The sequence below is a fragment of the Streptomyces sp. NPDC050211 genome (assembly GCF_040656035.1).
Taxonomy (GTDB): Bacteria; Actinomycetota; Actinomycetes; order Streptomycetales; family Streptomycetaceae; genus Streptomyces.
On sequence record NZ_JBFALC010000023.1, the window covers coordinates 1 to 55,769 of the forward strand.

Here is a 55,769-nt window from a genome sequence, read left to right on the forward strand (position 1 = left end):
GGACGGGCTGAAAAATTCAGCCCCTCCGGCGTTTGAGGAGCGGGGGTCCAGGGGGCGGAGCCCCCTGGCGGGGTTGAAGGGGCGGAGCCCCTGGGGGATGGGACGGGTAGGGGCGGCGGGGGCGAGAAAACCGGTGTTATCCACAGGCCCCGACACCCGCGCCGACGCCGACGTACGCTGGAGACCCCCCGGCCCGTGTGACGAGTCGGGCCCTTCGTGTTGCCCACCCCCGGACGGAAGCCCCCTCCACATGAGCCTGCACGGTCTGCTCGATGCCGTCGTCAAGGACACCGCCCTCGCGGAAGCGACCAAGGCGGCCGCAGACGGCAACCGGATGCACATCGACCTGGTCGGCCCCCCAGCGGCCCGCCCCTTCGCCGTCGCCGCGCTGGCCCGCGAGTCCGGCCGCCCCGTCCTCGCGGTGACCGCGACCGGCCGCGAGGCGGAGGACCTGGCGGCAGCCCTCCGCTCCCTGCTCCCCCCGGAGGGCGTCGCGGAGTACCCGTCCTGGGAGACCCTCCCGCACGAGCGCCTCAGCCCCCGCAGCGACACCGTGGGCCGCCGCCTCGCCGTCCTGCGCCGCCTGGCCCACCCCAGGGCCGACGACCCGGAGACGGGCCCGGTCTCCGTGGTCGTGGCGCCGGTGCGTTCCGTGCTCCAGCCCCAGGTCAAGGGCCTCGGCGACCTGGAACCCGTCGCCCTGCGCACCGGCGAGTCCGCCGACCTGAACACGATCGTGGAGGCCCTCGCCGCCGCCGCGTACGCGCGCGTGGAGCTCGTCGAGAAGCGGGGCGAGTTCGCCGTACGAGGCGGCATCCTGGACGTCTTCCCGCCCACCGAGGAACACCCTCTGCGCGTGGAGTTCTGGGGCGACGACGTCGAGGAGATCCGCTACTTCAAGGTCGCCGACCAGCGTTCCCTGGAGGTCGCCGAGCACGGCCTGTGGGCGCCGCCCTGCCGCGAGCTGCTGCTCACGGACGATGTGAGGGCACGCGCGCGTGCCCTCGCCGAGGCCCACCCCGAGCTGGGTGAGCTGCTCGGCAAGATCGCCGAGGGGATCGCGGTGGAGGGCATGGAGTCCCTCGCGCCGGTCCTCGTCGACGACATGGAGCTGCTGCTCGACGTACTGCCGAAGGGCGCCATGGCCGTCGTATGCGATCCGGAGCGGGTACGCACGCGTGCCTCGGATCTCGTGGCGACGTCGCAGGAGTTCCTGCAGGCCTCCTGGGCGGCCACCGCGGGTGGTGGCAACGCGCCGATCGATGTCGGCGCGGCCTCCCTGTGGTCCCTCGTGGACGTCCGGGACCGGGCGCGCGAGCTGGACATGATGTGGTGGTCGGTGTCGCCGTTCGCGGCGGACGAGGAACTGGACGCGGACACGCTCAAGCTCGGCATGCACGCGCCGGAGTCGTACCGCGGGGACACCGCGCGGGCGCTGGCCGACACCAAGGGCTGGCTCGCCGACGGCTGGCGCACGGTGTATGTGACGGAGGCGCACGGCCCGGCGGCCAGGACCGTCGAGGTGCTCGGCGGCGAGGGCATCGCCGCGCGGCTGGACGCGGACCTCGGGGAGATCTCCCCGTCCGTCGTGCACGTGGCGTGCGGCTCGATCGACTACGGCTTCGTCGATCCGGCGCTGAAGCTCGCGGTCCTCACCGAGACCGACCTCTCCGGGCAGAAGGCGGCCGGCAAGGACGGCGCCCGGATGCCCGCGCGGCGCCGCAAGACCATCGACCCGCTGACCCTGGAGGCGGGCGACTACATCGTGCACGAGCAGCACGGTGTCGGCCGGTACATCGAGATGGTGCAGCGCACGGTGCAGGGCGCGACCCGCGAGTACCTGGTCGTGGAGTACGCCCCCGCCAAGCGCGGCCAGCCCGGCGACCGGCTCTACATCCCCACCGACCAGCTGGAGCAGATCACCAAGTACGTCGGCGGCGAGGCACCGACCCTGCACCGGCTCGGCGGCGCCGACTGGACGAAGACGAAGGCCCGCGCGAAGAAGGCGGTCAAGGAGATCGCCGCGGACCTGATCAAGCTGTACAGCGCGCGCATGGCGGCACCGGGATACACCTTCGGCGCGGACACCCCGTGGCAGCGTGAGCTGGAGGACGCCTTCCCGTACGTGGAGACGCCCGACCAGCTCACCACCATCGCCGAGGTCAAGGAGGACATGGAGAAGTCGGTCCCCATGGACCGCCTGGTCTGCGGCGACGTCGGCTACGGCAAGACGGAGATCGCGGTCCGCGCCGCCTTCAAGGCCGTGCAGGACGGCAAGCAGGTCGCCGTGCTCGTCCCGACGACCCTGCTGGTGCAGCAGCACTTCGGCACGTTCAGCGAGCGGTACTCGCAATTCCCGGTCAACGTACGGGCGTTGAGCCGCTTCCAGACGGATACCGAGGCGAAGGCCACCCTGGAGGGCCTGCGCGAGGGCTCGGTGGACGTCGTCATCGGCACGCACCGGCTGTTCTCGTCGGAGACCAAGTTCAAGGACCTCGGCCTGGTCATCGTCGACGAGGAGCAGCGCTTCGGCGTCGAGCACAAGGAGCAACTGAAGAAGCTGCGCGCGAACGTCGACGTACTGACGATGTCCGCGACCCCGATCCCGCGCACCCTGGAGATGGCGGTCACCGGCATCCGCGAGATGTCGACGATCACCACCCCGCCGGAGGAGCGCCACCCGGTGCTGACCTTCGTCGGGCCGTACGAGGAGAAGCAGATCGGCGCGGCCATCCGCCGTGAACTCCTGCGCGAGGGCCAGGTCTTCTACATCCACAACCGCGTCGAGTCCATCGACCGGGCGGCGGCGCGGCTGCGCGAGATCGTTCCCGAGGCGCGGATCGCGACGGCCCACGGCCAGATGTCGGAGCAGGCGCTGGAGCAGGTCGTCGTCGACTTCTGGGAGAAGCGGTACGACGTGCTGGTGTCGACGACGATCGTGGAGTCGGGCATCGACATCTCCAACGCCAACACGCTCATCGTGGAGCGCGGCGACAACTTCGGCCTGTCGCAGCTGCACCAGCTGCGCGGGCGCGTGGGCCGTGGCCGCGAGCGCGGCTACGCGTACTTCCTGTACCCGCCGGAGAAGCCGCTGACCGAGACCGCCCACGAGCGGCTCGCGACCATCGCCCAGCACACCGAGATGGGCGCGGGCATGTACGTCGCCATGAAGGACCTGGAGATCCGCGGCGCCGGAAACCTTCTGGGCGGCGAGCAGTCCGGGCATATCGCGGGCGTCGGCTTCGACCTGTACGTACGGATGGTCGGCGAGGCGGTCGCGGACTACCGGGCCTCCCTGGAGGGCGGTGTCGAGGAGGAGCCGCCGCTGGAGGTCAAGATCGAGCTGCCGGTGGACGCGCACGTCCCGCACGACTACGCGCCGGGCGAGCGGCTCCGGTTGGCGGCGTACCGGTCCATCGCCTCCGCCAACACGGAGGAGGACATCAAGTCCGTACGCGAGGAACTCGTCGACCGCTACGGCAAGTTGCCCGAGCCGGTGGAGAACCTGCTGCTGGTGGCCGGACTTCGGATGCTCGCGCGCGCGTGCGGCGTCGGCGAGATCGTCCTGCAGGGCAACAACATCCGCTTCGCGCCGGTGGAGTTGCGCGAGTCGCAGGAGCTGCGCGTCAAGCGGCTCTACCCGGGGACGGTCATCAAGCCGGCTGCCCACCAGCTGCTGGTGCCGCGCCCGAAGACCGCGAAGGTGGGCGGGAAGCCGCTGGTCGGGCGGGAGTTGCTCGGCTGGGTCGGGGAGTTCCTGGCGTCGATCCTGGGGTCGTAGGGCCGCCATCCTGGGGGTCGTAAGGCCGCCATCCTGGAGTCGTAGGGCCGCCGGAGTGTGTGAAGCCGTCCGCGGGACGTGGGTGTCCGCGGACGGCCTGGTCTGCTGTCCTCCGTGAGTCTGGTGGCTACGGCTGTTCGGGCCTGTCCCGATCCATGCCCATGGCGCCCTCGGCCCTCTGCTGCGCCTGGTCGACCTGGCTCTCGTACTTGTTGCCCGTCTTCTCGTTGATCTTCCGTTCCGCGGCGTCGGAGGCGCCCTTGGCCTTCTCCTGCGCCGCCTTGTTGCTCTTGAACCTGTCGAAGATGCCCATCCAGATCTCCTTCCGGAGGTGACTCAGAACCGACGATACGCCCGACTTGAGGCGAATGCCCCTTAAGGGCCACTATGGTCTGGACCTCTGGGCCGCTACCGTGGGCCAACGTGAAACAACTCAGGGGTGGGGCGGCCGCCGCCGCCGTCATGCTCGGCATGGCACTACTGCTCGCGGGCTGCGAGAACGTCGATCTGCCCGAGGCCGACAGCGAGCCCTCCAGCTCCGACGGACCCTCCGGCTCCGGCACCAGCCCGTTCGACAACCCGGACGGGACGAAACCGGGCCTCGCGCCCCTCACTTCGGACGCCGACCGGGCCGAGGCGCGGGCGCTGATCGAGAAGGTGGCGACCAAGGGGCGCGGCCCGAAGACGGGTTACGACCGCGACGAGTTCGGCTACGCCTGGATGGACTCGGCGGACGGTGTGCCGCTGGCCCGCAACGGCTGCGACACCCGCAATGACCTCCTCCAACGGGACGGCGAGGACGTCCGTTTCCGCTCCGGCTCGGACTGCGTCGTCATCTCCATGACGCTCCAGGACCCGTACACCGGGACGACCATCGCGTGGCGCAAGCAGCAGGCCACCGAGGTGCAGATCGACCACATGGTGCCGCTCTCCTACAGCTGGCAGATGGGCGCCGCACGCTGGTCCGAGGACAAGCGCGAGCAACTGGCGAACGACCCGCTCAACCTGATCCCGGCCCAGGGCCGCGCCAACAGCTCCAAGGGCGACTCGGGCCCCGCGTCCTGGCTCCCGCCGAACAAACGGATCCGCTGCTCCTACGCGGTCCGCTTCGCGCAAGTGGCAGTCAAGTACGACCTGCCCGTTACGTCGGCGGACAAGACCATGATGCTTCAGCAGTGCGGCGCTTGAGCTTCAAGCGGTTCCGCGGCCCTGTAGGCGGCTGCTGTCAGAGCGATGTGGAACGGTGTGCGCCATGGGTGAACTCGTGGAGCAGGTTGACGATCAGGATCGGGTGCTCGGAGTTGTCGAGTGAGGAGAGGCGGTGCGAAGCGGGTGGCTGCACCGCGTCGCAACGACTGTCTGCCGTCGGCCCGACGGCCGGATCCTGGTGCATCGACGACCGCATACGGTGTCCCGTTTCCCGGGGCAGTACAACTGGCTCGTGGGCGGAGCCGTGGACGTCGACGAGTCCTACGAGAGTGCGGCAGCACGCGAACTCGTCGAGGAACTGGGCGTCAGAGCGTCACCGACGTTCCTCTTCAAGTACCTGTGCCGTGGAGCCATCAGTCCCTACTGGCTGGGGCTCCACGAAGCAGTGATCACGGATGAGCTCGTTGTGGACCCGTCGGAAATCGCATGGCATGAGTGGCTCACCCTCGATGAGTTCCAGGAGGCCAGATAGCGCTGGAGCTTCGTGGAGGACGGGCTTGATGCGTGGCAGCGGTACCTTCGGCGGCCAGAGAGCATGACGAGCCGACGGGTGTAGTCAGGACTGCGCAGACGATGAGCCCGTGGCGGCCCTGACGCCTTTGAGCTGCCTGACCACCCGTGCCGGCTTCCCGGCGAGCTGAGTCTGAAGTCGATGTTCCCGGTGCTCGACGCGTGATGCAGCGGCAGTGCGGCGGTTGAGGGCGGCTGTGACCGTCTTCCGGGGTGCCCGCTGGTCGTGGACGGCGGTCTGAGGAGTAGATCCTGCGGTCGGCGGATGCGCGCAGGAGGCGGATGCCGCGGTCGGAGCCAGCTTGACCTTGACGTTGGGTCAACCCTCCATCCTTCCGACAGAGGCGTCCACGCAGTCGCGTGGAACAGCTCCGCAAAGGAGGCAGATGACCATGACGGCCCAAACGATCGCCGGTCCGGCGATGCGCGTGCAGGGTCTGGAGAAGTCGTACGGGAAACTCGAAGTGCTGCGCGGCGTGGACTTCGACGTGGCGCCGGGCAGCATCTTCGCCCTGCTCGGCTCCAACGGAGCGGGCAAGACCACGACCGTGAGGATCCTCGCCACGCTCCTGAAGGCCGACACAGGGACGGCGAGCGTCAATGGCTTCGACGTCGCCACGCAACCGGCGAACGTGCGGGAGTCCATCAGCCTCACCGGACAGTTCGCGGCCGTCGACGAGATCCTCAGCGGTCGGGAGAACCTCGCCCTCGTCGCCAGGCTGCGCCACCTCAAAGACCCGGGCACGATCGCGGATGACCTGCTGAGGCGCTTTTCGCTGAGCGAGGCGGGCGCGCGGCGGGTGTCCACGTATTCGGGTGGGATGCGCCGCCGGCTGGACATCGCGATGAGCCTCATCGGGAATTCGCCGGTGATCTTCCTGGACGAGCCGACGGCCGGACTCGACCCCGAGGCGCGCATTGAGGTGTGGGATGCGGTCAAGGAGCTGGCCGGCCAAGGGACGACGGTGCTGCTCACCACGCAGTATCTGGACGAGGCCGAGCAGTTGGCCGACCGGATCGCGATCCTCCACCAGGGTCGGATCATCGTGAACGGCACTCTCGCCGAGCTCAAGCAGCTCTTCCCGCCCGCCACGGTCGAGTACGTCGAGAAGCAGCCGACCCTGGAGGAGATCTTCCTCGCGGTCATCGGCGGCGGCGACAAGAGCGACGCCGCCGGCACGACAACTGGGGGACAAGGATGACCGCGTACTTCTTCAGCGACACCGCCGCGCTCACCGGGCGGACCCTGCGCCATGTCACACGCAGCATGGACACCATCATCACGACCGCCATCACGCCGGTCGCCATGATGCTGATGTTCGTCTACGTGTTCGGCGGCGCCATTGATACCGGGTCGGTTTCGTACGTGAACTACATGCTGCCCGGCATCCTGCTCATGACCATCGCATCGGGCATCTCCTACACCGCGTACCGGCTGTTCACCGATGTGAAGAGCGGGATCTTCGAGCGATTCCAGTCCATGCCGATCGCGCGGTCGGGTGTGCTGTGGGCCCATGTCGTCACCTCTCTGGTCGCCAACCTGATCGCGCTCGTGCTCGTCGTGGGCGTCGCTGTGCTCATGGGCTTCCGCTCAGGGGCAGGAGTGTCGGCATGGCTCGCGGTCGCCGGCATCCTGCTCTTGTTCACCCTGGCGCTGACCTGGCTCGCCGTGATCCCCGGGCTCTCCGCGTCGTCGGTCGAGGGAGCGGGCGCGTTCGCCTACCCCCTCATCTTTCTGCCGTTCGTCAGCTCGGCGTTCGTGCCCACGAAGACGATGCCCGGCCCGGTGCGCTGGTTCGCCGAGCATCAGCCGGTGACGTCGATCGTCAACTCGATCCGTGCTCTGTTCACAGGGCGGCCGGTCGGCGACGACATCTGGATCGCGCTCGTGTGGTGTGTGGGCATCCTCGTCGTGGCGTACGTCGTCGCGATGGCCGCCTATCGCCGGAAGATCGCCTGAGGCAGGCTGAGACCCATGCTCACCATCAGCCAGCTTGCGGCGTACGCCGGGGTGACAGTACGGGCGGTGCGCCATTACCACAAGATCGGGCTGTTGGCCGAGCCCGAGCGCGACCGGTCGGGGTACCGGACCTACGATGCCGCCGCGGTCGTGCGACTGATCCGGATCCGCACCCTGGCCGATGCCGGTGTGCCGCTGGCCAGGGTGCAGGAACTCCTCGACGCCGGCCCGGAGGAGTTCGCCGCCGGCGTCCAGGAGATCGACAAGGAACTGCGCGCCGAGATCCGGCGGCTGCAGGGCACCCGCAGACGGCTCGCCCGGCTTGCCACCGGAGAGCACCTGGCGCTCCCGCAGAGCGTCGTGGACTACCTCGACCGGCTGCGCGGTCTCGGCGTCGGGGAGCGGTACATCGAGCTGGAGCGGGATGCCTGGATCATGATCGCCGCGCAGGTGCCGGACCTGATCGACTCCGTGATTGCCAAGAAGCACGAGGAGCTGGACGACCCCGACATGGTGAGGCTCTACAGCTTCTTCACCGGGGAGCCCGACTGGCGGGCCGGCGATCCACGGATCGTCGAAGTCGCCGACGTCCTGGAGCGCCTGATGATTCGCGCCGTGGAGGCCGGCGAGGTGGGTGCCGACGGCTTCGACGATCAGTTCGTCGCCCTGATGGACTCAACCATGCTTGAGTCCGCACCGGGCGCCGAACTGGTGTTGGCGATTCTGAAGGAGCGTGGCTGGAGCGGCTGGACCCGCATCGAGCGCGTGCCTGCCGACAGGCTCAACACTGAGTCGCCGTCATCTTGAAGGCAGGTCAGGGGCCTACGTGGTCCGCTTCGCGCAGGTCTCCCTGAAGTACGAGATGCCGGTGACGGCACCCGACAAGGAAATGATGCTGCGCCAGTGCGGAGGCTGAACCTACCTTTGATCTTGTGCAGTGCTCCGTCCTTCAGGGCGGGGGTGAAGCGCATCTCAAGGCTGCTCTGATGTGGCTGTGGGCATGGATCTGCACTGTTGTCCCGTGTCCACGGCGGCCGTCACATGTCACACGGGGCGCTGCTGGTTCTCGATGTACTGGCGTACGACGGTCAGCGGTGCCCCGCCGCAGCTTCCGGCGAAGTACGAGCCGGACCAGAAGTGGCCGCCCCACAGGTATCGGCGGACGTGCGCGTCGTATTCCTTGCGCAGGTATCTGGAGGAGACGCCCTTGAGTGAGTTGACCAGCTTGGAGAGCTGGACCTTGGGCGGGTAGTGCACGAGCAGGTGGACGTGGCCCTCTTCGCCGTTGAACTGTTTCAGCTCGGCCTCGAAGTCCTCGCAGACCTCTCGCATGATCTCCTCGCAGCGCGTCAGCATCTCACCGGTCATAGCCCTGCGCCGGTATTTGGTTACGAAGACCAAATGGACATGAAGGTGGTAGACGACATGACGTCCGGTGCGCACATCGGGGTTTGGATTCCATCGTGGTGTCATGAACCAAATGATAGAGTGATCGCGTGGTAACGGAACGTGCGCAGGAGAAGCGGCAGTTCGGGCATCGTGCCCGGCTGACGCTGACCCCTGCGCAGGCCCGGCTCGTCGACGCCCAGGCCCACGCCGCACGGGCCACATGGAATCTCCTGCACGACTTCTGGACGATGACGCCGAAGTGCCGCCGGTCCCTCAAGGCCGCGGACGAGGCGATCCGGCAGGCCCGCAAGGAGATCGACTGGCTCGCCGTCCTGCCGGCCCAGGCCGCCCAGGCGGTACTGAAGACGTACGTCCAGGCCTGGAAGAACTGCTGGGAGGGGCGGGCCGATGAGCCGAACTTCAAGGCCCGCTTGCGCACCGTGATGTCGGTGGACATCCCACAAGGGCGTGACCTTCAGATCAAGCGGGTGCATCGCCGCTGGGGCATAGTCAACATCCCCAAGATCGGCCGGATCCGGTGCCGCTGGACCAAGGATCTCCCGGTCGGCAAGCACGCCAACAAGGACAGCCGGATCACCGGGGCCCGGCTGGTCAAGGACGCCCTCGGCTGGCACATTGCCTTCCGTGTCCAGACCCTCGAGACCGCACCCGGGCCGCATACCGGTCCCGAGGCCGGCATCGATGCCGGGGTCAACGTCCCGCTCGCCCTGTCCGACGGCAACCACCAGGACCACGGCCGTCCCCCACGGCTCCCGGACGGCACAGCCGACCGGGACAAGTGGCTGAACACCGGCGAGAAGGCCAAGCTGCTCCGCCTGGAGCAGCGCGCCGCGCACCGCAAGAGCTTCCGCAAGAGCGGCGAGAAGACCTCCCGCCGACTCCAGAACACCTACGACCAGATCAAGCGGCTACGCGCAACAGCCACGCGCCGCGCCGCTGACTGGCAGCACCAGACCACCACCGAACTCGCCCGCACCTACGGCGTGATCGTGGTGGAGAAACTGGACATCCCGAACATGGTCAAGTCCGCCAGGGGCACCATCGACAACCCGGGGAAGAACGTCGCGCAGAAGGCCGGCCTGAACCGCTCCATCAGCCAAGAGGCATGGGGCCGCACGGTAACGATGCTGACGTACAAGGCCGCCCGCCACGGCGGCACCCTGCACAAGGTCCCTGCCCCGAACACCTCCCTGCGCTGCTCCGCATGCGGCTTCATCACACCGGGCAGCCGGGAGGACCAGGCCACGTTCGTGTGCAAGAACCCGGACTGCGGATGGTCGGGCAATGCCGACCACAACGCCGCCCGGAACGTCTTGCACCTGTACCGGATGGGCCACGCGCTCATCCCGGCTGCCGGGAGGGCAGTCGTCAGGCGCACTCGTGGCGTCAAGCCCGCCACCGCAAGGTAGGTGAGAATCTCCCGGCTTCAGCCGGAAGAGCACTTCAAGGTGACCGCATGGAGCTGAAGATGAAGATATGGAGCTGAAGATATGGAGCCTGGCCGAGAGGCCCGAGGCGCGTGAGCGGATCGCCGAAATGCCCAACAGCTGGGCGGAGTTCGTCATCAACGACGCCGTGGGCGACGCGCACTATCCGCGGATCGCCGCCGAACTCCCGGAGTTCGTGCTGTTCGCCGAGGACGAGACGGGCGAGATCGTGGCGCACGCCAAGAGCGTGCCCTTCGCCCTCGCTGCCGAAGGGCGGGGACAACTGCCCGCGCGCGGGTGGGACGAAGTGCTCGTGTGGGCCTTCAGCGATCTGCGCCGCGGGGTCCGCCCCGACACGGTCAGCGCCATCTCCGTCACCGTCGCCCCGCACGCCCAGGGGAGCGGACTGTCCGGACGCATGCTGTCGGCGATGCGCGAGAACGCCCGCGTGCACGGCTTCGGCGAGGTCGTCGCCCCGGTCCGCCCCAGCGCCAAGCACCTCGAACCCCGCACGCCCATCGAGGAGTACGCCCACCGCGTACGCCCCGACGGGCTCCCGCACGACCCCTGGTTGCGCGTCCACGCCCGCGCCGGCGCCGTCATCGACTCCATCGCCCCGGCGTCCATGACCGTCGCCGGCTCGCTGGAGCAGTGGCGCGGCTGGACGGGCCTGCCCTTCGACACCGCCGGCGACATCGAGGTGCCGGGCGCCCTGGTGCCGGTGCGGTGCGAACCGGAGCAGGGGTACGCCGTGTATGTCGAGCCCAATGTGTGGATGCGGCACGGGGTGTGAGGGTGCGGCTTTCGCCTGGGAAGCCGTAGGGACTGGGCGGTCGTTGGGAATGGTCGGCACGACAACGGTTCGGTACAACCCGGACCGGTTGTCGGTGTCGGCCTATACGCTCGAACCGAACAATCGCGCCACCGGCGTCGCGCCCGCGTGGGACGACGCCGAAGGTCCCGTACGCCCCACTTCAGGCACCAGGAGCAGTCATGCATGGCCACGGCTACCCGCAGCCGGTGAAGCAGCCGCCCCCGACGCTGTGGCTGATTCTGCTGCGTGTGGTGTTCGTGACGCTCTCGATCATCAGCTTCGGCTTCCTGTCGTGGACGATGCTGCTGCGCCTGGCGGTCGTCACCCGCAAGATGCGCGACTGGATCCTGCTCGGGGCCCTGGTCGCCGCCCTCATCGTCGCGAGCGGGCTGCTCGTCTCCGAGCCCGGCGACGAGATCAACACCCCGGGCGGCTGGCTCGGCTTTCTTCTGCTGCTGGGTTCGCTGGTGGCGAGCGTCGCGTACTACCTCGTGGCCGAGGTACGTCACTTCCAGCGGCTCCGCCAGGGCGGTGCGTACGGCGCGGGGCAGACGCCGGTACCGGGGCAGGGCTACCCGCAGCAGTCGACGCCGTACACCGCCGCCACCGCGCCGCAGACCCCGGCCGCCCCGCACTTCCCGCCTCCGATGCCCCAGGCCCCCGCGGACCGGACGCCGATACCCACCCCGCCGCAGCGCCCCGCACCGGCCCGGATCGACCAGGTGCGCGCCGAGCTCGACGAGCTCAGTGACTATCTGCGCAAGCACGACGGCAACCACGAGAGCGGAAGGTGACCGTGGCGGCAGGACGTCTCGTCGCCGGCCGGTACGCCCTGTCCACCCTCATCGGGCAGGGCGGCATGGGCCAGGTCTGGACGGCCTACGACCAGCGACTCGACCGGCGCGTGGCGGTGAAGCTGCTGCGGCCCGACAAGGTGGCCGGCCACGAGGCCGACGAACTGCGCCGCCGCTTCGAGCGCGAGTGCCGGGTGACCGCGCAGGTCGACCACCCCGGCCTGGTGACGGTGCATGACGCGGGCACCGCGGGCGAGGAGCTGTTCCTCGTCATGCAGTACGTCGACGGCGTCGACCTCGCCGGTCATCTCGCCGAGCGCAACCCGTACCCGTGGCAGTGGGCGGTCGCGGTCGCCGCGCAGCTGTGCGCCGTGCTGAGCGCCGTGCACGCGGTGCCGATCGTCCACCGCGACCTCAAGCCGCGCAACGTGATGGTGAAGCAGGACGGCACGATCACCGTCCTCGACCTCGGCGTCGCCCACGTCATGGACACCGACACCACCCGCCTGACCCACACCGGCACCCCCATCGGCTCGCCTGCCTACATGGCCCCCGAGCAGGCGATGGGCGGCGCGGTCGGCCCGTACACCGACCTGTACGCACTCGGCGTGGTGCTGCACGAACTCCTCAGCGGCGACGTCCCGTTCTCGGGCTCGACGGCGCTCGGCGTGCTGCATCGGCACCTCTACGAGCCCCCGGTGCCCGTGCGCCGCATCCGCCCCGAAGTCCCCGAGTCACTCGAAACGCTCGTCCTGGGTCTGCTCGCCAAGGACCCGCAGCACCGGCCCACCTCCGCGCAGGAGGTGTACGAGCACCTGGCGCTGCTCCTGCCCGGGCGCGGGACACCCACCGCGGCGCCCCTCGACCCCAGACGCCCCTTCCTGCGCCCGCACGCCCCCTGGCCGGACCGCGCCCGCACACCCGCGCCGCAGCCCGCCCCCGTCGTCCCGCCCGTCGCCGAGAAGCCGGACGTCGCCCGCGCCGTGGACGAGGTCAAGCGACTCCTCGGCGAGGGCCGCATCACCCAGGCCGTCGACATCCTCGGCGCGATCCTGCCCGTCGCCGCCGAACAGCACGGCGAGCACTCACCGGTCGTCCGCACCCTGCGCAAGCAGTACGCGGCCACGCTCATGGACGACGGCCAGTACCGGCGCGCGCTGCCCGAACTCCGCCGCCTCGCCGACGAACGCGCCGCCGAGGCGGGCCAGGCCGACCCCCAGTCCCTGCGCTTCCGCTACGAGGCCGCCCAGTGCCTCGAACAGCTCGGCCAGCCGGCGGCGGCACTCGCGGAGTACCGCACGCTCCTGCCGTACTACGAGAACCAGTACGTCGCCGGCGACCCCCACCTCTCCCACGACGTGCGCCGCCGCATCGGCCACCTCCTCCTCGCCCTCGGCGACCGCGGCGCCGCCCACGACACCCTCGCCCGCCTGGTACTCGACGTGGAACGCCTGCACGGCCCCGGCCACCCACTCGCGACGGACATCCGCCGGACACTGCAGTGGTTGGGGCAGGTTCGCGGCTGACGTCGGCGTTCGGGCGCACCCGGGACACGCGCCGGTGCCCGAAGTCCTGATGAATCGTTGGTCGAATGGGTTGGCCAGAGCTTGGCCACTGCCTACCATCGATCACCGCAAGACTTTGTGCACCGCCGCACAATCTCCTCGGGAGGCTTCCTTGCACCGCCGCCGTCGCACCGCGCTCCTCCTCTCCGCCGCGTTCGTCGCTGCGGCCCCTCTTCTCACCGCCTGCGGAAACGATGCGCACCCCGGCGCGGCAGCCGTCGTCGGTGGACAGCGGATCACTGTCTCCCAGCTGGAGAACAGGGTCAGCGAGGTACGTGAGGCCCAGCGCGCGGTCGTCGCGGACGAGGCGCAGTACGAGCAGGCCATCGCCAAGACCGGCAGCCTCACCCGCGACACCCTGCACGGCATGGTCCTCGATCAGGTGCTGCACCGCGCCGCCCAGGACGCGGGCGTGACCGTATCCCGCAAGGAGATCCAGGAGATGCGGGCCTCCCTGGAGGAGCAGGCCGGCGGCGCCAAGGGGCTGGAGACGACCTGGCTCCAGCAGTACGGCGTCCCCCCGGAGCGCCTCGACGAGAACCTCCGCCTCCAGCTGGAGGCCCAGAAGCTCGCCGAGAACCTCGGCACGGACACCGGCCAGCCCGCCTTCTGGGAGGCACTGTCCGATGCCTCCGACAAACTGAACGTCGACCTCAACCCGCGCTACGGCGCCTGGGACGTCGAGAAGAGCAGCCGCGTCGACGCGAAGACCCCGTGGGTACGAGAGGTCACGGCGACGGGGACGCGGGAGACGGCGTAACGGCAGGGCGGCATCCGCCCCCCTGTGGATAACTCGGGGCGCCGTCAGCGGGGTGCGTTACGTTCGGAGAGTGAACGCAACCAGCGCAGAACAGGCCCCCGGCCGCATCATCCTGCTCACCACCAGCCACCGCGTCGCGCCCGGACTGCTGTCCTGGTCCGCGTGGCAGACGCTGCACGGCGCCGACCGGGTGCTGTGCGCGGACGGCGCGCACCCGCAGCTGCCGTATCTGCGGGAGGCAGGGATATCGGTGGACGAGGCGTCCCCGACCGCCGAGGAACTGGTCGACATCTGCGCCGGAGGGCGGACGGTGGTGGTCGTCGCCACGGGCGAGGGCGAACCGGCCCTGACGGACGGCCTCGCGCGGCTCGCGGGATCGGGCCGTTTCCACATGCCCGACCTGGAGCTGCTGCCGGCCTCGTACGACCTGCCGGGCGCCCGCCTCCTCGACCTCGTCCAGGTCATGGACCGGATCCGCAGCGAGTGCCCCTGGTCGTCGCAGCAGACCCACAAGGGCCTGGCGAAGTACGCGATCGAGGAGGCGTACGAACTCGTCGAGGCGATCGAGGACGGCGACGCCGATGAACTCCGCGAGGAGTTGGGGGACGTCCTGCTCCAGGTCGTCTTCCACGCCCGCATCGCCGAGGAGGACACTGACTCCCCTTACTCCATCGACGACGTGGCGGGCGGCATCGTCACCAAGCTCATCCACCGCCACCCGCATGTGTTCGGCGACGAGACGGCGACGACCCCCGAGGAGGTCAAGGAGCACTGGCTGCGCACCAAGGCGGCCGAGAAGCGGCGGACGTCGGTGACCGACGGCGTCCCCCTCGGCCAGCCCGGCCTCGCCCTCGCGGCGAAGCTGGCGTCGCGCGTGCGTACGGCGGGACTGGACGTGCCGCTGCCGAAGGCCGAGGGCGTGGGCTATGAGCTACTGGCGCTCGCGTCCCGCGCCGAGGCCGACGGGGTCGACCCGGAGGCCGCGCTGCGGGCGGCGGCCCGGGCGTACCGGGACACGATCCGGGAGACGGAGGGGGTATGAGCGCGCACCCCGCTCCCGCCCCCGAGCTGTTCACCTGGGAGTTCGCGAGCGACCCCTACCCCGCCTACGCCTGGCTCCGCGAGCACGCCCCGGTTCACCGGACGCGGCTGCCCAGCGGTGTGGAGGCGTGGCTGGTCACCCGGTACGCCGACGCCAAGCAGGCACTTGCCGACGGGCGGCTCTCCAAGAACCCGGCGCACCATGACGAGCCCGCGCACGCCAAGGGCAAGACCGGCATCCCCGGTGAGCGCAAGGCCGAGTTGATGACGCATCTGCTGAACATCGATCCGCCGGACCACACCAGGCTGCGCAGGCTGGTCTCCAAGGCGTTCACCCCGCGCCGCGTCGCCGAGTTCGCGCCCCGGGTCCAGGAACTCGCCGACGACCTCATCGACGGGTTCGCCGAGAAGGGATCCGCCGACCTCATCCACGAGTTCGCGTTCCCGCTCCCTATCCTCGCCATCTGCGACCTGCTCGGCGTCCCGCGCGAGGACCAGGACGACTTCCGGGACTGGGCGGGCATGATGATCCGGCATCAAGGCGGCCCCAGGGGCGGAGTCGCGCGGTCGGTGAAGAAGATGCGGGGCTATCTCGCCGACCTCATCCACCGCAAGCGCGAGGCCCTCCCCGCCGAACCCACGCCCGGCGAGGACCTCATCTCCGGTCTCATCCGCGCTTCCGACCACGGCGAGCACCTCACGGAGAACGAGGCCGCGGCGATGGCCTTCATCCTCCTGTTCGCCGGCTTCGAGACGACCGTCAACCTCATCGGCAACGGCACGTACGCCCTCCTGACCCACCCCGAGCAGCGCGCCCGCCTCCAGAGGTCCCTCGCCGCCCACGACACCGCCCTCCTGGAAACCGGCGTCGAGGAACTCCTGCGCTACGACGGCCCCGTGGAACTGGCCACCTGGCGGTTCGCCACCGAGCCGCTCACCATCGGCGGGCAGGCGATCGCCGCCGGCGACCCCGTCCTCGTCGTCCTCGCCGCCGCCGACCGGGACCCGGAGCGGTTCGCCGACCCCGACGTCCTCGACCTCGGCCGCCGTGACAACCAGCACCTCGGATACGGCCACGGCATCCACTACTGCCTCGGCGCCCCGCTCGCCCGCCTGGAAGGCCAGACCGCCCTCGCCACCCTCCTCACCCGCCTCCCCGACCTGCGACTCGCGATGGATCCGACCGACCTGAGATGGCGCGGCGGACTCATCATGCGCGGCCTACGCACACTGCCGGTCGAGTTCACGCCGCGGGTCTGATGGCCTGCTGGTCGAGTGCGCGCCGCGGGTCTGCTGGTCTGCCGGTCGAGTGCGCGCCGCGGGTCTGCTGGTCTGCTGGTCGAGTGCGCGCCGCGGGTCTGCTGGTCTGCTGGTCGAGTGCGCGCCGCGGGTCTGCTGGTCTGCTGGTCGAGTGCGCGCCGCGGGTCTGCTGGTCTGCCGGTCGAGTGCGCGCCACCGGTCTGATGGCCTGCCGGTCGCGTTCACCTCGACCGGCTGGTGACTTGCCCGTCGAGTTCGCGCCACCTGGCCAACTCGCCTCACCTGCGCAAAGGTGACACGCACTCACGTCTGTGATCTTCACGTGATCTACGCGGCATTAACTTGTGACAAGTGAGGGGCTGCCTATACGTTCACGGATCAGCGCGGCCCCCCAGCCTCACCCGCCGCGCCGGTCCCTGCTGTCTCGCGAAAGGCCCCCGCATGCTCTCCGGGAACGGTCGTCACCGTCGCCCCCGTCAGGCCCCGGCCCTGCTCGTCGCGGCCGGAGTGACCGGCTCCGCCATCGCCATCCCCCTCCTCGGTGCGAGCGGCGCGAGCGCGGCCGACGGCAGCACCTGGGACAAGGTCGCGGAGTGTGAGAGCGGCGGCGCCTGGAGCGCCAACAGCGGCAACGGGTTCTTCGGCGGACTGCAGTTGCCCCAGGAGGACTGGGAGCGGTACGGCGGCCTCGACTACGCCCCGAGTGCCGACCAGGCCAGCCGTTCCCAGCAGATAGCCGTCGCCGAGAAGATCCTCGCGGACCAGGGCGCCGGCGCGTGGCCCGCATGCGGACTGCTCCACGGCCTCGGTGAGGACTCCCGCTCGGCGAACGTCGACACGGGCCTGGAGGGCGAGGCATCGGCCGAACCGTCCACGTCGCCCGACGCTTCCTCCGACTCATCTGACTCACCCGGTTTGTCCGACTCGCCTGAGTCGTCCTCGTCTTCGGAGTCTTCGGAGTCGTCCCCCTCGGCTTCCCCTTCCTCGTCCTCTCCTTCGCCGTCCTCCCCGTCTCCGTCTGACGAGCCGTCGGATACGACGGACAACCCGGCCAAGTCGGACACATTCGTCGAATCCAGCCCGAGTGCCTCCACGGGTTCCGCCGAGGATGACGATACGGACAAGTCAGGCCAGAGTGGCGGCTCTTCGTACCTTACGGACACCGGCACCGGAACCGGCAAACATCGGGGCGTCAGCGCGGACGAGGCCGAGAGTGAGGTGCGCGCCGACACCGCCGGCCGTCACGCCTCCTACAGCGTCCGCGCCGGGGACACTCTCACGACGATCGCCGACTCCCTTGAGGTGAGCGGCGGATGGCGTGCGCTCTACACCGAGAACCAGGGAACCATCGGTACCGACCCGGACCTCATCATCCCCGGTCAGACCCTCGAAGTCGGTGTCGAAACGGGCGAAAACCAGCGGTAGTTGACTCCCTGTTTAGCGCTGAATGTCCGGTTCGGTGAAAGTGTGGGATGAGTCTCAGAAGCCCTGATCGTCTTTGAAATTCCGCGGATCGCGTGTCTACGGTCATCACCGCTCGCCAACACGAGCCCCGGCTGCCACAACGCCGAATCCTGCCAGTGGCCGCACGGGAACAGTCGTCGCTTAACAGCGCCGTAGGCAGGAGCGGGGGACCCAAGGTAAGTGCCGCGCCCGTCAGTTGACCGAGCGGCTTGGGGTGAAGCCGTGCCCCGTACGAGACCAGAGCCTCGTACGAGACATGGCCGGGCAACTCAACCGGCCCGAACCCGACAGCTCACCTCGCAGGCGTCGGTGAGGGGATCAACCATGCTGTTTTCCGGCAAGGGCAAGCACCGCCGTCCGTCCAAGGCCACTCGGGCCATCGCCATCGCCGGTGTCACCGGTGCCGCCGTCGCCGCCCCGCTGATGGCGGCCGGCAACGCCTCCGCCGCCACCGCCTCCGAGTGGGACGCCGTCGCCCAGTGCGAGTCCGGCGGCAACTGGTCCATCAGCACCGGCAACGGCTACTACGGCGGTCTGCAGTTCTCCGCCTCCACCTGGGCCGCGTACGGCGGCACGCAGTACGCCGCCACCGCCAACCAGGCCTCCAAGGCCCAGCAGATCGAGATAGCCGAGAAGGTCCTCGCGGGCCAGGGCAAGGGTGCCTGGCCGAACTGCGGCACCGGCCTGTCGAGCGCCTCGTACAACGGTTCCTCGTCGAACCAGAGCAGCGAGAGCACCACGCGCTCCAGCGAGGAGCAGTCGGCCTCCCGCTCCGCCGAGCGCCCCGCGCCCGAGCAGAGCACCAAGAAGACCGTCACCACCCCGACCGGCAAGAAGGTCAAGAAGGGCGACGGCGAGTACAAGGTCGTCAAGGGCGACACCCTCAGCACCATCGCCGAGGAGCACGACGTCAAGGGCGGCTGGGCGAAGGTGTTCGAGCTCAACAAGGACATCGTCTCGGACGCCGACCTCATCTACCCGGGTCAGCAGCTGCACCTCAAGTGATCTTGCCTCCGCAGGCAGGACACAGTTGAACCACAGCTCCCTCACATCCGTGGTCCTCATGGTGAAGGCCTCGTGAGGGTCCCCCCGTCCCCACGGGCTCCCCGTCCCCGGTGCGTCATTCCCCCGTACGCACCGGGGCGGGGCTTTTTTCTGCCCCGCTTCTGCCCCGCGTCCGGCTCACTTCTGACACACTTTTTGTTCCGTTCAGAAACAATTTGCTCTCGGTTCTGTCCATCGGGTGGGTGACCCGGTGGCCGATCGCCCGGAGCCGGTTAGGCTCATCTCGCAGAGCCGCTGCGGTCCTGCTAAACCGCGTCACATCCACGAAGGAGATGCTCGTGCCGTCCATCGACGTCGTCGTAGCCCGGGAAATCCTGGACTCCCGAGGCAACCCCACGGTCGAGGTCGAGGTCGGCCTCGACGACGGCAGCACGGGTCGTGCCGCCGTTCCGTCCGGTGCGTCCACCGGCGCCTTCGAGGCCATCGAGCTGCGTGACGGCGACCCCAACCGCTACATGGGCAAGGGCGTCGAGAAGGCCGTCCTCGCCGTCATCGAGCAGATCGGCCCGGAGCTGGTCGGCTACGACGCCACCGAGCAGCGCCTGATCGACCAGGCGATGTTCGACCTGGACGCCACCGACAACAAGGGCTCGCTCGGCGCCAACGCCATCCTCGGCGTCTCCCTCGCCGTCGCCCACGCCGCCTCCGAGGCCAGCGACCTCCCGCTCTTCCGCTACCTGGGCGGCCCGAACGCGCACCTGCTGCCGGTGCCGATGATGAACATCCTGAACGGCGGCTCGCACGCCGACTCCAACGTGGACATCCAGGAGTTCATGATCGCCCCCATCGGCGCGGAGACCTTCTCCGAGGCCCTGCGCTGGGGCGCCGAGGTCTACCACACCCTCAAGAAGGTGCTGAAGACCAAGGGCCTGTCCACCGGCCTCGGCGACGAGGGCGGCTTCGCCCCGAACCTGGAGTCCAACCGCGCCGCCCTCGACCTCATCATCGAGGCCATCAAGCAGGCCGGTTACGTCCCCGGCGAGCAGATCGCGCTCGCGCTCGACGTCGCCGCGTCCGAGTTCTACAAGGACGGCGTCTACGAGTTCGAGGGCAAGTCCCGCTCGGCCGCCGAGATGACGGAGTACTACGAGGAGCTCGTCTCCGCGTACCCGCTCGTCTCCATCGAGGACCCGCTGTACGAGGACGACTGGGCCGGCTGGAACGTCATCACCGAGAAGCTGGGCGACAAGGTCCAGATCGTCGGCGACGACCTCTTCGTCACCAACCCGGAGCGCCTGGCCCGCGGCATCGAGGAGGGCTCCGCGAACGCCCTGCTGGTCAAGGTCAACCAGATCGGCTCGCTGACCGAGACCCTGGACGCCGTCGAGATGGCCCAGCGCAACGGCTTCAAGTGCATGATGTCCCACCGCTCCGGCGAGACCGAGGACGTCACCATCGCCGACCTCGCCGTCGCCGTGAACTGCGGTCAGATCAAGACCGGCGCCCCGGCCCGCTCGGACCGCGTCGCCAAGTACAACCAGCTGCTGCGCATCGAGGAGATCCTCGACGACGCGGCGGTTTACGCCGGTCGTAGCGCCTTCCCGCGCTTCAAGGACTGACACAGGCCGCAGCGCAGCGTCGTACGTACGTCCCCGTACTCGGTCCCGTACCGTGTGCGGGGACGTACGCACGTATGAAGGGGAGGCGGGTCATGGCGGTCAAGGACCGGGACCGATTCTCCACCGCGACCAGGATCCGGCTGCTCGGCGAGCAGACGGCGGCCCGCGTCTACCGGTCCCAGACCAAACGCCAGGCCCGCCGCTCCCGGCTGACCGGCCGCGCGGCGCTGCTGGCACTCGTCCTGTGCTCGCTGGTCGTGGCGCTCGCCTATCCGATAAGGCAGTACGTCTCCCAGCGCGCCGAGATCGCCGATCTCGAGCAGCAGAAGCAGCAGGCCCAGCAGCGGGTCGAGCAGCTGCGGGACCTCAAGGCGCGCTGGCAGGACGACGCGTACGCCCAGCAGCAGATCCGGCGGCGGCTGCACTATGTGATGCCGGGGGAGACCGGGTTCATCGTGGTCGACCCGCACGCGGCGAAGCAGTCGCGCGCCGACACCGGGGCGGCGGACCGCCCCTGGTACCTGAACGTCTGGGACGGGGTCGACAAGTCCGACGCCTCCGCCCAGTGAACTGACAGAGAGAATGTCGTACGAGGATGCAAACGCCCCCGCCGTCCACTCCGCGCACCGAGCCCACCGACGCGGACGTCGAGGCCTTCAAGCAGCAGCTCGGGCGTCCGCCGCGCGGGCTGCGTGCCATCGCGCACCGGTGCCCGTGCGGGCAGCCGGACGTCGTGGAGACGGCGCCGCGACTGCCCGACGGGACGCCCTTCCCGACGCTGTACTACCTGACGTGCCCCAAGGCCGCGTCGGCGATCGGCACGCTCGAGGCGAACGGCGTCATGAAGGAGATGACGGCGCGTCTGGAGACCGACCCGGAGCTGGCCGCCGCGTATCGCTCCGCGCACGAGGACTACATCCGGCGCCGGGACGAGATCGATGAGCTCAAGGGCTTTCCGAGCGCGGGCGGTATGCCGGACCGGGTGAAGTGTCTGCATGTGCTGGTCGCGCACTCGCTGGCCGCGGGGCCCGGCGTCAATCCGCTCGGCGACGAGGCCATCGAGATGCTGCCGGAGTGGTGGCGCAAGGGGGCGTGTGTGACGGCGCCGAAGGAGGACGAGCAGTGACCCGCCGCGTCGCCGCCATCGACTGCGGTACCAACTCCATCCGGCTGCTCGTCGCCGACGTGGACCCTCAGAGCGGTCAACTCGTCGATCTGGACCGACGTATGACGATCGTGCGGCTCGGGCAAGGCGTGGACCGGACCGGGCGGCTCGCGCCTGAGGCGTTGGAGCGGACGTTCGCGGCGTGCCGGGAGTACGCGGCGGTCATCAAGGAGCACGGGGCGGAGCGGCTGCGGTTCGTGGCCACCTCGGCTTCGCGGGACGCCGAGAACCGGGACGAGTTCGTGCGGGGGGTGCTGGACATTCTCGGGGTGGAGCCCGAGGTGATCTCGGGCGATCAGGAGGCGGAGTTCTCGTTCACGGGGGCGACGAAGGAACTGGCGGGGAGCGATCACCTCGACAAGCCGTACCTCGTGGTGGACATCGGGGGCGGCTCCACCGAGTTCGTCGTGGGCGAGGAGCATGTGCGCGCCGCGCGCTCCGTGGACGTCGGCTGTGTGCGGATGACGGAGCGGCACCTCGTACGCGATGGCGTCGTGTCCGACCCGCCGAGCGAGCAGCAGATCGCTGCCATGCGCGCCGACATCGACGCCGCCCTCGACCTCGCCGAGCAGACGGTTCCGCTGCGCGAGGCGCGCACGCTGGTCGGCCTGGCCGGATCGGTCACCACGGTCTCCGCCATCGCGCAGGACCTGCCCGAGTACGACCCCGCCGCCATCCACCACTCCCGCGTCTCGCACGACCGGGTCCGGGAGATCACCGAACGGCTCCTGCACTCCACCCACGCCGAGCGCGCGGCCATCCCCTCCATGCATCCGGGGCGCGTGGACGTGATCGGTGCGGGCGCCCTCGTACTCCTGTCGATCATGGAGCGGATCGGCGCCGAGGAAGTCGTCGTGAGCGAGCACGACATCCTCGACGGCATCGCCTTCAAGGTGGCAGAAGACCCCGGCTCCTCATAGAGAGGAACCGGGGCCGTCGCCGCAGCCCGGGCGGGCTGTCCGTCAGTTGCAGAGTAGGACGATGAGGCCGCTGCACCCCCCATCGTCGCCATGGCCGCCACCCTTGGCCGGAGTGGCCTTTACGGCGGCGTGAGTGGCGGGTGTCGCGGCGGCGGATGCGGTCGTCACCGCGCCCATCGCAAGAGCGATACCCAGGACCGCGCTGACTGCGCCTATTCGCGAAGTGGCCTTCTTGGCCAGCTGTGAAGTGCTCATGCGGGCACGCTATGCACACTTCTGTCCAATATCGCGCGGAGCGTGGCTGACGGGTGAACGACACGCACCGGTGGCGTAGCTCTCGTTTATTACTCATCGGTAGCCATCGGCTGAGCAGGCCGGATAACGTATGAGCGCATCCGAGGGGCGTGACACGCCGCTCCGCGGCACCCCGCCGGAAAAGTTCGTGAAGTTCTTCACAAGGAATTCTGCCCTGTTGAGCGACGAACGGGCCCCGGTTGGTCCTTCCGGGTGGTCCGAGGGCCTGTGGACGTGCTCGGGAGTGCGTGACGGAGACGTTGCGCGAGGGTGTCGCGGAGGGTGTTTCGAGGGGCTCACGCGGGCCCCGGCGGAGCGGAGAGGCAGCTCACGCGGCATTGACAACGGGTCGACCGGTACGGTGGTTCCACCCGGTCGGCATGACCTGTGTCACGCGGGCCGCGCAGAATAACACACCCTCTGCCGGAGCTTGTGAAGGGGCGCACGAGCCACCCCCCTGGGGCAGGTGGATACTCGATGGCATGAGCACCACGGAGCGTCCCAGGATCCTCGTAGTAGGCGGTGGGTACGTAGGCCTGTACGCAGCTCGGCGCATTCAGAAGAAGATGCGCTACGGCGAGGCGACCGTCACGGTCGTCGACCCCCGGTCGTACATGACCTACCAGCCCTTCCTCCCCGAAACCGCCGCCGGCAACATCTCCCCTCGCCACGTCGTCGTCCCGCTGCGACGTGTGCTGCCCAAGGCGGAGGTCCTCACCGGCCGGGTCACCACCATCGACCAGGACCGCAAGGTCGCCACCGTCGCCCCGCTGGTCGGCGAGGCGTACGAGCTGCCCTTCGACTACCTGGTCGTCGCGCTCGGCGCGGTCTCCCGCACCTTCCCGATCCCCGGCCTCGCCGAGCAGGGCATCGGTATGAAGGGCATCGAGGAGGCCATCGGCCTGCGCAACCACGTGCTGGAGCAGCTCGACAAGGCCGCCTCCACCACCGACGAGGAGATCCGCCGCAAGGCGCTCACCTTCGTCTTCATCGGCGGTGGCTTCGCCGGCGCGGAGACCATCGGCGAGGTCGAGGACATGGCCCGCGACGCGGCCAAGTACTACACCAACGTCTCGCGCGAGGACATGCGGTTCATCCTCGTCGACGCCGCCGACAAGATCCTTCCCGAGGTCGGCCCCAAGCTCGGCCAGTACGGCAAGGAGCACCTGGAGGCCCGCGGGGTCGAGGTCTACCTCTCCACCTCCATGGACTCCTGCATCGACGGCCACGTGGTGCTGAAGAACGGCCTCGAGGTCGACTCCAGCACCATCGTGTGGACCGCCGGCGTCAAGCCCAACCCGGTCCTCTCTCGCTACGGCCTGCCGCTCGGCCCCCGCGGTCACGTCGACTGCGAGCCGACCCTCCAGGTCAAGGGCACCGACTACATCTGGGCCGCCGGCGACAACGCCCAGGTCCCGGACCTCATCGGCCGCAAGGCGGGCAACGAGAACGCCTGGTGCCCGCCGAACGCCCAGCACGCGCTGCGTCAGGCCAAGGTGCTCGGCGACAACGTGATCTCCGGTATGCGGGGCTTCCCGCAGAAGGACTACGCCCACGCCAACAAGGGCGCGGTGGCCGGGCTCGGCCTCCACAAGGGCGTCGCGATGATCGTCATGGGCAAGATGAAGATCAAGCTCAAGGGCCGGCTCGCCTGGTACATGCACCGCGGCTACCACGGTCTGGCCATGCCGACCTGGAACCGCAAGGTCCGTGTCTTCGCCGACTGGACCCTCGGCATGTTCCTCAAGCGCGAGGTCGTCTCCCTCGGCGCGATGGAGCACCCGCGCGAGGAGTTCTACGAGGCCGCCAAGCCGGCGCCGGCGCCTGCGGCGGCGACGCAGAAGAAGACCGAAGAGAAGGCCAAGGCCTCCTGACGGGCTCCGATCGCTGAACGAACCGAAGGGCCTCCCGCCATCCGTGGTGCGGGAGGCCCTTCGGCGTTGTAGCTGTTGGCTACAGCTGTTTTGCCCAGTTGTAACGCTCTTGGGGGACTGCGCACTCCCCCTGTATTTGTTTACGTGGTGTGGGGACATTCCGGGATCCCCGTCATGGAGGTGTGCGCCATGCCAGACGCCGCACAGCGGCTGAAGAGCCTCGTCGAACAGATGCTGGGAGCCCCGCTCCCGGTGCGCATCCGCGCCTGGGACGGTTCGCAGGCGGGGCCGCCGGGTGCGCCGACCCTCGTCGTACGCAATCGCCGCGCCGTGCGCCGGCTGCTGTGGAAGCCGGGCGAACTGGGCCTCGCCCGTGCCTGGGTCGCCGGTGACCTGGACATCGACGGTGACCTCTACACCGCCCTCGACCTGATGTCCGGGTTCATCTGGGAGCGCGGGGAGGACGACCGGACCCTCGTCCAGGCGCTGCGCGACCCCGAGGTGCGGGCCGCCGTACGCGGACTGGTGAAGCTCGGCGGACCCGCGCTGCCGCCCGCCCCGCCCCGCGAGGAGGTCCGCCGCGGTCGCGCCCACCTCCACACCAAGCGCAGCGACAGACGCGCCATCAGCCACCACTACGACGTCGGCAACGACTTCTACGAGATCGTCCTCGGCCCGTCCATGGTCTACTCGTGCGCCTACTGGGAGGACGCCGGGACGCTGGAGGACGCCCAGCGCGACAAGCTCGAACTCATCTGCCGCAAGCTCGCCCTGACGCCCGGTCAGCGGCTGCTCGACGTCGGCTGCGGCTGGGGTTCCATGGCCATCCACGCCGCCCGTGAGCACGGCGTGAGCGTCGTCGGCATCACCCTGTCCCACGAGCAGGCCGCGTACGCCCGTAAGCGCGTCGCGGGCGAGGGGCTGACGGACAAGGTGGAGATCCGGGTGCAGGACTACCGGGACGTCGCCGACGAGCCGTACGACGCGATCTCCTCCATCGGCATGGCCGAACACGTCGGCTCCGCCCGCTACCTGGAGTACGCCCGCACCCTGTACGCCCTGCTCAAGCCCGGCGGACGGCTGCTCAACCACCAGATCGCCCGCCGCCCGCAGCGCGACGAGTCGACGTACAGCGTGGACGATTTCATCGACTCCTACGTCTTCCCCGACGGCGAACTCGCCCCCATCGGCACCACGGTGACCCAGCTGGAGCGAGCGCAGTTCGAGGTGCGGGACGTCGAGGCGATCCGCGAGCACTACGCCCTCACCCTGCGCCGCTGGGTCGCCAATCTGCAGGCCGACTGGGCCCATGCGGTACGGCTCACCAGCCCGGGCCGCGCCCGCGTCTGGCTGCTGTACATGGCGGCCTGCGCGCTGTCCTTCGAGCACAACCGCATCGGCGTCAACCAGGTGCTGGCCGTCCGCACACCCGCATCGGGTGACTCGGGGATGCCGCTGCGCTCCCGCATCTGGGCCTGAAACGCCAAGGGCCCCGCTCCCTCCCGGGAGCGGGGCCCTTGTGCTCGTACGGCTATTCCGTCTTGATCGCGTTGAGCATGTTCAGCCTCGCGGCGTTGCGGGCCGGCCACAGGGCGGCCAGGACGCCGACCAGTCCGGCCAGCACCAGGAAGATCCCGATCCGGTCCCAGGGCAGGACCAGCGCGTAGCCCGGGATCTCTTCTGCGATGGTCTCGCCGATCGCCCAGCCGAGGAACGAGCCGAGACCGATGCCGATGACCGCGCCGAACACCGAGATGACCACGGCCTCCAGCCGGACCATCCGCTTCACCCGTCGCCGGTCGAGACCGATCGCCCGCAGCATGCCGATCTCCTGCTGCCGTTCGAAGACCGACATCGCGAGCGTGTTGACGACGCCCAGCACGGCGATGATCAGGGCCATCGCCAGCAGGCCGTACATGATGTTCAGCAGGGTGTTGATGGCGCCGCCGAACTCGTTGCGGATGTCCTGCTGGTCCATGATCGTGATCGCGGGGTTGTCGCCCAGCGCGTCGGTGAGGACCTGCTCGTTCGCCGCGGTCGCGCCGCCGTCCGTCTTCACGAAGATCTGCGGGATGTACGGCCTCACCTCGTGCGGGTTCACGACCTTGGTGTCGATGAGCACGGGGGAGAGGAACTCGCTGTCCTTGTAGACGGCGCCGACCGTCAGCGTGGCCTTCTTCTCGTCGGTGTAGGTGACGTTGACCCTGTCGCCGGTCTTCCAGCCCTTGCTCTTGGCCGTCTTCTCGGCGACCGCGATCTGACCCTTGGCGAGCGAGTCGATGTCGCCGCTGACGACGTCGACGTTCAGGACGTGCTGGATGGCGCCCGGGGTGACCCCCGAAGCGGACACCCAGTCGTCGGCACCGACCATGAGGCCGACGTCCTGCTGCGGAGAGACCGCCGAGACGCCCTTGGCCTTCTCCAGCGCCGTCAGTGCGGACTGGTCGAGGTCCTGGCCGTTCGCCATCGAGACCATGTAGTCGGCCTTGATGTTGTCCGTGGTCATCTTGTCGATGGCCGTGCCGACCGTGACACCGAGCACCGACAGGCCGGTCACCAGCGTCAGTCCGATCGCCAGCGCCGAGGCGGTGGCTCCGGTGCGGCGCGGGTTGCGGACCGCGTTCTGGCCGGCCAGCTTGCCGGCCACCCCGAACGGGCCGACGAGCAGCGGACGGACGAGCGCGATCACGGGCCGGGACAGCAGCGGGATCAGGATGATCACACCGACCAGCGCGAAGAACGCGCCCACCCCGATGTACATCCGGCCGTCGCTGCCGCCGGTCGAGGCACCCGCCACGATCGCGGCCGCGCCGAGGCCGGTGATGGCCGTACCGATGGAGTTGCGCAGCACCAGCGACTTGGTGGTGGCCACCGCGTGGAGGCTGTTCATGGCCGCCACCGGCGGGATCTTCGCGGCCCGGCGACCGGGCAGCCAGGCGGCGAACATCGTGAGCAGCACACCGACGGCGATCGCGGCGATCACCGGTGTGACGGACAGGATCAGCGGGCCGTCCGGCATCTTCATGCCGAACGCGGCCATCCCGGACCGCAGACCGACCGCGAGCCCGACGCCGAGGACGAAGCCGATCAGCGAGGCGACCAGGCCCACCACCGCGGCCTCGGCGAGTACCGAGCGGGTGATCTGCTTGCGCGACGCACCGACCGCCCGCATCAGGGCGATCTCCCTGGTGCGCTGGGCGACCAGCATCGTGAAGGTGTTGGAGATCAGGAAGATCCCGACGAAGAGCGCGATGCCCGCGAAGCCGAGCAGGACCTGCTTGAGACTGCCAAGACCCGACTCGATCTCTTCGGCCTGCTGGTCCGCGAGCGCCTGGCCGGTCTCGGCCTCGGCGTTCTCCGGCAGCAGCTGCTTGACCGCGGCCAGGATCTTCGTGTCGGTCGCGCCGGGGGCGGCGGAGACGGTGGCGCTCTCGAAGTAGCCCGGCTTGAGGTACTGCTTCTGGGCGACGGCGGTGTCGAACAGGACGAGGCTGCCGCCGGCGTTCACCGCGCCGTCCTCGGTGGTGAACACACCGCTGAGGGTGAACTCCTTCACCGGCCCGTTGGTGGCGACCCGGACCCGGTCGCCGACCTGGTACTCGCCCTTGGCCGCGGACTCCTTGTCCAGGGCGATCTGACCGTCCTTCACCGGGCCGGAGCCCTCGGTGAACGTGTAGGCGGGGTCCTTGCCGTCCTTGCCGGGGGCGAAGTTGGACCCCTTGTTGGACCAGCCGACGCCGATCAGCTTCCCGTCGGGGTCGGCGACCCCGGCGAAGCCATCGACGCGGCCGGACACGGCGGCGACGCCGTCCACCGCGGAGACCTTGTCGAGGGTCTTGCGGGAGAGGCCGGGCTCTTCCTTGGCGTCGTCGGTGTTGGCGTACGAGGTGATGGAGACGGCGACGTCGTCGTAGCTCTTCGCCGACTGGTTGCGGAAGGCGTTGGAGAGGGTGTCGGCGAAGACCAGGGTGCCGGAGACGAACGCGACGCCGAGCATCACGGCGAGCACGGTCATCAACAGCCGGGCCTTGTGCGCGAGTACGTTGCGCAGGGCGGTGCGGAACATCAGCTGGTGCGGCCCTTCGCGTCGAACTGCTTCATGAAGTCGAGCACGTTGTCCGCGGTCGGCCGGTACATCTCGTCGACGATCCGGCCGTCGGCGAGGAAGACCACCCGGTCCGCGTACGCGGCGGCCACCGGGTCGTGCGTGACCATCACGACCGTCTGCCCCAACTCCCGTACGGAGTTGCGCAGAAAGCCCAGCACCTCGGCGCCGGAGCGCGAGTCGAGGTTTCCGGTCGGCTCGTCGCCGAAGATGATCTCGGGCCGGGAGGCGAGCGCGCGGGCGACCGCGACGCGCTGCTGCTGGCCGCCGGAGAGCTGGGTGGGGCGGTGGCTCAGCCGGTCCCTCAGACCCACCATCTCGATCACGTTGTTCAGCCACTGCTTGTCCGGCTTGCGGCCGGCGATGTCCATGGGCAGCGTGATGTTCTCCAGCGCCGTCAGCGTCGGCAGCAGGTTGAACGCCTGGAAGATGAAGCCGATCTTGTCCCGGCGCAGCCTCGTCAGCTGCTTGTCCTTCAGGGAGCCCAGCTCGGTCTCACCGATGCGCACGGAACCGGAGGAGAAGGTGTCGAGGCCGGCCACGCAGTGCATCAGCGTGGACTTGCCGGACCCGGACGGGCCCATGATCGCGGTGTACTCGGCCTGGCGGAACTCGATGGAGACCCGGTCGAGGGCGACCACCTGGGTCTCGCCCTGTCCGTAGATCTTCGACAGATCCGTGGCGCGCGCGGCCACGGCGGTGGCCCGGCCGGCGATGGATGCGGTGGTCACGAGAAGGCGCTCCTGAGGACGACGGTGATGTGCTGGGGACGTCATCCATCGTCCCGGCCGTCCCTCGCCGTGTAGTCACCCGCTGTTCTGGTTCCGGGGGGCGACTTCGGTCGGACCGCGGGCGGTTGTGTCATACCTGGGGATGACGCTCGACCCTGAACCGAGGCCCGCTTGAAGAACGACACGGAGGCCACTCGTCAAGAACAGGTGGAGCCCCCTCGTTCGGGCGGTGAAATTCCGTCATTCCGTATACGCCACCGGGCACCGCACGAAAGGCTGGTGGCAAGTGCGGATGGCGCGTTCCGCGTGCTGATGCACCCTCAGGCGTCAATAAAATAAGACAACATGGGTCCGCCCGTCCGCTGTTCGAGGGATGCGTCCCGATAGGCTCGGAACCTCGATGCGGAGCCCATGGCCTGCCCGGATGGTGGAATGCAGACACGGCGAGCTTAAACCTCGCTGCCCCTCGCGGGCGTACCGGTTCAAGTCCGGTTCCGGGCACCTTCCGACCTTCGCGCGGCCGCCTTCGCGGCCGCTTCTTGACTTCGTGCCTGCGCCGTCGGAGACTCGCGTTCAGAAAATGGTGAATAAAAATTCACTACACGAACGGAGCGATCGATGCGCACCACCGTCGGCATCATCGGAGCCGGCCCCGCCGGGCTCCTTCTCGCCCGGCTGCTCCACAACGCCGGGATCGACTCGGTCGTCCTGGAGAGCCGCGACCGCGCCTACGTGGAGCAGCGGCAGCGCGCCGGGATCCTGGAGCAGGGCACGGTCGACGTGCTGCGCGCGGCCGGGGCCGGGGAGCGCATGGACCGGGAGGGGCTGCGGCACGACGGTATCGAGCTGCGCTTCGACCGCAGGCGCCACCGCGTCGACTTCCCGGAGCTGACCGGCGGCCGGTCCGTGATGGTGTACGCGCAGACCGAGGTCTGCAAGGACCTCATCGCCCTCCAGCTCAAGGAGGGCGGCCCGCTGCTGTTCGACGCCGAGGCACTGGCCGTCGAGGGCGCGGAGACCGGCAGCCCGCGGGTGCGGTTCCGGCACGAGGGGCGTGAGGACGTCCTGGAGTGTGAGTACGTCGTCGGCTGCGACGGCTTCTGGGGAGTGGCCCGGCAGGCGATCCCCGCCGAACTCACCCGCACGTTCGAACGGACGTACCCCTTCGGCTGGCTCGGCATCCTCGCCGACGTACCGCCCTCCCACGACGAGCTGGTCTACGCCCGCCACGACCGCGGCTTCGCCCTTCTGTCCATGCGCTCCCCGTCCGTGTCCCGGCTCTACCTCCAGGTGCCGGAAGGCACCGACGCGCAGGAGTGGTCCGACGCGGCGATCTGGGACGAGCTGGAGCGGCGCTTCGAGACCGCCGACGACTGGCGGCTGGAGCGCGGGCCGATCACCCAGAAGTCGGTCACGCCCATGCGGTCGTACGTCCATGAGCCCATGCGGCACGGGCGGCTCTTCCTCGCCGGGGACGCCGCGCACATCGTGCCGCCCACCGGGGCGAAGGGGCTGAACCTGGCCGTCGGGGACGTCGTCACCTTCGCGCGGGCACTGTCGTACGAGAAGGAGACCGGTTCGGCGGAGCGGCTCGACGCCTATTCGGAGACGTGTCTACGGCGGGTGTGGCAGGCCGAGCGGTTCTCCTACGACATGACGACCCTGCTGCACCCCGCCCCCGACGCCACCGCCTTCGAGGACCGGCTGCAGCTGGCGCGGCTGGAGCGGATCGCGGCGTCCCGGGCGGCCGAGACGGACCTCGCCGAGGGGTACACCGGGTTTCCGTTCGGGTGAGGCCATGTCGCAGGTTGGTCATGAGTGCGGCCCACCCGTGCCGGGAATCAAGCGCCCGCGTAGCGTGTTGCGCAGCACGACGAGGGAAAGATCCTCCCCAAGCACTAGGGTCAATCCTTTGCCTACCTATTACTCTTGAGCCAAGGCAGCCACGCAGGGTGGCCATGGAGGAGTGAAATGAGGAGCAGCAACCCGGTCTTCTCGCGACGGGGGTTCAGCCGCGACAACGGCCACGCGGGCTTCAACACCGCGCCGCAGGCCGGGGGCGCAGCTGTGGGCACGCAGGGCAACCCGTACGCGCAGCCGCAGGCCGGCAACCCGTACGCGCAGAACCCCTACGCGCAGAACCCGTACGCCCAGCAGGACCTGCAGCACGGCGCTCCGCCGCAGGCCCCGGTCACCACCGGCCGCATGACGATCGACGACGTCATCATGCGCACCGGTACCACGCTCGGCGTTCTGATCGTCACGGCCGCGCTCGCCTGGGCGCTGCTGCCCGTCGACGACGCGAACATCAGTCGGTCGTACGGCATCGGCATCGGTGCCGCGCTGATCGGCATGGTCCTGGCCCTGGTCCAGGCCTTCAAGCGCAAGGCCTCGCCTGCGCTGATCCTGGCGTACGCGGCGTTCGAGGGTGTCTTCCTCGGCGTCCTGTCCAGCATCGTCGACAACCGCATCGCCGACGGCGCGGCCATGCAGGCCGTGCTCGGCACGATGGCGGTCTTCGCCAGTGTGCTGGTGGCGTACAAGGCCGGCTGGATCCGCGTCAACCGCCGGTTCTACGGCTTCGTGATGGCGGCCGCGCTCGGCTTCATCATGCTGATGGTCATCAACATGCTGTTCGCCGTCTTCGGCGGCGGCGACGGCCTCGGCTTCCGCAGCGGCCCGCTCGGCATCATCTTCGGTGTCGTCGGCATCCTGCTCGGCGCGTGCTTCCTCGCCCTGGACTTCAAGCAGGTCGAGGACGGCATCGCGTACGGAGCGCCGCGTGAGGAGGCGTGGCTGGCGGCCTTCGGCCTCACGCTGACGCTGGTCTGGATCTACATGGAGTTCCTGCGGATCATCGCGATCCTCAACAGTTCCGACTGACTTCGGACTGAAGCAGCGACTGATCCACGTCGGTTGTGCGGAAGGGCCCCGGGTTCGCTCGGGGCCCTTCTCCGTTGTGCGCGCCTAGAAGAACTTGCGCGCGGCCCTCCTCAGGTCGTACTCGTGAATGATCGCCTTCGCGTGGCCGTACGCGAGGTTGTGTTCGTGCCGGAGCCAGCTGACCTTCTCCTCGAAGCGGAAGAGGGCGGGGCCTTCGTCGACGGTGCGGAGCCAGTCGGATACTTCACGACCGGTGCAATGCGGGATGCGGGCGAGCATGTTGCGGTGGGTCTCCTCGGAGAGGACGTGGGACATCGGCGCCTCCGGACGCATGGGATGTAAGCCGGTCCTTCAGGTCACCGTGCCTGAGCGTTCGCGTGTTGGCAACAGTGCGGGGAGACTGCGTAGGCTCGGTGCGTGGTTGATACGACGCCCTTGACTCGAGCTGTGGATCACTTTGCCGATCGGTTGCGGGCTGCTCCGCAGAGTCGGCTGCAGCGGGGTGCTGCCGCTGAGGCATTGGGGTTGGCCCGGGAGTTGGCTCGGTGGGCGCAGGTTGTGGAGGCGCCTGAGGTCGAGCCTCGGGAGATGCCGGACGCGGGGATGTTTGCCGCCGCCGATCAAATCACCGTTGCTGTGCATGACTTGGCTGTTGTGCTTCAGAGCGAGGGTGAGGTTGAGGAGGCTGTGCGGATGGTGGTTGAGGCGCAGAAGAGGGCGGGGGTCTAGGGTGCGTTGGCGTCTGCGGGTGCGTTGTGGCTTGTCGCGCAGTTCCCCGCGCCCCTAAAGGGACGCTATGACCCTGTCCGCCAAGATGTAGACCGTCTCTTCGCCGCACTCGAACGTCAGCGTGTACGCACCTGAGATGCCTGAGCCGCCCAGGAGGGTGGGGGTTTTGCCTTGGGTGAGGGCCTTTGCGAGGCGTTCTGCTGTTTCTCGGTGGCCGGGGGTCATGCAGAGGGTGGTGCCGTCGGCGAAGACGTAGACGTCGAGGGTGCCTAGGGGGCCGGGGCGGACGTCGGTGAGTTCTACGCGGTCGGCGGCGAGTTCCTCGAGGGTGGCTACGGTGCGCTCGTGGTCGTTGACGACCGGTGACTGGACGGGGACGAAGTCCGGGTGGGAGGGGTGGCGGCGGCGGGCCGCGGCCAACTCGGGGGAGTCTCCGGCGTACTCGTCGGCGTCCGTGCCCGGTTCGGTGACCGGCTCGAGCGGTTCCAGGCCCGCGAAGTCGCTCTGGCGGGGCAGGAAGATCTCGCTGTCGGAGAGGCCCAGCAGGGTCGGCGCGTCGGCGTCACGGGCCTCCTGGGCGGCCCAGAAGGCGCGTGCCTCGGCCAGCTCGCGCTCGCGCTCCTCGGCGAGGGCCTCGGTCACGGCGGCGCGTATCTCATCGACGTCGGCGGAGGGGCGTGCGGCGGGCACGCGCGGGCGGGCGGTGGTGCGGCTCTCGGCCAGCTCGGTGTGCAGGGCCGCGACCTGCCGGCGCAGCACCACGAGGGTGCGCAGGACGGCGACGCCCACGGCGCCTGTGGCGGCCGTGGTGAGCAGCAAGGCGATCGGCATGGCGCTCACTGACGTACTCCCGGTTCAAAGTCGACCCCCGACTTCCTACATCAGCTTGAAGGGAGGACTATCCCGCTGTCAGTGCGTAACGTCACGAATGGGACAGGTCTTTGGGCCTGATGTTTGGTCGTGAAACGGCTCTGAGCTGCGTAAATCCCTCTCGCGAGGGAGATAGGTCACATCCTGGGGGAGATTGGATCACAAAACGGCCCAGAACCTTGGAGTTTCAGGGGTTCTGGGCCGAAGTCTCACGCTGGGTCGTGAGTTGACTACTCAGGGGCTCAGCTCAGGCGCTCGATGACCATGGCCATGCCCTGGCCGCCGCCGACGCACATCGTCTCCAGGCCGAACTGCTTGTCGTGGAACTGGAGGGAGTTGATGAGCGTGGTGGTGATGCGGGCGCCGGTCATGCCGAAGGGGTGGCCCACGGCGATGGCGCCGCCGTTGATGTTCAGTTTGTCGATGTCGATGCCCAGGTCGCGGTAGGAGGGGATCACCTGCGCGGCGAACGCCTCGTTGATCTCGACCAGGTCGATGTCGTCGATGGTCAGGCCGGCGCGCTGGAGGGCCTGCTTGCTGGCCTCCACCGGGCCGAGGCCCATGATCTCGGGGGACAGGCCCGAGACGCCGGTGGAGACGATGCGGGCGAGGGGCGTGAGGCCGAGCTCGCGGGCCTTGGTGTCGGACATGATCACGACCGCGGCGGCGCCGTCGTTCAGGGGGCAGCAGTTGCCGGCGGTGACCAGGCCGTCGGGGCGGAAGACCGGCTTCAGGCCTGCCACGCCCTCCATGGTGACGCCCGGGCGGGGGCCGTCGTCCTTGCTGATGACCGTGCCGTCGGGGAGGGTGACCGGGGTGATCTCGCGCTCCCAGAAGCCGTTCTTGATGGCTTCCTCGGCGAGGTTCTGCGAGCGGACGCCGAACTCGTCCATGTCCTGGCGGGTGATGCCCTTCGCCCGGGCGAGGTTCTCGGCGGTCTGGCCCATGGCGATGTACGGGTCGGGGAGGAGGCCGTCCTCCCGCGGGTCGTGCCAGGTGGAGCCCTCGGACTCGGCTACGGCGGCGGTGCGGGCCTCGGCGTCGGCGAACAGCGGGTTGCGCGCGCCGGGCATGTCGGAGGAGCCGTTGGCGTAGCGGGACACCATCTCGACGCCGGCCGAGATGAAGACGTCGCCCTCGCCGGCCTTGATGGCGTGCAGGGCCATGCGGCTCGTCTGGAGGGACGAGGAGCAGTAGCGGGTGATCGTGCAGCCGGGGAGGTGGTCCATGCCCATCTGCACGGCGACGATCCGGCCGAGGTTGTGGCCCTGCTCGCCGCCGGGGAGGCCACAGCCGAGCATCAGGTCGTCGATGTCCCTGGGGTCGAGCCCGGGAACCTTGGCGAGGGCCGCCTGGATGATCGTGGCGGTCAGGTCGTCCGGGCGCAGGTCCTTGAGGGAGCCCTTGCCGGCGCGGCCGATGGGGGAGCGGGCGGTCGAGACGATCACGGCTTCGGGCATCACGGCTCCATTGACGTACGAGCGATATACGGGCAGGGCTGGTTGGGAAGTTACCCGTACGTATGGCCCAGGTCACGGGTGCGGCGGTGTGACTAGGGCCGCAATTTTCTAAGCGCTTGCTTTTTGGGTGGTGCTACGACGGTTGCGGCGCCGGGTCCGTGACGGTCACCCGGCGGCGCCGCCTCCGCTTCAGCAGTGCCCACGGTCCCCGCGGTCCCGTCGGCATCGCTGCCGTGACCTCCGTGCCGGCCTCCGAGGCGGCCTCGGCCGCGGCGCGGGCCACCGGGAGGAAGCCCTCGCGGCGGGAGGCGTCGGGGCGCTCCTCCTCCGCCGGCCAGAGGCCGAGGGAGGCGCAGACCGTGGGGAGGACGGCCATGGCGGCGGTGGCGTAACCCTCCGCTGACGGGTGGTAGTGGTCGGGGCCGAAGAGTTCCCGCGGATTCGCCGCGAACTCGGGGCCCAGCAGGTCGCCCAGGGACACCGTGCGCCCGCCCTGCTCGACGGTGCCGATCGTCTGGGCCGCCGCCAGTTGGCGGGACGCCCGGCGGGCCAGCCAGCGCAGCGGCTGCTGGACCGGCTCGATCGTGCCGAGGTCGGGGCAGGTGCCGACGACCACCTCCGCGCCGGCGGTGCGCAGCCGCCGTACCGCCGCCGAGAGATGACGCACCGAGCGCGTCGGCGGCATCCGATTCGTGACGTCGTTCGCGCCGATCATGATCACGCAGACGTCGGGCGTGAGCGCCGGGTCCGCGAGGACCAGCGTCACCTGGCGGTCCAGGTCGTCCGAGCAGGCCCCCGGCAGTGCCACGTTCCGCAGCTCCACGGGCCGTTCCGCCACCGCCGCGAGCCCGGAGGCGAGCAGCGCGCCCGGTGTCTGGCCGGCCCGGCGCACACCCTGGCCGGAGGCCGTGGAGTCGCCCAGCATCGCCAGCCGCAGGGGTGGTGAGTCAGGGGTGGTGTAGGTGTCGCCGTACCGGCCGTCCGCGTTCGGCGGGTGGGGTGACGTGCCGTTGTTGACATGGCGCTTGGCCAGCTGCACCTCCGCCAGCAGCAGCCCCACGGCCGCGGCGCCGGCCAGGCCGATCCCACCGCCCCCGTACGCCGCGCCGGCCGCGATCCGCCGGGCCACCCGCGCCCTCGACATGCTCGTCATACGTAGCCGCCACCTCCTCATTGCCGTACATCCACTGCTTGCCCCGTACGGGGCGTCGCCCAATCTCAACGGCGAGTGAACGACCGCCACGCTGAAGCCGAAGGTCATAGGCTGGCGGAACCAATCACGACCACTTCTTTTGCAAGCATCCGGAGACAACGGTGCAATTCCACGACTCGATGATCAGTCTCGTCGGCAACACCCCGCTGGTGAGGCTCAACAACGTCACCAAGGGCATCAGGGCCACCGTCCTGGCCAAGGTGGAGTACTTCAACCCGGGCGGCTCGGTGAAGGACCGCATCGCGCTGCGCATGATCGAGGCCGCGGAGAAGAGCGGGGAGCTGCGGCCCGGCGGCACGATCGTCGAGCCGACCAGCGGCAACACCGGTGTGGGGCTGGCCATCGTGGCCCAGCAGAAGGGGTACAAGTGCATCTTCGTGTGCCCCGACAAGGTGAGCACCGACAAGATCAATGTGCTGCGGGCCTACGGCGCCGAGGTGGTCGTATGCCCCACCGCCGTCGACCCCGAGCACCCCGACTCGTACTACAACGTCTCCGACCGCCTCGTGCGCGAGACGCCCGGCGCGTGGAAGCCCGACCAGTACTCCAACCCCAACAACCCCCTCTCGCACTATCACTCCACCGGCCCCGAGCTGTGGGAGCAGACGGAGGGACGGATCACGCACTTCGTGACCGGCGTCGGCACCGGCGGGACCATCTCCGGCACCGGGCGGTATCTGAAGGACGTCAGCGACGGCAAGGTGCGGGTCGTCGGCGCCGACCCGGAGGGGTCCGTGTACTCGGGCGGGTCCGGGCGGCCGTATCTCGTCGAGGGCGTCGGTGAGGACTTCTGGCCTACTGCGTACGACCGGACGGTCGCCGACGAGATCGTGGCGGTCTCCGACAAGGACTCGTTCCAGATGACCCGGCGGCTGGCCAAGGAAGAGGGGCTGCTGGTCGGCGGTTCCTGCGGTATGGCCGTCGTCGCGGCGCTGCGGGTCGCCGAGCGGCTCGGGCCGGACGATGTCGTGGTCGTCCTGCTGCCCGACAGCGGACGCGGTTACCTCAGCAAGATCTTCAACGACGAGTGGATGGCCGACTACGGCTTCCTGGAGGACGAGGGCCCCAGCGCCCGCGTCGCCGACGTGCTCGACGACAAGGAGCACGGCGCCATCCCCCACCTCGTCCATATGCACCCGGACGAAACGGTCGGCCAGGCAATCGAGGTGCTGCGCGAGTACGGCGTCTCGCAGATGCCGATCGTCAAGCCGGGCGCCGGGCACCCGGACGTGATGGCCGCCGAGGTGGTCGGTTCCGTGGTCGAACGGGAGCTGCTCGACGCGCTGTTCACCAAGACGGCCTCGCTGGAGGACCCGCTGGAGAAGCACATGTCCCCGCCGCTGCCGCAGGTCGGCTCCGGCGAGCCGGTCGCGGACCTGATGTCCGTGCTGGGCAAGGCGGACGCGGCGATCGTCCTGGTCGAGGGCAAGCCGACCGGCGTGATCGGCCGACAGGACCTGCTGGCCTTCCTCGCCAAGGGCGGGAAGTAGGGCCGGGCAGGCCCTGAGCGGGAAACGTCCGGTGAACGGACCGTGGACGTGGGGAACTTGCGGTGATCAACGGCCTTCGTGGACTTCGCGGAAGTGGTACGAGCGCGTCACGTCCGCGCAGCACCCGCTTAACACGGGTCCGGCACATTAGTGGGTGTCGGCAGGGCGGGAGCGGCTCCCCGCCCCGGCCGACGCCGAACGGCGTCAAGGACCTCCGGAGCGGCTCCCGGACCTCCATGGACGCCTAGGACGCGCAAGCCCGGCCTGACCCGGCACGCGTCCCTCGCGGGGACCGCCGTCGTCCCGCCCCCCGGTAACGGGGGTGCGGCGGTCCCCGCGAAAGCTTTTTCAGCGGGCGTTCGTGCTCGCCCAACTCCCCAGCAGCGCCAGCCTCTCCGCCGTCTCCGAACCCGGTTCCGGCGTGTAGACCACGATCGACTGGTCCGGGTCCGCCTGGACCGCCAGCGTCTCGTAGGGGAGGGTCAGCAGGCCCGCGACCGGGTGCTGGATGCGTTTCACTCCGCATACGCAGGCCTCGACCTGGTGGTCCGCCCACAGCCGGCGGAAGTCCTCGCTCTTGACGGAGAGTTCGCCGACCCGGGCGGACAGGTCGGGGTCGCCCTGATGGTGGCCGGCGTCCAGTCGTAGATGGGCGACCACCTGGGCGGCGACCGCGGGCCAGTCGGGGTAGCGGTCGTGCGCGTCGGGGGCGAGAAAGACCTGGTGCGGCAGGTTGCGCGCGGCGCGGGGCACGCGGCTGAAGCCGCCGACCGCGTCGCCGAGGGCGTTCCAGGCGAGGACATCCAGATGGCGGCCCAGCACATAGGCCGGGGTGCGCTCCATGCCGTCGAGTATCAGCTGGACGCCGGGCCGGACCCGGGGCGTCGGCGGGCGGTGTTCGCGCGAGCGGCGGGGCCGGGCCACCGTCCGCAGATACGCGCACTCCGTCTCGTCCAGCCGCAGCACCCGCGCCACCGCGTCCAGGACCGCGTCCGACACATGCGGCCCCCGCCCCTGTTCGAGCCGCACGTAGTAGTCGACACTCACCCCGGCCAGCTGCGCCACCTCCTCGCGGCGCAGCCCCGGCACCCGGCGCCGCCCGTACGAGGGCAGCCCCACCTCCGCGGGCTGGATACGAGCGCGGCGCGAGCGCAGAAAATCTCCGAGTTCCCCGTCCATGGCTTCGAGCGTAGGCGCTGGCGCGCTCGCGAACCTGGTTCTGCCAGACCCAGGAAAAGCTCATCCCTGGGTAAGGCGCCGGCGGGCGCCCAGTGTGGTCGGTGCCGCCGGGGAGACGCCCCGGCCGCGACCTGGGAGTACTTCATGTCGTACGAGAGCTTGAACGGCCGTACCGCCGTCGTGACCGGAGCCGCCAGCGGCATCGGTGAGGCCATCGCCCTGCAGCTGGCCGCGGAGGGTGTGCGGGTCGCGCTGCTGGCCCGGCGCGGGGAGCGGCTGGAGGCGATCGCCGGGAAGATCCGGGCGGACGGGGGCGAGGCCCTCGCGGTCGTCGCCGACGTCACCGATGACGCGTCCGTGGCGGCGGCCAAGGACCGGGTCCAGGGGGCGTACGGGGCCGTGGACCTGGTCGTCAACTCCGCCGGTGTGATGGTGCCGAGCCCCATCGACCAGGGGGACGTCGCCGCCTGGACGCGGATGATCGACACCAATGTGAGCGGGGTGCTGCGGATCACCGGCGCGTTCACCGGGGACCTGATCGGCGTCGCTGCCGAGGGGCGTACCGCGGACCTGGTGAACATCTCGTCCGTCGGCGCGCATCTGACGTTCCCGAACTACGCGGTGTACGGGGCGACCAAGGCCGCGCTCACCCATCTCTCCCAGTGCCTGCGCACCGAGTTCGGCCCGCGGGACGTACGGGTCACCAACGTGGAGCCCGGCTTCACCGACAGCGAGCTGCGGGACCACGTCACCGATCCGGTGCGGGCCGGGGAGCTGGACGCGATGGTCACCGCGGTGGGCTCGCTGACGTCCGAGGAGGTCGCCGACCTGGTGACGTACACGGTCAGCAGGCCGGGCCACGTCAACCTGCGGCAGGTCATGGTCCTGCCGACCCGCCAGGCCTGAGGGCCCGCGCGGTCACCCCTCCCAGTCGCTGTCCTGGGAGGACTTGCGGCGCCGGCGGAACAGGCCGGGGTTGTTGCGGGCGGCCTGGACGACGTTGACGCCGACGATGCCCGCCCAGGCGACGAGCAGGCCCGGCAGATCCGCGACGCCGCCGCCGATCCCGGACAGCGGTACCGCGAGGATCAGCGAGACGATCCCGAAGCCCCAGCGTTCGCCGAAGGTGTCGGAGTCGTTGGCCTTCGGCGACCGGGAGTCGCGGGCCACCACCATCTGCTGCTCGGCGAGCTGCCGGCGCACCCGGCGCTCCACCGCGCCGTCGATGCGCTGGTCGACCTTCTCCAGGAACGAGTCGACCAGCGCTGACTCGTACTCCTCGCCCAGCTCCCTGCGAGCCTGCAGGGTGGCGTTGAGTTCCTTCTTGACTTCGGCGTCCCGCGCGTCCATTCCCGTCATGCGCTCCACGGTAGGCAGGGCGGACGGGGGCCGCACTGGGGTTAGCCCCCCTGTTCGTCCTCGGGCTACTTGGTGAGCCCGTGCTGCCTGGCGTAGTCGTTCGCCACGTCCTCCGGGTCCTTCTTGTCCTTGTCGACCTGGCGGTTCAGCTCGGTGAGCTGGGCCGTGGTCAGGACGTTGCCGAGCTGTGCGAGCGCCTTGCGGACGGTGGAGTCGGCCTTGCGGTCGGCGATGAGGGGGACGATGTGCTGGCCGGGGATGAGGTTCTTGGGGTCGGACAGGACCACCCAGTCGTTGGCCACGATGTCGGTGTCGGTGGTGAAGAGGTTCGCCACGTCCACGTCGCCCTTCTTGAGGGCGCCCTTGACCAGCGGACCGGAGGAGTCCAGCGACTTGAACTCCTTGAACTCCACCCCGTACACCTCCTTCAGGCCTACGACACCCACCTCGCGCTTCTTGACCTCGGGCGCCGCGCCGATGACCAGCTTGCCGTTCTGCTTCTTCAGGTCGGCGAGGGAGGTCAGGCCGTACTTCTTCGCGGTCTCCTGGGTGACGGCGAAGGCGTCGGAGTCCTCGGCCTGGCCGTACGGCAGGACCTGGAGGCCGGCGGGGAGGGCCATGGCGAGGGCGTTCTGCATCTCGCCCTCCTCCGTGGCCGTCGACTTGGTGTCGAGGTAGTGCAGCAGGGCGCCCTGGTACTCGGGGAGGAGGTCGATGTCGCCGCCCTTGAGCGCGGGGATGAGGATCTCGCGGGTGCCGAGGTTGGGGCGGACGGTCGTCTTGACGCCGGCCGACTCCAGGACGGCCGCGTAGAGGTAGCCCAGCACCTGGTTCTCGGTGAAGTTGGCGGTGCCGATGGTGATGCCGCTCTTGCTGGAGCCGCCGCCACCGCTGGTGGTGCCTTGGCCGTCGAGGGAGGTGACGCCGCTGGAGCAGGCGGACAGGGCGGTGACGGAGCCTGCTGCGAACAGGCCGCCGAGGAGCGTACGACGATTCATTGCGGGTTCCCTAGGCGGTGCGGTGGCGGAAAAGGAAGCGCTGGAGGCCGGAGAGGGCGAGGTCGAGGCCGATGGCGATCACGGCGACGAGGACCGCGCCGCCCATCACCTGCACGAGGTCGCGCTGGGCCAGGCCGTCGAAGACGTAGCGGCCCAGGCCGCCGAAGGAGACATACGCGGCGATGGTGGCCGTGGCGACGACCTGGATCAGCGCCAGGCGCAGGCCGGTCATGATCAGGGGGAGGGCGAGGGGGAGTTCCACCTGGAAGAGAACCTGGTGGGCGCGCATGCCCTGGCCCTTCGCCGCGTCCTTCACATCGGGGTCCACGGCCGTCATGCCGGCGTAGGTGTTGGTGACGATCGCGGGGACCGCGAGGGCGACCAGGGCGACGTACACCGGGGTCATGGACAGGCCGCTGGCGAGGAAGACCAGCACGACCAGGCCGACGGTCGGCAGCGCGCGGCCGAAGGACGCGAGGTTGATCGCGACGAAGGCGCCCTTGCCGGTGTGGCCGATCAGCAGGCCGAGGGGGAGGCCGATCGCGGCCGCGATGAGGGTCGCGAGCAGCGAGTACTGGAGGTGCTCGGCGAGGCGGTGGGCGATGCCGTCGGAGCCCTGCCACTGCGCGCCGCTGGTCAGCCAGCTGCCGAGGTCCTTGAAGAGTTCGTACATCAGGCTCGCCGCCTCTTCCACGGGGTGAGGGCGTACTGGAGGGCGACCAGGAGCGCGTCCGCGACCACGGCGAGCAGCAGTGTGAGGACCACTCCTACGATCACCGGGGTCGGGAAGTTGCGCTGGAAGCCGTCCGTGAACAGCTGGCCGAGGCCGCCGTCGCCGATGTAGGTCGCGACGGAGACCAGGGAGATGGACATGACGGTCGCGATCCGTACGCCCGCCATGATCACGGGGAGGGCGAGGGGGAGTTCGACCGTGAGGAGCGTGCGCAACGGGCGCGTGCCCATCGCCTTCGCCGCCTCCTTCGTCTTCGCGGGGACGGAGTCGAGCCCCTCGACCGTGTTCCGCAGCAGCACGACCAGCGTGTAGACCGTCAGGCCGATGACGGTCGTCGTGCGGGTCAGGCCGCTGACCGGGAGCAGCAGCACGAAGATCGCGATCGACGGGATCGTGAACAGCACGTTCGAGAAGCCGAGCAGGAACCCGCGCAGCGGGCGGATCCGGTGGGCCACGACCGCGAGCGGGAGCGAGATCAGCAGGCCGAAGAAGACCGCGGACAGGGCCGCCTGGAGGTGGGAGACCGTGAGGGTGGTCAGGTCGTCGGTGTGGTCGGATATCCACGACCAGTCGATGGTCATGCGGCCACTCGCGCTTCGCTGTGCGCGTTGCCCGCGTGCTCGTGGATGTCGTCGCGGGACGAGACGCCGGTGAGGACACCGTCGGCGTCGACGCGGGCGATCAGGCCGGTGGGGGAGGCGACGGACTCGTTGAGTGCGGACAGCAGGGAGTCGGTGTCCCCCAGCGGTCGTACGGGGATCCGGTCGCCCTTGTCCGATGTCGGCGCCCAGTGGAGGGGCTTGCGTGCCTCGTCGAGTACGAGGGTCCAGTCGCCGCCCTCCGGTGCGGGGCCCTGCGGGACCTCGGCGAGGGTCTTCAGCGAGAGCAGCTTCAGGCCGCGCTCGGCGCCGAGGAAGTCGGCCACGAAGTCGTCGGCGGGGCGGGCGAGCAGTTCGGCGGGGGTCGCGCACTGCACGAGGTGGCCGCCGGTGCGGAAGATCGCGATCTGGTCGCCGAGGCGGACGGCCTCGTCGACGTCGTGGGTGACGAAGACGATGGTCTTGTTCAACTCCTGCTGGAGGCGGAGGAGTTCGTCCTGGAGCTGGGTGCGGACGACGGGGTCGACCGCACCGAACGGCTCGTCCATCAGCAGGACGGGCGGGTCGGCGGCGAGCGCGCGGGCCACGCCGACGCGCTGCTGCTGGCCGCCGGAGAGCTGGTGCGGGTACCGCTTGCCGGTGTCGGCGCCGAGGCCGACGGTCTCCAGCAGCTCGGCCGCGCGGGAGCGTGCCTTGCGGCGGCCCCAGCCGAGCAGGAGCGGCACGGTGGCGATGTTGTCGAGCACCGTGCGGTGCGGGAAGAGTCCGGCCTGCTGGATGACGTACCCGATGGAGCGGCGCAGTTCGGCCGCGTCCTGCCGGGTGACGTCCTTGCCGCCGACCTGGATGGTGCCGGAGGTCGGGTCGACCATCCGGTTGATCATCCGGAGGGTGGTCGTCTTTCCGCAACCGGAGGATCCGACCAGCACGGTGACGCCGCCTTCCGGCATCTCCAGGGAGAGGTCGTCGACTGCTGTCGTGCCGTTCGGGAAGCGCTTGTGGACCGCGTCGAACTGGATCATGATGTGTCCCTTGCCCGGCTGTATAACGTCATGCAGAGTTCTTTGTGTCTGAATAGGTTGTCAATGCTCGGGCGTTAATCCGAGGTAACGGATGACCGGCAGGCAAGATCGAATGTCCGACTTGAGGGGAGCTTGGGCCTTATGTCGTCTCGGATCGTGGACATGCCGGAGGCCGCGCACACCGGCCTGGTCGTCCTCGACGGTGTCGGGCTCGGCGTCGCGGACGTCGTGCGCCTCGCCGACGGTGCCGCGCGGCCGGTCCCCGGGACCGAGGCCATGAAACGCGCCGAGGAGTCCTGGGACGCCGCCCGGCAGATCGCCGCGACCGGACGCGTCTACGGCCGGTCCACCGGCGTCGGCGCCAACCGGAACGAGGACGTGCCCACCGAGGCCGCCGCCGGACACGGCCTCCGCCTGCTGCGCAGCCACGCCGGCGGCATCGGCGACGAGCTCCCGGCCCGGCAGGTACGGGCCATGCTCGCCGTCCGCGCCAATCAACTGCTGGCGGGCGGCTCGGGCCTGCGCCCCTCCGTCGTCACGGCCCTGTGCGAGGCGCTGGAGAGCGGCGCGTACCCGGTCGTGAACGAGTTCGGCTCGGTCGGCACCGGCGACCTCGCCGCCCTCGCGCAGGTCGGCCTCGCGCTGGCCGGCGAGCACCCATGGCGCGGCTCCGGCGCCCCCGAACCGCAGCCCCTCGACAACAACGACGCCCTCGCGCTGATCAGCAGCAACGCCCTCACCCTCGGCCAGGCCGCCCTCGCCCTGCACGAACTGCGCGGGCTGATCGGCGCCACCCAGGTCGTCGGCGCGCTGTCACTGCTCGCCGTCGACGGTTCGTACGAGGCGTACGCCGCCCCCGTGCACGCCGCCCGCCCGCACCGGGGTTCCTCCGAAGTCGCCCGCCGGATGCGGGAGTTGCTCGGTGCCGCGGACCGGCCGACCCCTCCCCTCGGGCGGATCCAGGACCCGTACGGATTCCGCTGCCTGCCCCAGATCCACGGGCCCGCGCAGGACGCGGCGGACGCGCTGGAGGAGGTGCTGGGCGTCGAGATCAACGCCGCCGCCGAGAACCCGCTGATCTCCCCCGAGGACATGACCGCCTACCACCACGGCGGCTTCTACCAGGCCCAACTCGCCCTGTCCCTGGACCACTTCAGGCTCGCGCTCACACAGGTGGCGAGGCTGTCCACCTCCCGCCTGTCCACCCTCAACGAGCCCGCCTACACCCGCCTCAAGCCCTTCCTCGCCGACAACGAACCCGCCTCCTCCGGCGTGATGATCCTCGAGTACGCCGCCGCGGCCGCCCTCGGTGACCTGCGGGCCTTCTCCGCTCCCGCGTCGCTCGGCCACGCTGTACTCTCCCGGGGCGTCGAGGAGCAGGCCAGCTTCGCCTCGCTCGCCGCCCGGCAGACGCTGCGGGCGTGCGGCGCGTACCGTCTCGTCGTGGGCTGCGAACTCGTCGCCGCCGTACGGGCGTTGCGCCTGCGCGACCTCAGGCCCGACCCCGAGCTGCCGGTCGGCCGGGCGCTGGAGCTGGCCGAGTCGGTGCTCGACGACGACCTGGCCGACCGGCCGCTCACGGACGACGTGACGGCCGCGACCGCACTGCTGGACCGGTTCACGGACATCTGGAGGGGCAGCGAGTCATGACCGCCGAGGGGAGTACGAGCGTGACCGACAGCCCGGCCGCACGGCTGCAGGCGCTCTTCGAGGGGCACCGGCTGACGCCGACCCAGCGGCGCATCGCGCACAGCATGGTGCGGCGGGCCGCCGAGGTGCCGTTCCTGTCCAGCGTGGAGCTGGCCGAACTGGCCGGGGTCAGCCAGCCGTCGGTGACCCGGTTCGCGGTCGCCCTCGGCTTCGACGGCTACCCCGCGCTGCGCAAGCACCTGCGCGAGGTCGCGCCCGCCGAACAGACGGGGGCCTCGGCGTCGTACAACGAGTACCAGCAGGCCGTCGAGGCCGAGATCGAGAACCTGAAGCATCTGGCCGAGCTGCTGGCCGATCCGCGGCCGGTCGCGAGGGCGGGCACGCTGCTGGCCGTGTCCCGCCCACTGCCGGTGCTCGGGCTGCGGGCCGCGGCCTCCCAGGCGTACGGCTTCGCCTACTTCGCCGCCAAGGTCCATCCGGACGTCCGGCTGCTCAACGAGGGCGGCACGATGATCCACGACCGGATCGACGCGGCGGTCCGGGCCGGCGCGTCCGCCCTGCTGTGCTTCGCGCTGCCGAGGCATCCGAGGGAGGTCGTGGACACACTGGGCTACGCCAAGGAGGCGGGGCTGACGGTGGTCACGGTCGCCGACTCCGCGTTCGCGCCGGTCGCCAAGGTGTCCGACCTGCTGCTGCCCGCCGCCGTCGGCACGGGGCTCGCCTTCGACACCGCCTGCGCGCCGATGCTGCTGGGCCGGGTGCTGCTGGAGGCGATGTGCGACGACCTGCCCGACGCCCAGGCCCGCCTGGAGGAGTTCGACGCGAAGGCGGCGGCGAAGGGGCTCTTCGTCGAGTGACGCGGTGAAGTGACGCGGTGAAGTGACGCGTCTCTTAGATTCGTCTCACGTTGTGCCGCTAACCTCCCGCTCCGACAAGCACTGTGTGCCAACGCGACGAGGAGGCGGGAAGTGTCACGCGGAGGTCAGGGGCTGGCTCGGGTGGCCGTCGTCGTACGGGCCGGAGCGGCACCCATGTGGTGGCTGGGTGTGGTGGCGGCAGGCATCGGGATCCTGGTGCCGGGGCTGACGGGACGGCGGATCGGGGTGCTCGCCGGGGCCGCGCTGTTCATCGTGGGGATGGCCGTGGTGGCCTGGGGCCGGCGTAAGCGGTACGTCGCCCTCGCCCAGTCGGCCGCCCGCGCCGGCAAGCACGACGTACTCCAGGACCGGCATGTGACGGTACGGAACTGGCGGCGCGGGCACCGGTGGTGGCTGCTGCTCGCCTTCCTCGCCGCCGTCGGCAGCGCGTTCGCCGTCCCGGTCGCCGGCGGGCTGCTGCTGGCCGGGTGCGGGGTCGGGCTGTGGCTGAAGGCGGCGTGGCTCGGGCGGCGCGAGCGGGCGGGGGACGCGTTGTTGTGGGTACGGGTGGATTGGCTGGGCCGTAACGGTGGGGGTCCGGTCGGCAAGACCGTGAAGGCCTACCGCAGCACCGGCATCGCGGCGGGCGACGCGGCCCCGGGTGGGGCGCGGCGCCGGGCCACTGCGCTGGCTTGAGCGGTCCTTCGGGGCGTTACACCTCTAGGTCCTGCTCGATCTTCCTCAGTTGGTGGCGGGCCATTGCCAGGTTGGAGCGTTTGGCGTCCAGGACCAGGTAGAGGAAGAGGCCGTTGCCGCTGCGGCCGGTGAGCAGGCGGATCAGGTGGTACTGGTCGGAGAGCGTGATCAGAATGTCCTCGAGCTGGCCCTTCAGGCCGAGGTGCTCCATCGTGCGCATCTTGGCGCGTACGACGTCGGTGTTGCCGGCCGCAGCCACGCCGAGGTCGAAGTTCTTGCTGCCGCCCAGCGTGCCGAGTGCCATGCCGGACGTGTAGTCGACGAGCGCGACGCCGGTCGCGCCTTCTATGGACGTCAGGGCCTCTTTGAGTGCGGTCTCGGTGTTGGCCATGTCGGGGCTCCTCTCAACTTTCGGTGGTGGTGGGTGTGGTGCGGTTGGTGCGGGGAGTTCTCGTGCGGGTGGGCGGGGACTTGGGCGCGGCACCGGTCGCCGCCTTGGTAGGGGCCGGCCTCGTCTTGGGCCGGGCGTTGACGAGCTCTCCGATACGGGTGGCCGCGCGGCGGCCCTCCAGGTGGAGGCGGCCGACGCTCACGTCGTCCCGGGCCAGCAGCGTCAGTACGGCGCTGCGGCCCGCCGCGTACGTCGCCACATAGCCCTGCACGCCGCGCACCAGCAGTTCGCGCAGCTCGCCCTGGCCGGTGACGTCCGTCATCCGTACGGCCACGCCCAGCGCGGCGGCGGTCAGAGCGGCGACGCTCTCGGGTTCGCAGCCGGGGGTGTCCGCGGCGATGACCAGGCCGTCGACACTGGCGGCGAGGGCGCCGGTGAGCTGGGGGACGCGGGTGGTGAGCCGGTGGAGTTCGTCGAGTATTGCCGGGTCGGCCGCCATCAGGGTTCTTCTCCTCGGTCGGTCAAAGGGCCTCCAGCGCATCCCTGACTCTCTTCAGCAAGGCGATGTCGGGATCGGGCGGTGGCAGCGGTAGCGGCTCGGCGGGCGCGGAGGCCCGGGCACCGTGTGCGGTGGCCGCCGTCACCAGCCCCGCCGCCGCCAACCGCCGCATGTCCACCAGCGTGTGGAACGCCGGGCGGCCCAGCTCCCGTGCGATGTCCGTCGCCGTCCGGACGCCGTCCACCCGGGTCAGGACCGCCCGCTGCCGGGGGGTGACGGGCGGGGCGTCCGCGGGGTCGGCCCTGATGAGGGGATCGGCGTCCGTCGTGGGATCGGGCCAGATGGCGTGCAGGAGGTCGCGCCGGCGGAGCGTCTCGTGTTCCACGGCGGCCACCGGGACCGGGCGGCCGGGGCCGGGCGTGGGCGCGGCCTCGTAACGGAAGCGGCCCGGTGTGCTGCTGGGGGACAGGGCGAAGTACGCGGCGTCGTAGAGCGCGAGCAGATGGCAGATCTCCAGGGCGCCCTCGGCGAGGTCGGGCCGGGTGAGCAGCGCGTCGAGGCCGGGGGAGGACGGGCTCTCGGCGTGCACCACATGGCCCTCGGCGAGGTGGAGCGTGCCGCGTTCGCGCAGCAGGACGCCGGTGGCGCGCTCGTCGGCGAGCCGGCTCAGCATCGGCGACACACCGACCCTCGCACGCCGGTCGGCCGCCGCTCGGTCCCGTACCGGCAGGCGGGGCGGCGGTGTGGCCGGGGAGGTCCGCACGGTCGTCATCCCAGCACCAGCCGTCCGGCCATCTCGCCGAGCCGGATCCGGGCCAGTGCGAGGTTGCCTTCCGCGCGGGCCAGCCACAGATGCAGGAACACGCTGCTGTCGAAGGACGTCCACACGAACCGCAGCACGTGATAGCTGTCCCGGTTGCTGATGATCAGGTCCTCGACCGGGAGATCCGCCTCATCGGCGTCGTCGCCCGGCGCGAACGCCCGGTGTTCGGCGGCCAGCCGGGCCAGCTCGGCCGTCTCCGCGGCGGTGGTGTCCGGGTCGCCGCCGGGAGACTCGCCGACCGAGCCCAGGGCCAGGCCGCTGGTCCAGTCGACCAGGGCGGCGCCCCGGGCACCGGGCAGCCGCATGGCTTCCTGTAAGCACTCGTCGATTCCGGGCACCGTGGCTCCCCTCCCGCCTGGTGTTCGGCTGAGTGACGCCGAAACTACGCTCCGTGTGAGCGGCGGGTGAGGGTTCTGGCATTTTCCAGTGGAACATGCGGCGAGTGGCTAAGGTGGGTCAACTGACCCTGTTTGCCCAGCCGTTGAGCCGCTGCTCCGCCGGGGTGCGTCAAGGGCGCCCGGGTGCGCGAAGGGTGGTGAGAGCGGACGCGTGCGCCCCTCCCGATTCGGCCACGATCTCGTCGATGCTCTGCGGCTCCCGCACCGTCGCGAAGGCGACACCCCCGGAGCCGTCCGGCGCGAAGCCGTAGATCCCGGGCCGGGCAAGCGAGTTGTACGCGTAGTGGTGCGCGAAGTAGTACGCGCCCGTGTCCAGCGCCGCCGCATAGTCGCCCTGCTCCAGCAGGGGCAGCGCCCGCCCCTCGGCGAGCAGATCACCCGAGAAGCACGCCGGACCAGCCACGTCCTGCACCACCTCGGGCCCCTCCTTGGGCCGCCCCTTCCCGTCGTACGCGGCGATCCTGAGCGGCCACGACCCCGGCGCATACACCGTCCGCGCCGCCACCTGCACGCCCGCGTGCGTGACCGCCACCTGCCGCCCGCCCGCGCTCTTGGCGTACTCGACCCGCGCCACCACCGTCCCGTGCTTGGCCAGCAACGACCGCCCGAACTCGGTCACCAGCCCGTACCGCCCGTCGAACAGCCCCGGCACCTCCTCCCGCAGCACCCGCGCGTACTGCGCGTACGTCGGCGTCGTCGCGTCCGAGGCGAAGTTCACCGGCAGCCCGCCGCCGATGTCGATCGTGTCGATCTGCGGCCGCCCGATCCGCCGGTTGATCTCCTCCGCGAGCGCGAATGTCTCCGCGGTGCCCCGCGCCATCAGCGACAGCGGAATGCCCTGCGACCCGGTGTGCGCATGCAGCCGCGTCAGCCACGGGCGCACGGCATACGCCCGTACGACCCACTCCCGCGCCCCCTCGTCCCGTAGCGCCACCCCGAACTTCGAGGTCGCCGTCGCTGTGGACGTCGCCTCGATGGAACCCCCGCCGACCTGCGGATTCACCCGTATCCCCAGGGGTGAGCGGCTGATCGCGGACTTCATCAGCCCGTCGATACGGTCCAGCTCCTGCGGATTGTCCGCGTTGACGGCGATCCCCAGCGCCAGCGCCTCGCGCAGCTCGGCCGGAGTCTTCGCGGGTGAGTCCAGCACCGTCCGGTCCGGCGACAGCCCCGCCGCCCGCGCCAGGGCCAGCTCACCGGGGCTCGCGACTTCCGCGCCGATCCCCTCGTCCCGCAGCAGCCGCAGCACCGGCACCAGCGGGGTCGCCTTCACCGCGAAGGCGTGCAGCACCGGCGTCCACGGCGCCACGACCGCGTCGAACGCGGCCCGCAGCTCGGCCGCCGACTCCCGGATGCCGGTGACGTCGAGAAGCCCGACGATGGGAGTGTCCGGGCCGAGCAGCCCCTGCTCCACGGCCGCACGGACCGCCTCGTCGCGGCGGCCGGTCCGGTCGAGGCCGCTCTCGCGGTGGTCGGTGATGTGGTCCATGGCATCCCCCGTCGTGTCGTTGCCCGCGGCCGGCCTGTGTATCCAGCCAAACACCGGTGACCTACCCATGCTGACGCGGCAATGTATTGACTAGTTCTATTCATGAAGTCAGGATGTGAATAACGGCAGCAACAGTCGGCGTACATCCGCAGTACACCCGCTAGGAGGCAGACCATGTCAGGACCCCGCCCCGTACGAGCCCCGCGCGGTACGGAACTGAGTGCCCTGGGATGGCAGCAGGAAGCCGCCCTGCGGATGCTGCAGAACAACCTCGACCCCGAGGTCGCCGAGCACCCCGACAAGCTCGTCGTCTACGGCGGCACGGGCAAGGCGGCGCGTGACTGGCGCTCCTTCGACGCGATGGTCCGCACGCTGCGGACCCTCAAGCAGGACGAGACCATGCTCGTCCAGTCCGGCCGCCCCGTCGGCGTCATGCAGACCCACGAGTGGGCGCCGCGCGTCCTCATCGCCAACTCCAACCTCGTCGGCGACTGGGCCAACTGGGAGGAGTTCCGCCGCCTCGAGCAGCTGGGCCTGACCATGTACGGCCAGATGACCGCCGGCTCCTGGATCTACATCGGCACGCAGGGCATCCTCCAGGGCACCTACGAGACCTTCGCCGCCGTCGCCGCGAAGAAGTTCGGCGGGACGCTGGCGGGGACGATCACGCTGACCGCCGGGCTCGGTGGCATGGGCGGCGCCCAGCCGCTCGCCGTGACCATGAACGACGGCGTCGCCATCTGCATCGACTGCGACCCGCGCGCCATCGAGCGGCGGATCGAGCACCGGTACCTCGACGTACGCGCCGACTCCCTGGAGCACGCCCTCCAGCTGGCCGTCGAGGCCCGTGACGCCCGGCGTCCGCTCTCCATCGGCCTGCTCGGCAACGCGGCGGAGCTGCTGCCGCGCATGCTCGCCGAGAGCGCCCCCATCGACATCGTGACGGACCAGACGTCCGCGCACGATCCGCTGGCGTACCTGCCGCTCGGCGTCGACTTCGACGACATGGCGTCCTACGCCGCGAAGGACCCCGCCGGGTTCACGACCCGTGCGCGTGAGTCCATGGCCCGTCATGTCGAGGCCATGGTCGGCTTCATGGACGCCGGTGCGGAGGTCTTCGACTACGGCAACTCGATCCGTGGCGAGGCCCAACTCGCCGGGTACGAGCGGTCGTTCGCCTTCCCCGGGTTCGTCCCCGCCTACATCCGCCCCCTCTTCTGCGAGGGCAAGGGCCCCTTCCGCTGGGCCGCGCTGTCCGGTGAGGCGTCCGACATCGCCAAGACCGACAAGGCGATCCTCGACCTCTTCCCCGAGAACGAGTCCCTGCACCGCTGGATCAAGATGGCCGGTGAGCGCGTCCACTTCCAGGGGCTGCCCGCGCGTATCTGCTGGCTCGGGTACGGGGAGCGGGACAAGGCCGGTGAGCGGTTCAACGACATGGTGGCGAGCGGTGAGCTGGCCGCGCCGCTGGCGATCGGGCGGGATCACCTCGACAGTGGGTCCGTGGCGTCTCCGTACCGGGAGACCGAGGCCATGCTGGACGGCTCCGACGCGATTGCCGACTGGCCTCTGCTGAACGCGATGGTGAACGTTGCCTCCGGTGCGTCCTGGGTGTCCATTCACCATGGCGGTGGGGTCGGCATGGGGCGGTCGATCCACGCCGGCCAGGTCTCGGTCGCCGACGGCACGAAGCTCGCCGGCGAGAAGCTGCGGCGTGTGCTGACGAATGACCCCGGGATGGGGGTCATCCGGCATGTCGATGCCGGGTACGACATCGCGGAGTCGGCTGCGGATGAGCGGGGTGTGCGGGTGCCTATGCGTGAAGGCGACGACGCGTGAACCAGCGTGAAAGCGGGCACGGCAACCCTCCGGTGGGGGCTCAGGTCTCGTCGCCGGGTGCGGGTCCGGCTGTGCCCACCCGTTCCGCCCTGCGGAACGACTGCCCACAGCCTGGCGGGGCTGCCGGACAGCCTGGCGGGGGTACCGGACAGCCCGGCCGGACCGAGGGCTCGCAGCCGGCGTCAGCTGCCGGCTCCTTTCAGGAGATGTGGCGGGAGCTGCTCCCCATCGGCCGTCACCCCGACTCCCACGGCTATCGCCGATTCGCCTGGACCGGTGCCGACGCCGAGTGCCGGGACTGGTTCAGGGCGCAGGCTGAGGGCCGTGGGCTGACGTACGAGCTCGACCGCAACGGCAACCAGTGGGCCTGGCTCGGGGACCCGGCCGAGGGGGACGCTGTCGTCACCGGGTCGCATCTTGATTCCGTGCCCGATGGTGGGGCCTTTGACGGGCCGCTCGGGGTCGTGTCCTCCTTCGCCGCGCTCGATGAGCTGCGTCGGCGCGGCGCCCGGTTCGCCAAGCCCCTCGCCATCGTCAACTTCGGCGATGAGGAGGGTGCGCGGTTCGGGCTGGCCTGTGTCGGGTCGCGGCTGGCCGCCGGGCAGCTGACCGTCGAGCAGGCGCATCGGCTGACCGATGGGGACGGGGTGACGCTGCCGCGGGCCATGGAGGCCGCCGGGTACGACCCGGAGGCCATCGGGCCGGACCCCGAACGGCTCGCTCGTATCGGCGCGTTCGTCGAGCTGCATGTCGAGCAGGGGCGGGCGCTGGACCTCAGCGGCGATCGGGTGGGCATCGCCAGTGCCATCTGGCCGCACGGGCGGTGGCGGTTCGACTTCCGGGGTGAGGCCAACCATGCCGGGACCACGCGGCTGGTGGACCGGCGGGACCCCATGCTGTCGTACGCCGAGACCGTGCTGGCCGCCCGCAGGGAGGCTCAACTCGCCGGTGCTGTCGCCACCTTCGGCAAGATCGTGGTCGAGCCGAACGGGGTGAACGCGATTCCCTCCTTGGTGCGTGGCTGGCTCGACTCCCGTGCCGCCGATCAGGAGAGCCTGGACGCGGTGGTCGGCGGTGTCGAGAAGGCGGCCCGCGAGTACGCCGACGCGCACGGCATCGACCTCCACGTCGTACGGGAGTCCTTCACGCCCGTCGTCGAGTTCGACCACACCCTGCGCGACGAACTCGGCCGCATCCTCGGCAAGGACACCGACTTGAAGGTGCCCGTGCTGGGTACCGGGGCCGGACACGACGCCGGGATCCTCTCCGGGACCATCCCGACCGCCATGCTGTTCGTGCGCAACCCCACGGGCGTCTCGCACTCCCCGGCCGAGTTCGCGGCCGAGGACGACTGCGTGGCCGGGGTGACCGCACTCGCCGACGTACTGGAAGGGCTGGCCTGCAGGTGACACCGAAGACCTACTGGCTGGAGCACGCCTGGCTCGACACCCACGTCGAGCCGGGCGTCGCGGTCGACATTGATGACGGGCGGATCACCGCCGTCCGCCAGGGCGTCGACACCCCGCCCCCCGGCGCCGAGATCCTCCGCGGACTCACCCTTCCCGGGCTCGCCAACGCCCACAGTCACGCCTTCCATCGTGCCCTGCGTGGCACCGTCCAGGTCGGCTCCGGCACCTTCTGGACCTGGCGCGAGGTCATGTACTCGTTCGCCGACCGGCTGACCCCGGACAGCTACCACGCGCTGGCCCGTGCCGTGTACGCCGAGATGGCACTCGCCGGCATCACGTCCGTCGGTGAGTTCCACTACGTCCACCACGCCCCCGGCGGCATCCCCTACGCCGACCCCAACGCCATGGGCGAAGCCCTCATCGCGGCAGCCGCCGACGCCGGTATCCGCATCACCCTCCTCGACACCGCCTACCTTTCCTCCGGCTTCGGACAGCCGCCCAACACCCACCAGCTCCGCTTCTCCGACGGCAGCGCGGACGCCTGGGCAGAACGCTGTTCAGTTCTCAAGGAACGGGATCACGCGCGGATCGGTGCGGCGATTCACTCCGTACGGGCCGTGCCCGCCGACCAGTTGGCGACCGTGGCGCGGTGGGCGGAGGAGCGGCGGGCCCCGCTCCATGTGCACCTGTCCGAGCAGACCGCCGAGAACGACGCCTGCCGTCAGGCCCACGGGTGCACGCCCACCCAGCTCCTCGCCGAGCACGGGGTCCTCGGGCCGCGCACCACCGGCGTGCACAACACCCACCTCACCGACGAGGACATCCGGCTCCTGGGCGCCGGCACCACCGGCACCTGTATGTGCCCGACCACCGAGCGGGACCTGGCCGACGGCATCGGGCCCGCCGTCGCCCTGCAGAGAGCCGGCTCCCGGCTCTGTCTCGGCTCCGACAGCCATGCCGTCATCGACCTGCTCGAAGAGGCACGCGCGATGGAGCTGAACGAGCGGCTGCGCACCCGCACCCGGGGTCACTGGACGGCCGCCGCCCTGCTGCGCGCCGCCTCCGCCGACGGTCACGCGGCCCTCGGCTGGGGCGACGCGGGCACCATCGAGATGGGCGCTCTCGCCGACCTCACGACGATCGCCCTCGACTCGGTCAGAACAGCGGGGCCGCTGCCCAGGCTCGGCGCCGAGACGGCCGTATTCGCCGCGACGGCAGCGGACGTACGGCACACGATCGTCGGCGGGCGGCACGTCGTACGAGACGGGGCGCACGCCCTCGTACCCGATGTGCCGCAAGCGCTCGCGCGGGCAGTCGATGCCCTCCGCGCCTGACGGCCGCCGACCCCAGCACCCACGAGGACGCCATGAGCAGCAGCACCGCCATCACCAACATCGCCACGCTGGTCACCAACAACCCCTCCCTCGGTGACAGATCTCCCCTCGGTCTGATCCAGGACGCGGCAGTCGTCGTCG

Annotated in this window: 53 protein-coding genes, 1 tRNA gene, 1 pseudogene and 1 riboswitch (1 of these 56 running past the window's edge); of the genes and pseudogenes, 35 read left to right on the forward strand and 20 right to left on the reverse strand. The window is 70.0% G+C overall.

Features of this window, described 5'->3' with window-relative positions; translation table 11 throughout:
* Positions 1-250: 250 nt before the first annotated feature.
* Positions 251-3,781, forward strand: coding sequence for a transcription-repair coupling factor (gene mfd / locus AB0I98_RS22840; RefSeq protein WP_362944513.1), 3,531 nt, complete (start codon positions 251-253; stop codon positions 3,779-3,781).
* A 127-nt stretch (positions 3,782-3,908) separates the two neighbouring features.
* Here mfd and AB0I98_RS22845 read toward each other — a convergent pair whose 3' ends face one another.
* Complete coding sequence (locus tag AB0I98_RS22845; protein ID WP_362944515.1) at positions 3,909-4,094, reverse strand: antitoxin; 186 nt, start codon at positions 4,092-4,094, stop codon at positions 3,909-3,911.
* A gap of 149 nt (positions 4,095-4,243) precedes the next feature.
* Here AB0I98_RS22845 and AB0I98_RS22850 point away from each other — a divergent pair, with 149 nt between their 5' ends.
* From AB0I98_RS22850 to AB0I98_RS22875, 6 genes and pseudogenes are all read left to right on the forward strand, one after another.
* The gene (locus AB0I98_RS22850) at positions 4,244-4,969 is read left to right on the forward strand and encodes an HNH endonuclease family protein (protein WP_362944700.1); all 726 of its coding nucleotides are present in this window, start codon (positions 4,244-4,246) and stop codon (positions 4,967-4,969) included.
* 133 nt (positions 4,970-5,102) lie between these two features.
* Entirely contained in the window at positions 5,103-5,462 is a 360-nt protein-coding gene (locus tag AB0I98_RS22855; RefSeq protein WP_362944516.1) for an NUDIX domain-containing protein, read from the forward strand.
* A gap of 430 nt (positions 5,463-5,892) precedes the next feature.
* Complete coding sequence (locus AB0I98_RS22860; RefSeq protein WP_362944517.1) at positions 5,893-6,702, forward strand: ATP-binding cassette domain-containing protein; 810 nt, start codon at positions 5,893-5,895, stop codon at positions 6,700-6,702.
* Entirely contained in the window at positions 6,699-7,460 is a 762-nt protein-coding gene (locus AB0I98_RS22865; protein WP_362944519.1) for an ABC transporter permease, read from the forward strand. Before AB0I98_RS22860 ends, AB0I98_RS22865 begins: the two co-directional genes overlap by 4 nt.
* A gap of 15 nt (positions 7,461-7,475) precedes the next feature.
* On the forward strand, positions 7,476-8,267 hold the full coding sequence (locus AB0I98_RS22870; protein ID WP_362944521.1) for a MerR family transcriptional regulator: 792 nt from the start codon (positions 7,476-7,478) through the stop codon (positions 8,265-8,267).
* 13 nt (positions 8,268-8,280) lie between these two features.
* A pseudogene (locus tag AB0I98_RS22875) lies at positions 8,281-8,376 on the forward strand (HNH endonuclease); the annotation flags it as partial.
* A gap of 128 nt (positions 8,377-8,504) precedes the next feature.
* Here the strand turns inward: AB0I98_RS22875 and tnpA are convergent.
* Positions 8,505-8,933, reverse strand: a complete 429-nt coding sequence (tnpA, locus tag AB0I98_RS22880) for an IS200/IS605 family transposase (protein ID WP_362944523.1) — start codon at positions 8,931-8,933, stop codon at positions 8,505-8,507.
* 23 nt (positions 8,934-8,956) lie between these two features.
* On the opposite strand from tnpA, the gene AB0I98_RS22885 reads away from it, so the two are divergent.
* The 13 genes from AB0I98_RS22885 (at position 8,957) to AB0I98_RS22945 (ending at position 22,704) form a co-directional block, all read left to right on the forward strand.
* Positions 8,957-10,279: a transposase gene (locus AB0I98_RS22885; protein ID WP_362944525.1), complete on the forward strand. Its 1,323-nt coding sequence runs from the start codon at positions 8,957-8,959 to the stop codon at positions 10,277-10,279.
* Between the two features lie 67 nt (positions 10,280-10,346).
* Positions 10,347-11,090: an N-acetyltransferase gene (locus AB0I98_RS22890; protein WP_362944527.1), complete on the forward strand. Its 744-nt coding sequence runs from the start codon at positions 10,347-10,349 to the stop codon at positions 11,088-11,090.
* A 200-nt stretch (positions 11,091-11,290) separates the two neighbouring features.
* Complete coding sequence (locus AB0I98_RS22895) at positions 11,291-11,905, forward strand: hypothetical protein (protein ID WP_362944529.1); 615 nt, start codon at positions 11,291-11,293, stop codon at positions 11,903-11,905.
* Positions 11,906-11,943: 38 nt separating this feature from the next.
* A complete protein-coding gene (locus tag AB0I98_RS22900) occupies positions 11,944-13,431 on the forward strand; it encodes a serine/threonine-protein kinase (RefSeq protein ID WP_362944702.1) in 1,488 nt (495 codons plus the stop codon).
* A gap of 151 nt (positions 13,432-13,582) precedes the next feature.
* Positions 13,583-14,230, forward strand: coding sequence for a SurA N-terminal domain-containing protein (locus AB0I98_RS22905; protein WP_362944531.1), 648 nt, complete (start codon positions 13,583-13,585; stop codon positions 14,228-14,230).
* 70 nt (positions 14,231-14,300) lie between these two features.
* Positions 14,301-15,272, forward strand: coding sequence for a nucleoside triphosphate pyrophosphohydrolase (locus AB0I98_RS22910; protein ID WP_362944533.1), 972 nt, complete (start codon positions 14,301-14,303; stop codon positions 15,270-15,272).
* Positions 15,269-16,531: a cytochrome P450 gene (locus AB0I98_RS22915; protein ID WP_362944535.1), complete on the forward strand. Its 1,263-nt coding sequence runs from the start codon at positions 15,269-15,271 to the stop codon at positions 16,529-16,531. Before AB0I98_RS22910 ends, AB0I98_RS22915 begins: the two co-directional genes overlap by 4 nt.
* 441 nt (positions 16,532-16,972) lie before the next feature.
* Complete coding sequence (locus AB0I98_RS22920; protein ID WP_362944537.1) at positions 16,973-17,956, forward strand: transglycosylase family protein; 984 nt, start codon at positions 16,973-16,975, stop codon at positions 17,954-17,956.
* Between the two features lie 177 nt (positions 17,957-18,133).
* Positions 18,134-18,316: riboswitch (cyclic di-AMP (ydaO/yuaA leader) on the forward strand.
* A 3-nt stretch (positions 18,317-18,319) separates the two neighbouring features.
* Positions 18,320-19,000: a transglycosylase family protein gene (locus AB0I98_RS22925; RefSeq protein WP_362944539.1), complete on the forward strand. Its 681-nt coding sequence runs from the start codon at positions 18,320-18,322 to the stop codon at positions 18,998-19,000.
* Between the two features lie 332 nt (positions 19,001-19,332).
* Positions 19,333-20,619, forward strand: coding sequence for a phosphopyruvate hydratase (gene eno, locus AB0I98_RS22930; protein ID WP_328363233.1), 1,287 nt, complete (start codon positions 19,333-19,335; stop codon positions 20,617-20,619).
* 92 nt (positions 20,620-20,711) lie between these two features.
* Complete coding sequence (locus AB0I98_RS22935; protein ID WP_362944541.1) at positions 20,712-21,188, forward strand: septum formation initiator family protein; 477 nt, start codon at positions 20,712-20,714, stop codon at positions 21,186-21,188.
* A gap of 26 nt (positions 21,189-21,214) precedes the next feature.
* The gene (locus AB0I98_RS22940; RefSeq protein WP_362944543.1) at positions 21,215-21,745 is read left to right on the forward strand and encodes a DUF501 domain-containing protein; all 531 of its coding nucleotides are present in this window, start codon (positions 21,215-21,217) and stop codon (positions 21,743-21,745) included.
* Complete coding sequence (locus AB0I98_RS22945; protein WP_362944545.1) at positions 21,742-22,704, forward strand: Ppx/GppA phosphatase family protein; 963 nt, start codon at positions 21,742-21,744, stop codon at positions 22,702-22,704. The genes AB0I98_RS22940 and AB0I98_RS22945 overlap by 4 nt, the downstream gene beginning before the upstream one ends.
* 42 nt (positions 22,705-22,746) lie before the next feature.
* On the opposite strand, the gene AB0I98_RS22950 is transcribed toward AB0I98_RS22945, so the two are convergent.
* Complete coding sequence (locus tag AB0I98_RS22950) at positions 22,747-22,959, reverse strand: hypothetical protein (RefSeq protein WP_362944547.1); 213 nt, start codon at positions 22,957-22,959, stop codon at positions 22,747-22,749.
* A 521-nt stretch (positions 22,960-23,480) separates the two neighbouring features.
* Between AB0I98_RS22950 and AB0I98_RS22955 the strand changes: the two genes are divergently transcribed.
* Complete coding sequence (locus AB0I98_RS22955) at positions 23,481-24,872, forward strand: NAD(P)/FAD-dependent oxidoreductase (protein WP_362944549.1); 1,392 nt, start codon at positions 23,481-23,483, stop codon at positions 24,870-24,872.
* A gap of 189 nt (positions 24,873-25,061) precedes the next feature.
* Entirely contained in the window at positions 25,062-26,351 is a 1,290-nt protein-coding gene (locus AB0I98_RS22960; protein ID WP_362944551.1) for a cyclopropane-fatty-acyl-phospholipid synthase family protein, read from the forward strand.
* Between the two features lie 52 nt (positions 26,352-26,403).
* On the opposite strand, the gene AB0I98_RS22965 is transcribed toward AB0I98_RS22960, so the two are convergent.
* Entirely contained in the window at positions 26,404-28,938 is a 2,535-nt protein-coding gene (locus AB0I98_RS22965; protein ID WP_362944553.1) for an FtsX-like permease family protein, read from the reverse strand.
* Positions 28,938-29,708, reverse strand: a complete 771-nt coding sequence (locus AB0I98_RS22970; protein ID WP_362944554.1) for an ABC transporter ATP-binding protein — start codon at positions 29,706-29,708, stop codon at positions 28,938-28,940. The genes AB0I98_RS22965 and AB0I98_RS22970 overlap by 1 nt, the downstream gene beginning before the upstream one ends.
* A gap of 418 nt (positions 29,709-30,126) precedes the next feature.
* On the opposite strand from AB0I98_RS22970, the gene AB0I98_RS22975 reads away from it, so the two are divergent.
* The 3 genes from AB0I98_RS22975 to AB0I98_RS22985 all read left to right on the forward strand — a co-directional run bounded on the left by AB0I98_RS22975 (position 30,127) and on the right by AB0I98_RS22985 (position 32,591).
* Positions 30,127-30,209 (forward strand) — tRNA-Leu (locus AB0I98_RS22975).
* Positions 30,210-30,326: 117 nt separating this feature from the next.
* Positions 30,327-31,502 carry a 4-hydroxybenzoate 3-monooxygenase gene (locus AB0I98_RS22980; protein ID WP_362944556.1) on the forward strand — a complete coding sequence of 392 codons (1,176 nt, stop codon included), beginning with the start codon at positions 30,327-30,329 and terminating at the stop codon, positions 31,500-31,502.
* Positions 31,503-31,679: 177 nt separating this feature from the next.
* Complete coding sequence (locus AB0I98_RS22985; RefSeq protein WP_362944558.1) at positions 31,680-32,591, forward strand: Bax inhibitor-1/YccA family protein; 912 nt, start codon at positions 31,680-31,682, stop codon at positions 32,589-32,591.
* Between the two features lie 84 nt (positions 32,592-32,675).
* Here AB0I98_RS22985 and AB0I98_RS22990 read toward each other — a convergent pair whose 3' ends face one another.
* Complete coding sequence (locus AB0I98_RS22990; protein ID WP_210576407.1) at positions 32,676-32,906, reverse strand: DUF4287 domain-containing protein; 231 nt, start codon at positions 32,904-32,906, stop codon at positions 32,676-32,678.
* Positions 32,907-33,008: 102 nt separating this feature from the next.
* Here AB0I98_RS22990 and AB0I98_RS22995 point away from each other — a divergent pair, with 102 nt between their 5' ends.
* Positions 33,009-33,320 (forward strand): hypothetical protein, encoded by a 312-nt coding sequence (locus AB0I98_RS22995; protein ID WP_362944560.1) that lies wholly within the window; start codon positions 33,009-33,011, stop codon positions 33,318-33,320.
* A gap of 54 nt (positions 33,321-33,374) precedes the next feature.
* Here AB0I98_RS22995 and AB0I98_RS23000 read toward each other — a convergent pair whose 3' ends face one another.
* The 3 genes from AB0I98_RS23000 to AB0I98_RS23010 all read right to left on the reverse strand — a co-directional run bounded on the left by AB0I98_RS23000 (position 33,375) and on the right by AB0I98_RS23010 (position 36,803).
* Positions 33,375-34,151, reverse strand: coding sequence for a hypothetical protein (locus tag AB0I98_RS23000; RefSeq protein ID WP_362944704.1), 777 nt, complete (start codon positions 34,149-34,151; stop codon positions 33,375-33,377).
* Positions 34,152-34,432: 281 nt separating this feature from the next.
* Positions 34,433-35,650: an acetyl-CoA C-acetyltransferase gene (locus AB0I98_RS23005; RefSeq protein WP_362944562.1), complete on the reverse strand. Its 1,218-nt coding sequence runs from the start codon at positions 35,648-35,650 to the stop codon at positions 34,433-34,435.
* Positions 35,651-35,783: 133 nt separating this feature from the next.
* Positions 35,784-36,803, reverse strand: a complete 1,020-nt coding sequence (locus AB0I98_RS23010) for an SGNH/GDSL hydrolase family protein (protein ID WP_362944564.1) — start codon at positions 36,801-36,803, stop codon at positions 35,784-35,786.
* 161 nt (positions 36,804-36,964) lie between these two features.
* Here AB0I98_RS23010 and AB0I98_RS23015 point away from each other — a divergent pair, with 161 nt between their 5' ends.
* Entirely contained in the window at positions 36,965-38,353 is a 1,389-nt protein-coding gene (locus tag AB0I98_RS23015; RefSeq protein WP_301981601.1) for a cystathionine beta-synthase, read from the forward strand.
* 348 nt (positions 38,354-38,701) lie between these two features.
* Here the strand turns inward: AB0I98_RS23015 and AB0I98_RS23020 are convergent, their stop codons facing one another.
* Positions 38,702-39,532, reverse strand: a complete 831-nt coding sequence (locus AB0I98_RS23020; RefSeq protein ID WP_362944566.1) for a helix-turn-helix transcriptional regulator — start codon at positions 39,530-39,532, stop codon at positions 38,702-38,704.
* 144 nt (positions 39,533-39,676) lie between these two features.
* Here AB0I98_RS23020 and AB0I98_RS23025 point away from each other — a divergent pair, with 144 nt between their 5' ends.
* Positions 39,677-40,438: an SDR family oxidoreductase gene (locus AB0I98_RS23025; RefSeq protein ID WP_362944568.1), complete on the forward strand. Its 762-nt coding sequence runs from the start codon at positions 39,677-39,679 to the stop codon at positions 40,436-40,438.
* 12 nt (positions 40,439-40,450) lie between these two features.
* On the opposite strand, the gene AB0I98_RS23030 is transcribed toward AB0I98_RS23025, so the two are convergent.
* The 5 genes from AB0I98_RS23030 to AB0I98_RS23050 all read right to left on the reverse strand — a co-directional run bounded on the left by AB0I98_RS23030 (position 40,451) and on the right by AB0I98_RS23050 (position 44,243).
* Positions 40,451-40,882, reverse strand: a complete 432-nt coding sequence (locus AB0I98_RS23030) for a hypothetical protein (RefSeq protein ID WP_362944706.1) — start codon at positions 40,880-40,882, stop codon at positions 40,451-40,453.
* Between the two features lie 74 nt (positions 40,883-40,956).
* Positions 40,957-41,889 carry an ABC transporter substrate-binding protein gene (locus tag AB0I98_RS23035; RefSeq protein ID WP_362944570.1) on the reverse strand — a complete coding sequence of 311 codons (933 nt, stop codon included), beginning with the start codon at positions 41,887-41,889 and terminating at the stop codon, positions 40,957-40,959.
* A 10-nt stretch (positions 41,890-41,899) separates the two neighbouring features.
* Entirely contained in the window at positions 41,900-42,562 is a 663-nt protein-coding gene (locus AB0I98_RS23040; RefSeq protein ID WP_362944708.1) for an ABC transporter permease, read from the reverse strand.
* The gene (locus tag AB0I98_RS23045; RefSeq protein ID WP_362944572.1) at positions 42,562-43,203 is read right to left on the reverse strand and encodes an ABC transporter permease; all 642 of its coding nucleotides are present in this window, start codon (positions 43,201-43,203) and stop codon (positions 42,562-42,564) included. The genes AB0I98_RS23040 and AB0I98_RS23045 overlap by 1 nt, the downstream gene beginning before the upstream one ends.
* Positions 43,200-44,243: an ATP-binding cassette domain-containing protein gene (locus AB0I98_RS23050; RefSeq protein ID WP_362944574.1), complete on the reverse strand. Its 1,044-nt coding sequence runs from the start codon at positions 44,241-44,243 to the stop codon at positions 43,200-43,202. The genes AB0I98_RS23045 and AB0I98_RS23050 overlap by 4 nt, the downstream gene beginning before the upstream one ends.
* 141 nt (positions 44,244-44,384) lie before the next feature.
* Here AB0I98_RS23050 and AB0I98_RS23055 point away from each other — a divergent pair, with 141 nt between their 5' ends.
* The 3 genes from AB0I98_RS23055 (at position 44,385) to AB0I98_RS23065 (ending at position 47,446) form a co-directional block, all read left to right on the forward strand.
* Positions 44,385-45,893, forward strand: a complete 1,509-nt coding sequence (locus AB0I98_RS23055) for an aromatic amino acid ammonia-lyase (RefSeq protein ID WP_362944576.1) — start codon at positions 44,385-44,387, stop codon at positions 45,891-45,893.
* Complete coding sequence (locus AB0I98_RS23060; RefSeq protein WP_362944578.1) at positions 45,890-46,750, forward strand: MurR/RpiR family transcriptional regulator; 861 nt, start codon at positions 45,890-45,892, stop codon at positions 46,748-46,750. Before AB0I98_RS23055 ends, AB0I98_RS23060 begins: the two co-directional genes overlap by 4 nt.
* Before the next feature lie 111 nt (positions 46,751-46,861).
* Complete coding sequence (locus AB0I98_RS23065) at positions 46,862-47,446, forward strand: hypothetical protein (RefSeq protein ID WP_362944580.1); 585 nt, start codon at positions 46,862-46,864, stop codon at positions 47,444-47,446.
* A gap of 16 nt (positions 47,447-47,462) precedes the next feature.
* Here AB0I98_RS23065 and AB0I98_RS23070 read toward each other — a convergent pair whose 3' ends face one another.
* The 5 genes from AB0I98_RS23070 to AB0I98_RS23090 all read right to left on the reverse strand — a co-directional run bounded on the left by AB0I98_RS23070 (position 47,463) and on the right by AB0I98_RS23090 (position 51,046).
* Complete coding sequence (locus tag AB0I98_RS23070) at positions 47,463-47,837, reverse strand: hypothetical protein (RefSeq protein ID WP_362944582.1); 375 nt, start codon at positions 47,835-47,837, stop codon at positions 47,463-47,465.
* Positions 47,838-47,850: 13 nt separating this feature from the next.
* A complete protein-coding gene (locus AB0I98_RS23075) occupies positions 47,851-48,336 on the reverse strand; it encodes a roadblock/LC7 domain-containing protein (RefSeq protein WP_362944584.1) in 486 nt (161 codons plus the stop codon).
* Positions 48,337-48,358: 22 nt separating this feature from the next.
* Positions 48,359-49,108 (reverse strand): transcriptional regulator, encoded by a 750-nt coding sequence (locus AB0I98_RS23080; protein WP_362944586.1) that lies wholly within the window; start codon positions 49,106-49,108, stop codon positions 48,359-48,361.
* A complete protein-coding gene (locus AB0I98_RS23085) occupies positions 49,105-49,497 on the reverse strand; it encodes a hypothetical protein (RefSeq protein ID WP_362944588.1) in 393 nt (130 codons plus the stop codon). Before AB0I98_RS23085 ends, AB0I98_RS23080 begins: the two co-directional genes overlap by 4 nt.
* Positions 49,498-49,666: 169 nt before the next feature.
* Positions 49,667-51,046 (reverse strand): diaminopimelate decarboxylase, encoded by a 1,380-nt coding sequence (locus AB0I98_RS23090; RefSeq protein WP_362944590.1) that lies wholly within the window; start codon positions 51,044-51,046, stop codon positions 49,667-49,669.
* A gap of 174 nt (positions 51,047-51,220) precedes the next feature.
* Between AB0I98_RS23090 and hutU the strand changes: the two genes are divergently transcribed.
* From hutU to hutI, 4 genes are all read left to right on the forward strand, one after another.
* Positions 51,221-52,885, forward strand: coding sequence for a urocanate hydratase (hutU, locus tag AB0I98_RS23095; protein ID WP_362944591.1), 1,665 nt, complete (start codon positions 51,221-51,223; stop codon positions 52,883-52,885).
* 206 nt (positions 52,886-53,091) lie between these two features.
* Positions 53,092-54,294: an allantoate amidohydrolase gene (locus tag AB0I98_RS23100; RefSeq protein WP_362944593.1), complete on the forward strand. Its 1,203-nt coding sequence runs from the start codon at positions 53,092-53,094 to the stop codon at positions 54,292-54,294.
* Positions 54,285-55,628 carry a formimidoylglutamate deiminase gene (locus AB0I98_RS23105; RefSeq protein ID WP_362944710.1) on the forward strand — a complete coding sequence of 448 codons (1,344 nt, stop codon included), beginning with the start codon at positions 54,285-54,287 and terminating at the stop codon, positions 55,626-55,628. The genes AB0I98_RS23100 and AB0I98_RS23105 overlap by 10 nt, the downstream gene beginning before the upstream one ends.
* A gap of 32 nt (positions 55,629-55,660) precedes the next feature.
* Positions 55,661-55,769 carry the 5' portion of an imidazolonepropionase gene (hutI, locus tag AB0I98_RS23110; protein WP_362944595.1) on the forward strand. Its footprint extends 1,067 nt past the window's final position, so only the first 109 of its 1,176 coding nucleotides appear in the window; it begins with the start codon at positions 55,661-55,663; its stop codon lies off the right edge, out of view.

Coding starts and splice junctions, on each gene's coding strand:
- AB0I98_RS23080 (WP_362944586.1), bottom strand. CDS start 49,108: ATGACGACCGTGCGGACCTCCCCGGCCACACCGCCGCCCCGCCTGCCG.
- AB0I98_RS22940 (WP_362944543.1), top strand. CDS start 21,215: ATGCAAACGCCCCCGCCGTCCACTCCGCGCACCGAGCCCACCGACGCG.
- AB0I98_RS23040 (WP_362944708.1), bottom strand. CDS start 42,562: ATGTACGAACTCTTCAAGGACCTCGGCAGCTGGCTGACCAGCGGCGCG.
- AB0I98_RS23050 (WP_362944574.1), bottom strand. CDS start 44,243: ATGATCCAGTTCGACGCGGTCCACAAGCGCTTCCCGAACGGCACGACA.
- AB0I98_RS23045 (WP_362944572.1), bottom strand. CDS start 43,203: ATGACCATCGACTGGTCGTGGATATCCGACCACACCGACGACCTGACC.
- eno (WP_328363233.1), top strand. CDS start 19,333: ATGCTCGTGCCGTCCATCGACGTCGTCGTAGCCCGGGAAATCCTGGAC.
- AB0I98_RS22990 (WP_210576407.1), bottom strand. CDS start 32,906: ATGTCCCACGTCCTCTCCGAGGAGACCCACCGCAACATGCTCGCCCGC.
- AB0I98_RS23030 (WP_362944706.1), bottom strand. CDS start 40,882: ATGGACGCGCGGGACGCCGAAGTCAAGAAGGAACTCAACGCCACCCTG.
- AB0I98_RS22895 (WP_362944529.1), top strand. CDS start 11,291: ATGCATGGCCACGGCTACCCGCAGCCGGTGAAGCAGCCGCCCCCGACG.
- AB0I98_RS23035 (WP_362944570.1), bottom strand. CDS start 41,889: ATGAATCGTCGTACGCTCCTCGGCGGCCTGTTCGCAGCAGGCTCCGTC.
- AB0I98_RS22965 (WP_362944553.1), bottom strand. CDS start 28,938: ATGTTCCGCACCGCCCTGCGCAACGTACTCGCGCACAAGGCCCGGCTG.
- tnpA (WP_362944523.1), bottom strand. CDS start 8,933: ATGACACCACGATGGAATCCAAACCCCGATGTGCGCACCGGACGTCAT.
- AB0I98_RS23025 (WP_362944568.1), top strand. CDS start 39,677: ATGTCGTACGAGAGCTTGAACGGCCGTACCGCCGTCGTGACCGGAGCC.
- AB0I98_RS22925 (WP_362944539.1), top strand. CDS start 18,320: ATGCTGTTTTCCGGCAAGGGCAAGCACCGCCGTCCGTCCAAGGCCACT.
- AB0I98_RS23075 (WP_362944584.1), bottom strand. CDS start 48,336: ATGGCGGCCGACCCGGCAATACTCGACGAACTCCACCGGCTCACCACC.
- AB0I98_RS22860 (WP_362944517.1), top strand. CDS start 5,893: ATGACGGCCCAAACGATCGCCGGTCCGGCGATGCGCGTGCAGGGTCTG.
- mfd (WP_362944513.1), top strand. CDS start 251: ATGAGCCTGCACGGTCTGCTCGATGCCGTCGTCAAGGACACCGCCCTC.
- AB0I98_RS23020 (WP_362944566.1), bottom strand. CDS start 39,532: ATGGACGGGGAACTCGGAGATTTTCTGCGCTCGCGCCGCGCTCGTATC.
- AB0I98_RS22955 (WP_362944549.1), top strand. CDS start 23,481: ATGAGCACCACGGAGCGTCCCAGGATCCTCGTAGTAGGCGGTGGGTAC.
- AB0I98_RS22915 (WP_362944535.1), top strand. CDS start 15,269: ATGAGCGCGCACCCCGCTCCCGCCCCCGAGCTGTTCACCTGGGAGTTC.
- AB0I98_RS23070 (WP_362944582.1), bottom strand. CDS start 47,837: ATGGCCAACACCGAGACCGCACTCAAAGAGGCCCTGACGTCCATAGAA.
- AB0I98_RS22890 (WP_362944527.1), top strand. CDS start 10,347: ATGGAGCTGAAGATATGGAGCCTGGCCGAGAGGCCCGAGGCGCGTGAG.
- AB0I98_RS22865 (WP_362944519.1), top strand. CDS start 6,699: ATGACCGCGTACTTCTTCAGCGACACCGCCGCGCTCACCGGGCGGACC.
- AB0I98_RS22935 (WP_362944541.1), top strand. CDS start 20,712: ATGGCGGTCAAGGACCGGGACCGATTCTCCACCGCGACCAGGATCCGG.
- AB0I98_RS23000 (WP_362944704.1), bottom strand. CDS start 34,151: ATGCCGATCGCCTTGCTGCTCACCACGGCCGCCACAGGCGCCGTGGGC.
- AB0I98_RS23010 (WP_362944564.1), bottom strand. CDS start 36,803: ATGACGAGCATGTCGAGGGCGCGGGTGGCCCGGCGGATCGCGGCCGGC.
- AB0I98_RS22980 (WP_362944556.1), top strand. CDS start 30,327: ATGCGCACCACCGTCGGCATCATCGGAGCCGGCCCCGCCGGGCTCCTT.
- AB0I98_RS22920 (WP_362944537.1), top strand. CDS start 16,973: ATGCTCTCCGGGAACGGTCGTCACCGTCGCCCCCGTCAGGCCCCGGCC.
- AB0I98_RS23090 (WP_362944590.1), bottom strand. CDS start 51,046: ATGGACCACATCACCGACCACCGCGAGAGCGGCCTCGACCGGACCGGC.
- AB0I98_RS22950 (WP_362944547.1), bottom strand. CDS start 22,959: ATGAGCACTTCACAGCTGGCCAAGAAGGCCACTTCGCGAATAGGCGCA.
- AB0I98_RS23100 (WP_362944593.1), top strand. CDS start 53,092: ATGTGGCGGGAGCTGCTCCCCATCGGCCGTCACCCCGACTCCCACGGC.
- AB0I98_RS23060 (WP_362944578.1), top strand. CDS start 45,890: ATGACCGCCGAGGGGAGTACGAGCGTGACCGACAGCCCGGCCGCACGG.
- AB0I98_RS22850 (WP_362944700.1), top strand. CDS start 4,244: ATGCTCGGCATGGCACTACTGCTCGCGGGCTGCGAGAACGTCGATCTG.
- AB0I98_RS22870 (WP_362944521.1), top strand. CDS start 7,476: ATGCTCACCATCAGCCAGCTTGCGGCGTACGCCGGGGTGACAGTACGG.
- hutU (WP_362944591.1), top strand. CDS start 51,221: ATGTCAGGACCCCGCCCCGTACGAGCCCCGCGCGGTACGGAACTGAGT.
- AB0I98_RS23005 (WP_362944562.1), bottom strand. CDS start 35,650: ATGCCCGAAGCCGTGATCGTCTCGACCGCCCGCTCCCCCATCGGCCGC.
- AB0I98_RS22845 (WP_362944515.1), bottom strand. CDS start 4,094: ATGGGCATCTTCGACAGGTTCAAGAGCAACAAGGCGGCGCAGGAGAAG.
- AB0I98_RS22985 (WP_362944558.1), top strand. CDS start 31,680: ATGAGGAGCAGCAACCCGGTCTTCTCGCGACGGGGGTTCAGCCGCGAC.
- AB0I98_RS22960 (WP_362944551.1), top strand. CDS start 25,062: ATGCCAGACGCCGCACAGCGGCTGAAGAGCCTCGTCGAACAGATGCTG.
- AB0I98_RS23055 (WP_362944576.1), top strand. CDS start 44,385: ATGTCGTCTCGGATCGTGGACATGCCGGAGGCCGCGCACACCGGCCTG.